Source organism: Spiribacter curvatus (assembly GCF_000485905.1).
Classification (GTDB): domain Bacteria; phylum Pseudomonadota; class Gammaproteobacteria; order Nitrococcales; family Nitrococcaceae; genus Spiribacter; species Spiribacter curvatus.
Genome location: NC_022664.1, coordinates 226489 through 284159, shown reverse-complemented (window position 1 = coordinate 284159; position 57671 = coordinate 226489). Strand labels below are relative to the sequence as shown.

Below are 57671 nucleotides of genomic sequence, written 5' to 3'. Positions count from 1 at the left end.
ACAGCGAGGCCCACGAGCGGATGACGGTCGATCAGCGCCAGACCGTCGACAATGCGCTGCGCGATTTCGAGCGCTCCGGCGTCGCCCTGGAGGATGCGGCGAAGACCCGCTACGCGGAGATATCCGCCCGGCTCACGGCGCTATCGGCGCGATTCCAGGAAAACCTGCTGGATGCCAGTGACGCCTGGACCTGGGACACGGACGCGGCCGATGACCTCGACGGCATTCCCGCGTCAGCACTGGGCGTCATGAAACAGAAAGCCGAACAGGCTGGTATCAGCGGATGGCGGATCAGCCTCGATATGCCCATCGTCCAGGCAGTGCTGGCCCACGCCAGCAACCGTGACCTGCGCTATCGCGTCTATGAAGCCTTCACCACACGGGCGTCGGATACCGGCCCGCAGGCGGGCCAGTGGGACAATCACCCGGTCATGGCCGAGATCCTCGATCTGCGTCAGGAACAGGCAGAGCTGCTGGGCTTCAGCGATTACGCCGAGCTATCGCTTGCCCCCAAAATGGCTGATTCCGCCGCACAGGTCGTCGGGTTCCTCGAGGATCTGGCGCGGCGGGCGCATCCAGTGGCGGAACAGGAGTATGCGACGCTCCAGGCCTTTGCCCACGATCGCGATGGTCTGGAGTCACTTCAGGCCTGGGATGTGGGCTATTACAGCGAGCGTCTGCGAGAGGCCCGATTCGAGCTCTCGCCCGAGGATCTGCGGCCCTGGTTTCAGGCTGATCGAGTCATGGCCGGTCTGTTTGCGGTAGTGGAACGACTGTTCGGCATCCATATCGCCGAGCGCGAGGATGTCGACACCTGGCACGCCGATGTCCGCTTCTACGAGATCCACGACGCCAACGGTGCCCTGCGCGGTCAGTTCTACACCGATCTCTACGCGCGATCGCACAAGCGCGGCGGGGCCTGGATGGCAACCGCCCGTGGCCGCATGCGGCATCACGACGTGGCGCAGACACCGGTGGCGTTTCTCACCTGCAACTTTACGCCGCCAGTCGGCGATCAGCCGGCCCTGATCACGCATGGCGAGGTGGAAACCCTTTTCCATGAGTTCGGTCACGGCCTCCATCACATGCTCACCCAGGTGGATGCGGCGAGCGTCGCCGGCATTAACGGAGTCGCCTGGGATGCCGTCGAACTCCCCAGCCAGTTCCTTGAGAACTGGTGCTGGGAACGGGAGGCGCTGGATCTGTTCGCGCGCCATCACGAGACCAATGAGCCGATCCCCGAGGCGCTGTTCCAGCGCATGACCGCGGCCCGAAACTTCCAGGCCGCCATGCAGATGGTCCGCCAGCTGGAGTTCTCGCTGTTCGATCTGCGCTTGCACGTCGAGCATGACCGTCATCAGGGCGAACGGATCCTCGAACTGCTCGGAGCGGTCCGCGATCAGGTCGCGGTTCTGCAGCCGCCGGCGTTCAACCGTTTCCCCAACAGCTTCGCGCATATCTTCGCCGGCGGCTACGCAGCGGGCTACTACAGCTATAAGTGGGCAGAAGTCCTCTCCGCCGATGCCTTCGCGCGGTTTACCGAAGAGGGGATATTCAACCCGGTCACCGGCCGTTCGTTTCTCGAGAACATCCTCGAGCGCGGCGGATCAGAGGATGCGGCGACACTGTTCAGCCACTTCCGCGGTCGCGAGCCGAGCATCGAGCCCCTTCTAAAGGCGAGCGGCCTGGCCGCCTGAGCGAGGACGACATGCAGGATTCCACGCAACCCGTCCTCCGGGACATCATCCTCGTCGGCGGCGGTCACAGCCATGTCGGGGTACTGCGGCGCTTTGGCATGAAGCCGGTACCCGGCGTGCGCCTGACGCTGATCTGCCGCGACACCCACACGCCCTACTCGGGTATGCTCCCGGGCTATGTGGCGGGGCATTACAGCTACGACGATGTCCACATCGATCTGCGCCGTCTGGCCGAATTTGCGGGTGCCCGATTCTTCCGCACTGAGGCGACTGGCGTGGATCGCGAGGGACATCGCGTCCTGTGTAGCGACCGTCCCGCCGTCCCCTACGATCGGCTGTCAATCAATATCGGCTCGACCCCCCGGGTCGCCGATGCCGGTGGTGCGGCGGATCACGCCGTTGCCGTCAAGCCGATCCACCGCTTCAACGATCGCTGGCTGGCGCTGCTTGAGCGGGTGCGCACGAACCCGGGCCCCATGCGTATCGCCGTGGTGGGTGGCGGTGCGGGTGGGGTCGAACTGCTGCTCGCCATGCACCACCGGCTGCGCAACGAGCTGCAGGCGCTGGGCTATGACCCGGATCTCCTCGCTTTCACGCTGTTCACGCGCGGCGGATCGGTACTGCCCACGCATGCCCCGAACGTCCGCGAGCGGTTCGCTCGGGTCCTCGCCGAGCGCGGTATCGCCGTCCACTGCAATGCTGAGGTTACGGGGGTGGACGCCACCGGATTGAGCACCCTTGATGGCCAGCACCATGCGGCCGACGAAGTGGTCTGGGTGACCCGGGCGGGGGGGGCTGACTGGCTGCGGGATACGGGACTGGCGCTGGACGACAGCGGCTTTATCCAGGTCACCGATACCCTGCAGACCGTTACCGATCCCGATATATTCGCCGCCGGCGATGTCGCCAGCATGGTCAATCACCCGCGCGAGAAAGCAGGTGTCTTTGCCGTGCGCCAGGGACCCCCGCTTGCCCGCAACCTGCGACTATCGCTGGTGGACCGCGAGCCCATTCCCTATCGACCCCAACGCCACTGGCTCGCCCTGATCAGCACTGGCGATCAGTACGCGGTGGCGTCGCGCGGACCGTTCGGTGCCGAGGGCCGGGCGCTCTGGCGCTACAAGGACTGGATCGATCGCCGCTTCATGGCCCGCTTCAATGACCTGCCCGCCATGGAGGAGAGCGGCTCGACGGGACCGCGCTCGCGCGTGCCGCTGGAGGGCGAGGAAGCCCGCCAGGCGATTTCGGCGGTCGCGATGCGCTGCGGCGGTTGCGGCGCCAAGGTCGGGGCCTCAACGCTGTCGAACGCGCTGGGCGCCCTGCAACCCGTCGAGCGCGAGGATGTGCTGATCGGCCTGCATGCCCCGGATGATGCGGCCGTCGTGCGCGTCCCTCCGGGTAAGGCGATGGTGCATACCGTTGATTTCTTCCGGGCGTTCGTCGACGACCCCTATGTCTTTGGTCAGGTGGCTGCCAATCATGCGCTCGGCGATATCTTCGCCATGGGCGCCGAGGCGCAGACCGCCACCGCGATCGCCACGGTCCCACAGGGCCTCGAGGCGAAGGTCGAAGACACCGTCTATCAGCTGATGGCGGGGGCCCTCGACATCCTCAACGACGCCGGCTGCGCCCTTGTCGGCGGCCATACCGGGGAAGGGCGCGAGCTCGCTCTGGGGTTCGCGATCAACGGACTCATCGATGATGAGCCGGGCCGGATCATGCGCAAAGGCGGTATGCAGGCTGGCGACGTGCTCGTGCTCACCAAACCGATCGGCACCGGCACGCTGTTCGCTGCCCATGCCCGCCTCGCCACCCGGGGTCAGTGGATCGACGAGGCGCTGCAGTCGATGCGCCACTCCAATCGCCTGGCCGCCGAGTGCCTCCACCGGCGTGGCGCCAACGCCTGCACCGACCTCACTGGTTTCGGGCTGCTCGGCCATCTGGTGGAAATGACAAGGCCATCGGCGGTGGATGCCACCCTCGAGCTCTCCGCGCTGCCAGTCCTCGAGGGCGCCGAGGAGACCGTCGCCGCCGGCATCCTCAGTTCATTGCAGCCCGCCAACGTCCGGCTGCGGCGGGCCATCCGTCATGCCGAAGCGATGACCGATCACCCCCGCTATCCGCTGGTCTTCGATCCGCAGACCGCTGGCGGCCTGCTGGCGAGTATCCCCGCCGATCAGGCGGAGGCCTGCGTGAGTGAACTCAAGGCGCTCGGCTATCACCACACGGCGATCATCGGCCATGTCGATGCACAGGGCGACGCGCTTGAACCGATTCAGCTCAACCCGTGACGCTGGTGATCGCCCGCAACAGGGCGGTGCGTTCGGCCTCGGGCGTAAAGCGTGGAGCAAGTGCCCGGCAATGCGCCGCGAGCATGGCGAGGTAGTCGGGCTCGTGCTCGATACGGCGCATCAGCTGGCTCAGTGCAGCGGTGTCCCTGGCCGGATAGAGTCCGGGATAGTGGTCGCCGAGCAGTCCGGTATTACCCGGAATGCGACTGGCGAGGATCGGCAGGCCCGCGACACAGGCCTCGGAGACGACATTCGCACCGCCCTCCATCACCGAGCTCATGACCATGGCTCGACTGCGGGCGTAGAGGCGTCGGATCGCGCCCTGGCCGATCTCGCCATACCAGGTGTAGCGCGGGTTGGCCGCCATTTCCGCCTCTGCAGCCGCGGCCCAGTCCGGCGTATGGGCACGACCGGCCTGCAGGACGTGGACCCGGGATCCGACGGGCAGGCTGCGTGCGGCCAGCGCCGCTCGCAGGCTATCCTTTTCGTCGCGCAGATGGCCGACCACACAGAGCTCGAAACGGCGACGGACCGGACCGCGGTCACTCGTCGGGAGGGGCGTCGCCGACTGGTGCACCGTGTGCAGAATGGCATGAAAACGGGCGGGAATATCCCGGCCAACATGATCATGCAGACCGATGAGCCCATCCGCCCGGTCGAGACTGGCGACGGTGACCGCCGGATCACTGTGCTGGAACTGGTAGATGTCGGTGCCGGTCAGTACGACCATCAGCGCCCGCTCGGGATATTGCTCGGCGAAGGCGGTAATGCTCGGGGCGCTGCGCCAGGCGTGGAGCGCGAGCATGACGTCGAACCCGGTATCGCCGGGCCGCCATTGCTCGAGCACGCTTACCTGATGCCCGGCCGTACGCAGCAGTCGCGCCCAGCGCGTGGCAGTGGCCCGATTGCCCGCCCGCGACCGTGGAGCCGCCGGGGTGACCAACCCGATCCTCATAGCATTCCGCCGACAAGGAGATCTCGATGATCCAGACGCCGCCCACTCATCCTGTCGCCTCCGAAACCCTGATTGCCATGCTTGATGACGCCCGGCAGCGGACCCTGGAACTCACCGGTGACCTGCCCGCCGAACGCCGGCTCGGGCCGAAGCTTAGCATCGTCAACCCGCCGCAGTGGGAGATCGGCCACGTCGGGTTTTTCTACGATCACTTCTTCCTCCATCACCGCCACGGCCTGCCCCACTATCAGATCGCCGATGCCGAACGGATCTATGACTCGATGGGCGTCGCCCACGACGATCGCTGGGATCTGGCACTGCCGACGATGGACGACACCCTCGCCTACCTGCGTCAGGTCCGTGCGGAGATGGTTGACCGACTGCCACAGGGAATGGCGGATGCCGTCACGAGCTATGTCTGGCAGCTCGCCGTCTTCCACGAGGACATGCATGGCGAGGCCTTTGCCTACACACGCCAGACGCTGGCGGATCCAGCCCCCGTCATCATGCCGCCCGTGCCTCTATCCGCCATCGATGAGGGCCCGCTGGACGGTGATGTTGAGATCCCCGGCGGCACCCACGTGCTGGGCGCCGATGAGCAGGTGCCGTTTCGCTTCGACAATGAAAAACAGTCCCATACGGTCACGGTTGCGCCCTTCAAGATTGCCCGCGCGCCGGTCACCGGCGCGGCCTTCGCCCGCTTTGTGGAGGCCGGCGGTTACCGGGAACCCGCCTTCTGGTCCGATGAGGGTTGGCGCTGGCGCGAGTCGAACGAGCTCGAGGCGCCGGTCTACTGGCGAGCGGGCGCTGAGGGCTGGGAAGTGCGGCATTTCGACGAATGGCGTCCGCTACAGCCCCACGCGCCGGTCGCTCATGTCAGCTGGCATGAGGCCGAGGCGTACTGCCGTTGGGCCGGTCGACGGCTGCCGACCGAGGTGGAGTGGGAGGTCGCTGCGAGTCGGGTCCCCGGCGACGAGGGGCTCGCCCCCGGCAAACGCCTTCACCCGTGGGGCGATTCCAGCGGGGACAGCCGGCATGCCAATACCGATGGCTATCGTCTGGGCGGTGTCGATGTGGCGGCGCTTGCCAACGGCGACAGCGCCCTCGGCTGCCGGCACATGCTGGGCAATGTCTGGGAATGGACGGCCTCGCCTTTCGGCCCCTACCCGGGCTTCAGCGCCGACCTATACGCCGATTACTCCGAGCCGTGGTTCAAGGATGGCCGCTATGTCCTGCGCGGCGGCAGCTGGGCGACCCGGCGACGGCACCTTAACAACAACACCCGCAATTTCTTCCCCCCGGGACGCAACGACATCATCGCCGGTTTCCGGACCTGCGCACGCTGAACAGCCCTTAAAAAAGGAATTCCCCATGCGATTCTTGACTCCGCTTGCCCTGCTCGCTCTGATCGCGGCCGTGCCGGCCCAGGCTCAGGTCTTCACCTTCACTGCCATCCCTGACCAGGACGAGAGCAAACTTGAAGCACGCTTCAATGCCGTGGGCGAGTACCTCGAACAGGAACTCGACGTCGAGGTCCGCTATGTCCCGGTCAAGTCCTATGCCGCTGCAGTCAGCGCCTTTCGTAACAACCAGGTCCAGCTCGCCTGGTTCGGTGGCCTCTCGGGCGTTCAGGCCCGCGCCCGTGTCCCGGGGTCCCAGGCCCTGGCCCGCGGTGAGGAGGATCAGGGTTTTCAGTCCTATTTCATCGCCCACGAGAGCACTGGACTGATGCCGGGTGACAGCCTGGATGAGGCGCTGCGCGGCCGGACATTCACGTTCGGCTCGAAGAGTTCGACCTCGGGCCGACTGATGCCAGAATTCCATCTGCGTGACCAGTTCGGCGAGGCCCCGGACGAGATCTTCGAGCGGGTCGGCTACAGCGGCAACCACAGCCGCACACTGCGCCTGGTGGAAAGCGGCAGCTATCAGGTCGGGGCGCTGAATTACGCGGTCTGGGAGCGTGAGCTCGCCGCCGGCAACATTGATACCGACGCCGTTGAGGTGATCTGGGAAACGCCGGGGTATCTTAACTATCAGTGGAGCATCCGCGGTGACGTCGACGAGCGCTTTGGCGACGGTTTTGTCGATCGGGTGCAGGACACCCTTTTATCCATGGATGACCCTGATCTACTCGAGCGCTTCCCGCGCAGCGGCTTCGTGCCGGTGTCCAACGACGATTATGCGGGGCTGAAGCAGACCGCACGGGCGATCGGTCTGATCGACTGATGAGCCCACTCGCACTCCGGGGCGCCCGGGCCGACTACGGCGGGGCATCGGTGCTCGGCCCGCTTGACCTCGACATTGCCGCCGGCGAGCGAGTGGCACTGGTGGGGCGCAGCGGCGCGGGCAAATCCACGCTGCTCGCGCTCCTGCATGATCGTGAGCGGTCGGACATCGCGCTGATGCCCCAGGACCTGGGGTTGGTGGACACGCTGAGCGTCTTCCACAACGTCTACATGGGGCGCCTCGGGCATCATTCGACGGCCTACAACCTCGCCAACCTGATCCGCCCGTTCCGGCGCGAGGTCGCGGCGGTGACAGCGGTGCTGGAGCGGCTCGACATGACGCCGACGCTCTGGGCGCGCACCGGTGAGCTATCCGGCGGTCAGCGGCAACGGGTGGCGGTCGCGCGGGCACTGTTCCAGGCCGGCAGCATCCTGCTCGCCGATGAGCCGGTCTCGGCCCTGGACGGACCCCGCACCGAGCGGGTCATGGAGGCGCTGACCGAGCAGTACGAAACGGCCGTGATCGCCATGCATGACCTGCCGCTTGCCCGCCGCTATGCCGATCGCCTGGTCGGTATCCGCGACGGTTTGATCGCTCTCGACGGCCCGGCGGATACGGTCGAGACCGAGGCGCTGGATGCACTTTACTGAACCCAGCCCCGGCGGGGGCTCCGCACTGTCCTCCCCTACCGTGCGCACGAGCCTGTGGCTGGTCGCCATTGCGCTGGTCTGTGCCGCCATGGCGGATTTCGAGATCCGATCAATCTCGCCCTGGGCCGAGCTTGGCCGGTTCGCCGGCGGGCTGGTTCAACCGGATTTCAGTACGCTGGATACCGCAGCGACGGCGCTGCTGCGCACGGTGACATTCGCTTTCACCGGCGTCGGACTGGCCGCGGTTCTGGGCATGGGCCTGGCGCTGATTTTCCACAGTCGCTTCGTGCGTGGTGCCTGTGCGTTCGTCCGGGGCATCCATGAGCTATTCTGGGCGCTGATCTTTCTGCAGTTCTTCGGGCTCCACCCACTGACCGGTGTCCTCGCGATCGCCCTGCCCTATGCGGCGGTGTTCGCACGGGTCTACAGCGAGATACTCGAGGAGGGCGACGAACGACCCGCGCGTTCGCTCCCGGCGGGCAGCGGTCTGGTCTCGACCTTCTGGTATGCGCGCGTCCCGGATGTCTGGCCCCACCTGATGACCTACACGAGCTATCGGCTCGAATGCGGCATGCGCTCCAGCGCCATCCTCGGTTTTGTCGGCATGCCGACGCTCGGCTTCTATCTCGAGAGCGCCTACGGCGAGGGCCTGTATGGCGAGGTAGGGATGCTGCTGCTGATCTTCCTCGGCCTCATCGCCAGTCTGCGACTGTGGGTGCGGCCGCGGCTGGTGCCTTTCTACCTGCTCGCAGCACCGTGGTTTCTCGGTAATGGGCTGCCCATCGTCTGGGGCAACGCCACGCGGTTTTTCACACAGGATATCGTGCCCGCACCGCTGCGCAGCGGTGAAGGACTCAGCGGGCTGGGCCCCTGGCTCTGGGAGCTGCTTGTCCATCAGGCGCTACCGGGGATCGGGGCGACACTGCTGCTGACCCAGATCGCGCTGGTGGCGACCGGCGTGCTGGCGCTCGCCAGCTTTCCGTTGATCTCGCGCCTTTTCGCCGGACGATTCACCCGCTGGGGCGGGAATGCCCTGCTGATCATCGGCCGCTCGACGCCGGAGTATCTGCTGGCCTATATCCTGCTCCAGCTCTGGGGGCCCTCGATGCTGCCAGCAGTGGCGGCGCTGGCGATCCATAACGGCGCGATCATCGGTCATCTGATCGGTCGTCAGAGCAATCAGCTCACACTCCGGCCGGATGCCGTCGGCGGATTCGATCGCTACACCCACGAGGTGGTGCCAAGGCTGTACCGACCGTTTCTTGCGTTCCTGTTCTACCGCTGGGAGATCATCATGCGAGAGACGGCCATCCTCGGCATCCTCGGCATCACCACGCTTGGCTTTTATGTCGACAGCGCCATTCAGGAGCTCCGCTTCGACCGCGCCATGGTGCTGATCCTCATCACCGCGCTGCTCAATATTGCCGTTGATGCCGTTGCCAGGCGAATCCGCCGGCATCTGCAGCTGCGCACGACGCCCACTGCCTCCACACCACCCACCCCATGAACGGACGGGTTCACGCCATGACCGACACACTGCAGCACGACGTGCTCGCCGCCCTGCGCGATCCGGCCCACCGCATCCCCTCGGCGTGGCTATACGACCAGCGCGGCTCCGCGCTGTTCGAGGCCATTACCCAATTGCCCAGCTATTACCCGACACGCACGGAAATCGGCATCCTCGAGGCCCACCTCCCGGCGATCGCGGCGGCGGTCCCCGAGCGCAGTCTGCTGGTCGAACTGGGCAGCGGATCGAGCCGCAAGACCGTTCCCCTGATCGACGCGCTCCACCAGCCGGCCGGCTATGTGCCGCTTGATATCTCCGCGGACTATCTCGCTGAGGCCGCCGATGCCCTCAGCGCCCGTTTTCCCGGGTTACCCGTGCATCCCTGGGTCGCCGACTTCACCGAGGCCTTCGATCTGCCCGCGGATCTGCCCGAGCACACATCGCGGCTCGGTTTTTTCCCCGGTTCAACCATCGGCAACCTGGAGACCGGGGACGCGCGGCATCTGCTGCAGCACTGCCGCGGACTGCTGGGTCAGGATTCGAGGTTTCTGCTGGGGATCGACCTCGACAAGTCCGCCGATATCCTGATCCCTGCCTACGACGATCCCGAGGGCGTGACGGCGGCGTTCAACCGCAACCTGCTGGTGCGTATCAATCGCGAGCTCGGTGCCGATTTCGATCCGGATGACTTCCGGCACGAGGCCCGCTATTTCGAGGCGCCCGCCCGCATCGAGATGCACCTGGTCTGCAGGCGCGCGGTCACGGTCCATGTCGCAGGCGAGCGTTTTGAGCTGACGGCCGGTGAGAGCCTGCACACCGAGACCTCGCGGAAGTACGACATCGGGGCGTTCACCACCCTCGCCGCCGAGGCGGGCTGGTCGGTCAGCGGGCACTGGACCGATGCCGAGGCGCGTTTCGCGGTCCTGCTCATGCACGCGAGTGAACCATGACGGCATTGTGCACTGCGCCGAAGACCGGCAGCCGTTACAATTCGCCGCATCATGCAAACCCCCACCGGAGCCGTCATCCGTGAAAGTTGCCTCCTGGAACGTCAACTCCCTGAATGTCCGCCTGCCGCACGTGCTCGAATGGCTCGAATCGGCACAACCGGACATCCTCGGATTGCAGGAAACCAAGCTGACCGACGAGAAGTTTCCCCGGCAGGCCATCCGTGAGGCCGGCTATGAGGTCGTCTTCACCGGGCAGAAGACCTACAACGGCGTTGCCGTTCTGGCGCGCTCGCCAATCAGCGACGTCATCACCGATCTGCCCGGCATCGAGGATCCACAGCGAAGGGTCCTGGGCGTCACGGTGGATGGGGTGCGCTTCATCAATCTCTATGTGCCGAACGGTAAGGCCGTCGACAGTGACAAATATGGGTACAAGCTCGACTGGCTGAAAAAGCTCCGGGACTGGTTGGCCGCGGAATGCGAGCGTCACGAGCGGGTCGTCGTGGTGGGGGACTTCAACATTGCCCCGACTGATGCCGATGTCCACGATCCCGACGCCTGGCGTGATCAGATTCTCTGTTCGGCGCCCGAGCGCGAAGCACTCCAGCGGCTGCTGGATCTCGGCTTCACGGACAGCTTCCGTGCCTTCGAGCAGCCCGAGATGGCGTTTTCCTGGTGGGACTACCGAATGAACAACTTCAAACGCAACCGAGGCCTGCGGATCGACCTGATCCTGACCAGCCCGGCGATCACGGCCAGCCTGCAGTCCAGCACCATCGAGCGTGATCCACGCACGTGGGAGCGGCCGTCGGATCACACACCCGTCGCCGCCCGCTTTGCGTAGCCAGGCCCGTACAATGACGATCAATGCAATCAGCCAGTGGCCCGATTCGGCCATTAACGGAGGCAACTCATGAGCTATCAGGTGCGCATTGCCGAGACCGACCATGCCTTTGATGTCGATGATGGCGAGAGCGTGATCGACGCCGCGATGCGCGCGGGTCTCATGCTGCCCTACAGCTGCCGCGGCGGCACTTGTGGGACCTGTATGGGGGATGTGGTCGAGGGCCGCATCGCCTACCCCGACGGCCTCCCTCCCGCCATCGACGGCGACCAGGATGAGGCCGGCAAGGCCCTGTTCTGCCAGGCCCGTGCGACGAGCGATCTGGTGATCCGCGTCGGTGAGGTGCGCGATGCCGGTGATATCCGCCCACAGCGTTTACCCGCCCGGGTTGAGCGGGTCGAGGACTGCGCGCCGGACGTGCGACGGGTGTTCCTCAAGCTGCCCCGGGACAAGCGCCTGGCGTTCCTGCCGGGACAGTACATCGACTTCCTCCTGCGCGGCGGTCAGCGGCGGAGTTTCTCCCTTGCCAACACCCCGCATGATGACGAATTACTCGAGCTGCATATCCGCCATCTGCCCGGTGGGCTGTTCTCCGGCTACGTCTTCAACGACATGAAGGAAGGGGCACTGCTGCGCTTCGAGGGCCCGCTGGGCAATTTCTTCCTGCGCGATGACAGCGACCGACCAATGATCCTGATAGGCGGCGGCACCGGCTTCTCACCGGTCAAGGGGATTGTCGAACAGGCACTGCACACCGGCGTGAAGCGTCCCATGCATATCTACTGGGGGGCACGGGCCCGCCCCGATCTCTATCTCGACGCACTCCCGCGGGAGTGGGAAGCGCAGCACTCAAACATCGCCTACACGCCGGTCCTCTCCGACCCGGCGGCGGAGGACGAGTGGAGCGGTTCCACGGGCTTTGTGCATGAACAGGTGGTCCGTGACCATCCGGACCTGAGCGGCTTCGATGTCTATATGAGCGGGCCGCCGCCGATGATCAACGCGGCCAAGACCGCCTTTGCCGAAGCCGGCCTGCCTGCCGACCGGCTTTTCTACGACTCTTTCGAAGCAGCACCGGAAACCCGATGAGCCACCGAATCCCTGAGCGCCCATCGCTGACAACGCTCACACGCGCTGTCGCTCTGCTCATGCTCGCCCTCGCGCTGAGCGGCTGTGCAACCAGTGGTGGGACGTCGGCGAATGACCCCATCGAGGGGGTCAACCGCGGGGTCTATGACTTCAACGAAGGGCTCGACACCTATGCCCTCGAGCCGGCCAGCGAGGGCTGGACGCGCGTGACCACCGACGGCGTGCGCACCAGCGTCGATAATTTCTTCACCAACCTCGAGGCCCCCGGGTATGTGCTCAACGACCTCCTCCAGGGGAAGGCGGTGGACGCCGGCCGCGAGTCGGTCCGCTTTGTGGTGAACAGCACCGTCGGGTTACTGGGGCTGTTCGATCCGGCGTCGGCCTGGCTGGGGCTCGAGGGTCGTGCCGAGGACTTCGGTCAGACGCTGGGGGTCTGGGGTGTCGACAGTGGCCCGTATCTGGTGCTGCCGCTGTTCGGTCCCTCGGATACCCGTGATGTCACTCAGTATCCAGTGGCGCACTACACCAACGTCCTCACCTACGTGACGCTGGACACCCTGACCTTCGGCGCCCTGACTGCGCTCAATGTCGTCAACACCCGGGCACAGGTCGCCGGTGCGGCGCGGTTCCGTGACGATGCCGCAGTGGATCCCTATGTCTTCACCCGATCGGCCTACCGGCAGTATCGGCGCGGACAGATCAACGACGGCGAAGTGTCGGTCGAGGACGATGCCTACTCCGACTTTTTCGATGAAATGGAAGCGCCGCCGGCTGAGTGACGTGCTAGTCGGTGACTGACTCAAGCCGCTGCCTGAGCGGGCTGCGGCGCGGGAAATGGGCGCGCAGGAAGGCCATCTGATCAGCCAGAATCCGGCGTCCCTGCAGATAGACGTACTCGGCATGGGTGGGAGCGAAGGGCACGGCCAGCAGCTGCATGCCAGCCTGTTCCGGCGTCCGGCTGCCCTTGAGGTTATTGCAGCGCTTACAGGCGGTCACCACATTTGACCAGGTATCGACGCCCCCGCGGCTGATGGGCTTGATATGGTCGCGGGAGAGCTCACGCACCGGCCGGCGTTCACCACAGTAGAGGCACAGATGGTCATCCCGCCGGAACAGCGTGGCGTTGTTCAGCGGCGGGCGATAAGCCGGATGGCCCTTGAGGCTGGTCTGCATCGCACCGGCGGTGGCGATGATCGAGTTGACGTCGACCACGCTGCGCAGCCCGGTACGGGCGCTGTAGCCGCCATGGACGCGATACAGCGTGTGGCCGCAGGTATAGGCCACCTGATCGAGGTGATAGAGGCGGACCGCGTCCTGGTAAGTCATCCACTCCAGCGGCATGCCGGATACGTCAGTTCGCAGGATCGGCTGCTGCAGACTCATCATGCCCAAGTCCCCTTGTCACACGTGTCCCCGCACAGGAACGACAATTCCTGATCATCCAGCGGTTTACGCTAGTCTGCAAGTATGACGGCATAATGACCCGGGCGGTTCCGGATGACCCGATACGCGTGGGGGTGTTTACCCGCGCAGATGTTGTAGAATCCACGATCCGACGGTCGAAAGCGACCGCCAAAGGACAGGAGTTAGCTCGATGAGTATCACCATCGCCGTCCCCAAGGAAACGGCCAACGGAGAAAAGCGCGTCGCCCTCGTGCCCAGCGTGCTCAAGCAGTTCACCAAGCTTGGCGTTGATGTGCGCATGCAGCGCGGTGCCGGGGAGGCCGCGGGCTTTCCCGATGATCTCTACGAGGGCGTCAGCTGGGCCGATGACCAGACCGCGCTCTACAACGAAGCGGACGTTGTGCTGCGCGTTCAGCCGCCCAGTGTGGAGGAGGCCGGCAAGCTCCCCGAGAAGAGCCTGCTGCTCGGGTTTCTGACGCCCCACGAGGGTGACAGCCGGATCCGTAACCTCAACAAGCGCAGTGTGAGCAGTTTCGCACTCGAACTGGTGCCGCGAATCACCCGGGCGCAGGGCATCGACGCCCTCTCCTCGCAGGCCAACATCGCCGGCTACAAGTGCGCCCTTCTGGCATCCTATCTGTCGCCGAAGCTGTTCCCGATGCTGACCACGGCGGCCGGCACGGTCCGCCCCGCCAAGGTTGTGATCATCGGCGCCGGTGTAGCGGGCCTGCAGGCCATCGCCACCGCCAAGCGCCTCGGCGCCATCGTCGAGGCTTACGACGTGCGCTCAGCCACGCGCGAGCAGGTCGAGTCGCTGGGTGGCAAGTTCATCGATACCGGCGTCAGCGCCGAGGGCGAAGGGGGCTACGCGCGCGAGCTCACCGAGGATGAGAAGGCCCGCCAGGCGGAAATCCTCGCTCAGCACATCGCGCAGGCGGATGCCGTGATAACGACGGCGTCGATTCCCGGCCGTCCAGCACCGAAGATCATCGATCAGGCAACGGTGGAGCGGATGAAGGCCGGTGCGGTCATCGTCGATATGGCGGCCGAGACCGGTGGCAACTGCGCGCTCACCGAGGCCGGCAAGGATGTGACCCATCATGGCGTGACCATCGCCGGACCGAAGAACATCCCCAGCATGGCTGCCACCCACGCGAGCGAGATGTACGCCCGCAATCTGGTCAACCTGCTGGGTCTGATCATCAAGGATGGCGAAATCCACCTCGACTGGGATGACCAGGTGGTGGCCGACAGCTGTCTGACCCACGACGGCGAGACCCGTCATGCGCCGACCCGCGAGCGCATGGAAGGAGACAAGTAATGGCGATCGAAGGCTTTGTCGCAATCTATATATTCATGCTGGCAGGCTTTGCCGGCTTCGAGGTCATCAGCCGGGTGCCGGTCATCCTGCATACACCACTGATGTCGGGTTCAAACTTCGTCCACGGGATCGTGGTCGTCGGCGCGATGGTGGTACTCGGTCATGCCGAGACGCTGCCGGAGCAGATTATCGGCTTCATCGCCGTGCTGCTCGCCGCGGGCAATGCCGTTGGCGGCTATGTCGTCACCGAGCGGATGCTCGAGATGTTCAAGAGCAAGGATGAGCAGAAGAAGGGGGCCCAGGAATGAACTTCGTTGTCCAGCTGAGTTACCTCCTCGCGGCGGTCCTGTTCATTCTCGGCCTCAAGGCCATGAGTTCGCCCAAGACCGCCCGCAAGGGCATCATGTGGGCGGGCGTCGGCATGATCCTGGCGACGCTCGTGACCTTCCTGCATCCGGCGGTACAGGGCGTCACCAACTATATCCTCATCGTGATTGCCATCGCCGGTGCCGGTGGCCTCGCCTGGTGGTCTGGCCGCCGCGTCGGAATGACCGAAATGCCGCAGATGGTGGCGCTCTACAACGGTATGGGTGGTGGCGCCGCTGCGGCCATCGCCGGCGTCGAGATGCTGCGGGCACTGCGTACGCTGCCCAATGATCTGCAGGTCCGGGCCGAGGGGCTCGCGATGGATGCCGACATCAGCGTCCAGGCCGCCGAGGCGGCCCTGCGTGCCGAGGGCGCTGGCAGTGTCGGTATCGCCGCGGCGCTCGGTGCCGACGTTGCCATCCTGGCGATCCTCGGTGCGTTCATCGGCACGGTGGCTTTCTCAGGCTCGCTTATCGCCTGGGCGAAACTCGACGGTCGAATGAAGCGTAGTCAGCTGGTGCCAGGACAGCAGATCGTGAACATCATCGTGTTCGCGCTGGCCGTCGGCTTTGGCATCCTGACCTTCTTCACCGACAGCGTCGCAGTGGTGGCCATCTTCTTCGCACTCGGCCTGCTGTTCGGGCTGTTCGTCGCCGTTCCCATCGGCGGCGCCGATATGCCGGTCATCATATCCCTGTTCAACGCACTGACCGGTCTGGCCGTGGGCTTCGAGGGCTATGCCATCGGCAACCCCGCCATGATCATCGCCGGTACGGTGGTAGGCGCTGCGGGTACGCTGCTGACACAGCTGATGGCCAAGGCCATGAACCGGCCCATCACCAATGTGCTGTTCGCCGGCTGGGGCAGCACCGAGGGGGCAGCCAGTGAGGGCCCCGAGGGCGAGATGAAGGATATCTCGGCCGAAGACGCGGGTATCATGATGGCCTATTCCGAGCGCGTCATCATCGTGCCAGGCTACGGCATGGCTGTCGCCCAGGCCCAGCACAAGATCTGGGAGTTCGTGGAGCTGCTGCAGGATCGTGGCGTCGAGGTGAAGTTCGCCATCCACCCGGTGGCGGGGCGCATGCCGGGTCATATGAACGTCCTGCTGGCCGAGGCCGGTGTGCCGTACGACATGATCTTCGACATGGAAGACATCAACGAGGAGTTCGCCACCACTGACGTGGCGGTGGTCATCGGTGCCAACGATGTGGTCAACCCTGCGGCGCGGGACGATCCGTCCAGCCCGATCTATGGCATGCCGATCCTCAATGTCGACGAGGCCGAGAACGTCATGGTCATCAAGCGGGGCCGCGGCGCAGGCTTCTCGGGCGTCGAGAATCATCTGTTCTTCGGCGACAATACACGCATGGTGTTCGGCGACGGTCAGAAGGTCGCCGGCGGCATGGTCCAGGCCGTCAAGGGCCTGTAGAAACAGACGGGAGTCAACATGACGGATCCGGAAACCCAGGAAACCCTGGATCAGCTCACGGTCAATGCCGATGGGCTCTACCAGGAAGAGAACTTCACCGACCGTCAGGTCGGTAGCATTCAGCGGCTCAGTCCGGTTACCCGCGATGGGCAGCCGGATGACAGCCGGCCGGTGCTGTACGTGGGCAGTACGCAGGTCATGACGCCGGCCGGTGCCCTGCCGCTCAACTTCGAGCTCGAGGCCAACAGCCTCGAAGAGGCCATGAATGCTTTCCCGCCGGCCGCTCAGGCCGCGCTTGAGCAGACCATGGAGCAGCTCAAGGAAATGCAGCGTGAGCAGGCGTCAAAGATCATGACGCCGGATCAGATGGGCGGCGGTGGCGCCCCCGGCGGGGGTGGTGGCATGCCCGGCGGCGGCATTCAGATGCGCTAGCGGCCCACCGCCACGCATGACCGAAGTCATTCGTGTCGCCGTGGCGGGGCCTTTCACCGACGCCCTTGATTACCGTCTCCCCGTCACCGGTCCGGCACCGGTGATCGGGGCGCGGGTCCGCGTTCCCCTGGGCCGACGCAACATCGTGGGGATGGTCACCTCCCGGCCTGAGGCGAGCGATCTTGCCGATGATCGTCTCCGTGCAGTGACCGAGGTCCTTGATTCCGCCCCGCTCCTCGACCCGGCGACCATCGAGCTGATCGAATGGGCGGCCCGCTATTACCACCACCCGGTTGGCGAGGCCTATCTGACCGCTCTGCCGGCGCGACTGCGTCGGGGACAGAGTGCGACACCGAGCGTTGAGACCGGCTGGCGGATCACTGAATCCGGCGAGGCCGCACAGATCGATTCGCGCAGCCGGCGTGCGCCGCGTCAGGCGATGCTGCTGGAGGCGCTGCAGCAGAGCAAAACCCTGACCGCAGTCCAGCTCGCCGGTTTTAGTGGCGATGCTCGGGCGGCGCTCAAGCGATTGGTCGAACAGGGCCTTGCCGAAACGGTGACCGCGCCCGATTACGGTCTGCTCCAGGGCCTGTCGAACGAACCCGGCGCGGTCCTCAATGCAGAACAGCAGAGCAGTGCCGCGGCGATTCAGCCGGGCGCCGGACACCAGGCGATCCTGGTTGACGGCGTCACCGGTAGCGGTAAGACCGAAGTCTACCTGGATGCGATTGAACGCACCCTCGCGCTGGGCCGCCAGACGCTGGTGGTCGTGCCCGAGATCGGTCTTACGCCGCAACTCGTCAGCCGCTTCCAGCAACGCCTTGCCGGGCGGATCGCCATCCTCCATTCCGGACTCGCGGATGGTGAGCGGCTCAACGCCTGGCTCGCCGCCCGGGCGGGCGAGGCGGATGTCGTCATCGGGACTCGATCGGCGGTATTTGCGCCGCTCAAGCATCCCGGGCTGATCGTCATTGATGAAGAGCACGACCCGTCGCTCAAGCAGCAGGAGGGGTTCCGGTACTCCGCGCGGGACCTGGCGGTCCTACGCGGCTACCGGCTGGATATCCCCGTGGTCCTGGGCTCGGCCACGCCGTCGCTGGAGAGCCTTGCCAACGCCACGACGGGCCGCTATCAGTGCTACCCGCTCAGACAACGAGCGGGCGATGCCCGGCCTCCATCGCTGCAGCTTCTGGATATGCGCGGCGAGCCCACCCGGGACGGCCTGTCGCAGCCCCTGCTTGATCGGGTCCGCGGCCATCTCGACGCCGGTGGCCAGGCCCTGCTGTTCCTCAATCGACGCGGGTTCGCCCCGACTCTGATCTGTCATGAATGCGGCTGGCTTGCCGAGTGTGACCGCTGTGACGCCCGCTACACCTATCACCGTGGCCGCCGGCGACTGCACTGTCACCACTGTGACCGCGAACGGCCCATCCCCCATCACTGCCCGAGCTGCGGCAGCGTCGATCTCCGTGCTCTGGGACTGGGGACCGAGCGGATCGAGGCGGCACTGACCGACGCCTTCCCGGACACGCCACCGGTGCGCATCGATCGCGACAGCACGCGCCGACGGGGCAGCTTCGAACAGGCCATGCGTCAGGCCCGGGATGGCGAGACCCGATTGATTTTGGGTACGCAGATGCTCGCCAAGGGCCATCATCTCCCCGCCGTGACACTGGTGGCGATTATCGACGCCGACCAGGGCCTGTTCGGAGCCGATTTCCGGGCACCGGAACGCCTCGCCCAGCAGATCGTGCAGGTGGCCGGGCGAGCCGGCCGTGCCGACCGACCCGGAGAGGTCGTCATCCAGACGCACCACCCGGAGCACCCCTTGCTCCAGCAATTGCTACACGGCGGCTACAGTGCCTTCGCGCGCACGGCCCTCGCGGAGCGCGAAGCGGCCGGGCTGCCACCCGCGCGGGCCATGGCGCTGATCCGTGCCGAGGCGACCGCACGCGATGCACCCAACGCCTTTCTGCAGGCGGCGATGCAGCAGACGCCCGGCGATGCGGCCATCGAACGGCTCGGACCCTATCCGGCGCCAATGGAGCGCCGGGCCGGCCGTCATCGCGCCCAGCTCATGCTGCTGGCCGATTCACGGAACAGCCTGCAGACATTCCTGAGCCGCTGGCTGCCGGGGCTCTCACGTATCCCCGAGGCACGACAGGTCCGCTGGTCGGTGGATGTCGATCCAGTCGAGGCACTATAGCGCTTGAAGACTGCGACCGAGGCCGGATAATGGTTGCTCATTTACTAGCCGGAAACTGACTCACCGATGAAACAAGACCTTGTCGATCTGTTGCGCCAGGCGCTTCGCTCGTTGGCTGATGCCGAATCCCTATCCCTGCCAGAACAGATCGACATCCAGCTCGAGCGCGGCCGTGGCAGCGGCCACGGTGACTACGCGAGCAATGTCGCCATGCGCCTTGCCAAGCCGGCGCGGCAGAGCCCCCGGGATCTGGCGGCAAAGCTGGTCAGCCATCTACCGATCCACCCGCATGTCGAGCGTGTCGAGGTAGCCGGCCCGGGGTTTATCAATTTCTTTCTCACGCAGGATGCCGCGAATGCGGTGATCGCCCGCATCCATCGCGAGGGGGCTCAGTACGGGTGTAGTCATCACGGTCAGGGCGAGCGTGTCATCGTCGAGTTCGTCTCCGCCAACCCGACCGGCCCACTGCATGTCGGCCACGGTCGGGGAGCGGCGTTCGGAGCGGCACTGGCGGATATCCTCGCGGCCACGGGCTACGACGTCCACCGCGAGTACTACATCAACGATGCCGGCCGTCAGATGCATATCCTTGCGGTGAGCGTGCTGGTTCGTTATCTGGAACACCGCGGCGAGACGCTCGATTTCCCAACCAATGGCTATCGCGGCGACTACATTCACGGCATTGCCCGCGATCTCGAGGCCAGTGGCGGCGAGCGCTACCGCATCACTGCCGCCGAGCTCACCACCGGGCTACCGGCGGATGCCAATGCCGGCGGCGATAAGGAAGCGCATATCGACGCACTGGTCGAACGGGCCCGCGCCTGTCTGGGTGAGACCCGTTACCAAGAGGTGCTTGAAGCCGCCGTTAGCACCATCACCGGAGACATCGACGAGGACCTCGCCGCCTTCGGTGTTCGCTACGATCGATGGTTCAGCGAGCGGGCATTGGTGAAAACCGGTGCCGTCGAGCAGGCACTCGAGCGCCTTCAGGAGGCGGGCAAACTCTATGATTCGGACGGTGCGCTGTGGTTCCGATCCACCGATTATGGCGATGACAAGGACCGCGTCGTCCGGCGTGCGGATGGCCAGACGACCTACTTTGCCTCCGACATCGCCTATCATCTGAATAAGTTCGATCGCGGTTTCAGCCATGCCATCGACGTATTCGGCGCCGACCACCACGGCTATATGGCTCGGGTACGGGCGAGTCTCGCCGCCTTCGACCATCCGCCCGAGGCGCTCACGTTCCGGCTGGTGCAGTTCGCGATTCTCTACCGCGGATCCGAGCGACTGCCGATGTCGACCCGCTCCGGCGAGTTTGTGACACTGCGCGCACTGCGCGAGGAAGTGGGCAATGACGCGGCACGATTCTTCTACGTCATGCGCCGCCCGGAACAGCATCTGGACTTCGATCTGGAGCTCGCGAAATCACAGTCCAACGACAATCCGGTGTACTACATCCAGTACGCTCACGCCCGGGTCTGCAGCGTACTGCGACAGCTCGAGGAGCGCGGTCTGCACCATGACCGGGACATGGGCCTTACCGCACTGGAACGGCTGACCGCCGATCACGAGCAGTCACTGATCGATTCGCTCGGTCGCTACAGCGAGGTACTGGAATCCGCCGCCGCCAGCCATGAACCCCATCAGCTCGCGGCCTACCTGCGCGAACTGGCCGGCGCGTTCCACACTTACTACAACGCCCATACCTTTCTGGTGGACGATGAGGCGCTACGGGACGCCCGGCTCACGCTCATCCAGGCGGTCCGGCAGGTGATCCACAATGGTCTGGCGCTGCTCGGCGTATCGGCACCGGAACGCATGTAGGCATGGCCGCGAAGCGCAACACGACAAGACCGCCGGCCCGCAAGAGCAGTGGTCAGGCGAGCCGGAAGACCCGATCCGGCAATAGCGCTAAAAGCAGCCGGATGCCGTTTGCATGGGGGGTGACCGGGCTCGCCATCGGGCTGATGGTGGCGCTTGTCGTGCATCTCGAGCATCGCCGGCCGGATACGGCCGCACCGGACGAAACGGCCACCACCGCCGATAGTGACAACGCGACGGCCGGTGGATCTGACCAGCCGCGATTCGAGTTCTATCGTCTGCTCAACGAGCAGGAGGTGGAAGTCGCTGAGGAAGAGACGCCGGCGAGTGACTCAGGGACACAGGCGCTACCCGAGGCCGAGTCCCCCACGGAACCGGCCCCCGACAGCGATCCAGCACCCGCATCCGAGGAGGGCAAACGCTACCTGCTCCAGGCCGGCAGTTTCCGTCAGGCGGCGGATGCCGATTCGCTGAAGGCGAAACTCGCCCTACTGGGGATCCAGGCCCGCATACAGGCCGTTGAGCTACCCGGCGGTGAGACCTGGCACCGGGTCCGCGTCGGCCCGTTCAGCGAGCTCCAGCAAGTCAACGGCGTCCGGGCGCAGATGGCCGATCAGGAAATCGAATCGATCCTGCTTCAAGCAGGGGGATAGCCCGCCGCCGCGACCGGTTCCTGCGTTTAGAGGCTTTTGCGGTTGCCGGACGCGAACAGGTCGCGCTTGAGCCGGAACAGCGCCGAGGTGTCCTCCTCGCCATACCCCTGCTCGAGGAGACGTTCGTAATGCTTGATCGTCATCTCCACCAGGGGGAGGCTGACGTCCAGCTTCTGCAGCAGGTCGCGGCACAGGTTCAGGTCCTTGTGATGCAGAGAGACGCGGAACCCGGGCTCGAAGTCCCCCGCCAGTATCCGGCTGCCGCGGCGCTCGAGCAGGCGGCTGCCCGCCGCGCCGCCGGTAAGGACCGGGAGCAGACGCTCAGTATCCAGACCACTCGCCTCGGCGAATGACAACGACTCGCTGATCGCCTGCACCAGGCCCGCTACCATGACCTGATTGACGGCCTTGGCGCGCTGACCATAGCCCACTGGCCCGAAATGCGTCGCACCACTGCCGATCGCCTGCAGCGCCGGACGGATACGCTCAAGCACGTCGGGATCGCCACCGACCATGATCTGCAGTGTGCCGGTGTCGGCGCCCTCGGGGCCGCCGGTGACCGGCGCATCGAGGAACTCCGCGCCGCGCGCCCGCAGCGTCTCGGCAGCGGCCTCCGCCGTATCCACGCCAATGGTTGAGGTATCGATCACCACATCGCCCTTGCTGACGCCATCGGCCAGTGCACCGACGACCTCACGGACATCCTGATCGGCACTCACACAGGTGATCACGACATCACACAGTCGCGCGAGCGCCGCTGCATCCTCGGTCAGCGGCACCTGCAGCTCTTCGGCCAGCGCCTCACCATTGGCCCGCGTCCGATTCCAGACGCCGGCCAGCAGACCCGCGGCTGACAGGTTCCGGGCCATTCCACGGCCCATAACACCGAGTCCGGCAACACCCACTTTCATGATTCTCTCCTTTGATGGATCAGACAGCGTCAGGCCCTGCAGTCTAGCAGGGCATTCTGCGACCCCACACAAAAAACGGGCGCCCGAAGGCGCCCGTTGAGCGTGGATTCAACCGATCCGCATCAGCGCGAGTAGTTGAATTCCGGGTAAGCCTCGACACCGCATTCGACGATATCCAGGCCGGTCTCTTCCTCTTCCTCGGTCACGCGGATTCCGACGACCGCCTTGAGGATGCTCCAGAGGATATAGCTGACGCCAAAGGTCCAGACGAAGATCGTGGCGATACCGATGAGCTGTGCACCGAAGCTGGCGCCTTCGGACCAGAGCGGGACCACAAGGAGGCCCCAGATACCGGCCGTCCCGTGAGCCGAGATGGCACCGACCGGATCATCAAGCTTGAGCTTGTCGAGCCCGACGATCGAGAAGACCACCAGCACACCGCCCACGACTCCGATCAGCGCGGCCGCGAGCAGGCTCGGGACATTCGGCCCGGCCGTGATGGCCACCAGCCCCGCAAGGCCTCCGTTCAATGCCATGGTGAGATCGGCCTTGCCGAACATCAGCCGGGCAGTGACCAGCGCGGCCACGGCACCGCCAGCGGCGGACAGGTTTGTATTGGCGAACACCAGTGCCACTGCGTTGGCGGAGCCCACATCGGACACCTTGAGTTCCGAGCCACCGTTAAAGCCGAACCAGCCGAACCAAAGGATGAAGACACCCAGCGTGGCGAGCGGCATGTTGGCGCCAGGGATTGGCTTGACCTCGCCGTTCGGGCCGAACTTGCCCTTGCGCGGACCCAGCACCATCACCGCCGCGAGGGCTGCAGCCGCGCCGAACATGTGGACGATGCCGGAGCCCGCGTAGTCCGAGTAACCGATATCGGCAAGGAATCCACCGCCCCAGCTCCAGAAACCCTGGATGGGATAGATCACGCCGGTCAGGATCACGGTGAACAGCAGAAAGGCCCAGAGCTTCATCCGCTCGGCCACCGCGCCGGAGATGATCGACATCGCCGTTGCCACGAACACGACCTGGAAGAAGAAGTCCGACACGTTCGAGTAGTAGGCATCGCTGCCGGCGGCCACATCGGCCGCCGCATTGTCAGCGGCCCCCAGAATCCCGCCGAAGGACGGAATCAGCGAGCTCATGCCGCTGCCATACATGATGTTGTAGCCCATCAGCATGTACATGATGCAGGCGATGGAGTAGAGCGCGACGTTCTTGGTGAGGATCTCGGTGGTGTTTTTCGAGCGCACCAGGCCCGACTCAAGCATAGTGAAGCCAGCGGCCATCCACATCACCAGTGCGCCCGAGATCAGGAAGTAGAAGGTATCCAGCGCATAGGCCAGTTCGTTGAATTCTGCAGACATATTTCAGACTCCCAGTGATGCCTTAGAGTGCGTCTTTGTCGGTTTCGCCAGTGCGGATGCGTACCGCCTGTTCGATCGCCGCGACAAAGATCTTGCCGTCGCCGATTTTCCCGGTATTGGCCGCCTTGCTGATGGCCTCCGTCGCCCGCTCGACGAGGTCATCGCCAAGCGCGACCTCGACTTTCATCTTGGGCAGGAAATCGACGACATACTCGGCGCCGCGATAGAGCTCGGTATGGCCTTTCTGACGGCCGAATCCCTTGACCTCGGTAACGGTGATGCCCTGTACGCCGATCTCCGAGAGTGACTCCCGGACATCGTCGAGTTTGAAAGGCTTGATAATCGCAGTGATCAGCTTCATGCCTGAACTCCCCTATCGGGACCGGACAAGACCGGCACCCATGAACGATATAAATGCATCTGGGTATATGCAGGGACCATGCCAACGGGCGATCACCAGTGCCTGGCGGGGATCAAATGCTCGCTCACGGTTCATTGCACCGAATAAGTGCAATCACCGTTCGTCAGTTGCACCAAAATCAACGCGCCGGGTGGATTGGGAATTCCCCGTCAACGGCTTAGACTGATCGCAAAGACAACGGAGGCCGAATAATGCTCGATCCGAAACAGTTCGATGAAATGGCGAAGCGTTTCTCCGAGAACCTGCCCAGCGGGCTGAGGGACTTTCAGGCGGAAGTCGAAAAAAATGCCCGCGTAGCGCTGCAGAGCACCTTCAATCGCATGGAGCTGGTCACCCGCGAGGAGTTCGATGCCCAGGCCAAAGTACTGGCCCGCACCCGCGAGCGGCTTGAGGCCATGGAAGCGCGGGTCGCAGCGCTCGAAGGCAATGCACCGATGGCCGATCAGTCAGCGCCGGACGACGCCAGCGAGTAACCCTGCCGCCTCCGACCATTCGCTTCGCACAGGGAGGTGCGTTGCCATGTCACTGGCACTCATTCAGGCCCGCGCCGCCGTCGGGATTGACGCACCGCGCGTGGATGTCGAAGTCCATCTCGGTGGTGGCCTACCCTCGCTATCCATTGTCGGGCTACCCAACACGGCCGTGCGCGAGGCGCGGGACCGCGTCCGTGGGGCGCTGACCACCAGCGGTTTCGAGTTTCCCCGCCGGCGCATCACCGTCAGCCTCGCCCCCGCCGATCTGCCCAAGGACGGTGCCCGCTTCGATCTGGCGATCGCACTGGGCATACTCGTGGCATCCGGCCAACTGCCCCGTGAGCGGCTCGACAATACCGTGGTCTGCGCCGAACTCGCCCTGTCCGGCAGTCTCCGACCGGTCAACGGCACGCTGCCGGTGGCGTTGCGCTGCGCGGCGGCGGGGGAATCGCTGGTCGTCGCGAACGCCAATGGCGCCGAGGCGGCACTGGCCGGCGGTGAGGTATATGGTGCCGATCATCTGCTCGACGTGTGCCGCCATCTCACCGCTACCTCCTTCCTGCCGGCGGCCCAACCGGATACGCCTGTCAATCCGCCTCAGCCACTCGATCTGAGTGATGTCATCGGTCAGTCCCACGCCCGGCGCGCCCTGGAAATCGCGGCAGCCGGTGGGCACAGTCTGCTGTTATCGGGACCACCGGGCAGCGGCAAGAGCCTGATGGCCGCCCGATTGCCGGGGCTGCTGCCGGCGATGAACGATACCGAGGCCATGGAATCAGCATCACTGCACTCCATTGCCAAGGGGCAGTTCGATCCCCGCGACTGGCGTCAGCGGCCGTTCCGAAGCCCACATCACAGCGCCTCGCCTCGGGCACTGACAGGCGGCGGCGCCCGTCCGCGGCCCGGCGAGATATCACTGGCCCACCACGGCGTCCTGTTCCTCGATGAGCTCCCCGAGTTCCCGCGCGAGGCGCTGGAGGCCCTGCGAGAACCGCTGGAGACCGCGGAGATCAGTATCTCCCGCGCCAGGGCCCAGATCCGCTTTCCTGCGCGTTTCCAGCTCGTTGCGGCCATGAACCCCTGCCCCTGCGGCCATCACGGCGAGTCCGACCACGATTGCCGCTGCACACCCGGCCAGATCCGCCAGTACGGCAACCGCATCAGCGGACCACTCCTCGATCGCATCGACCTGCAGATCAACGTCCCACGGCTGACCGCCACCGAACTCGACCAGGCCCGAGAGGGCGAGCCAACGGTCACGGTAGCGGCCCGGGTCGAGGCCGCACGCGCCCGACAGATCGATCGTGACGGTCTCGCCGCTACCCATCTCCCGGTCAACGTCATGCGTCGCGATGCCGGTCTGGACCCGGCTGGCCAGGCCCTGATGAAACAGGCGACAGAGCGTTTCGCGATGTCCGCGCGCGGATGGCATCGATGCTGGCGGATTGCCCGGACCATCGCCGATCTGGAGGGCACCACGGCGATCCGGGAACACCATGTCGCCGAGGCGTTGTCTTATCGGGAGCGGGTCCGATCTGACCCCCCGCGGAGACCGTTCCGCCCTGCAGCAGGTTAGACTGGTGGCGATGCGTTGAAGGAGGTTCTGTGCATATCACCGTGATTGGCGGCGGCCTGGTGGGCATAACGACCGCCTGGTATCTGCTCGACAGCGGTCATTCCGTCACGCTGGTGGACCGTGCGCCTGAACTTGCCTCGGAAGCCAGCCACGCCAATGGCGCTATGCTCCACGCCAGCCATACCGAACCCTGGAATACCCCCCAGGCACTCGGCCAATTGCTGCGCTGGATCGGCCGCGAGAACTCTCCGCTGCTGTTACGGCCCACGGCAATCCCCAGCCTCGTTGGCTGGGGCGTGGGCTTTCTGCGTTACAGCCGGGCGCACCACCATGCCCGCAACACAGCGGTGAATGCGCGCCTCGCGGTGTATAGCCTCAGACTCATGCGCGAGCTTGAAGACCGCGTGGCGATCGACTACACCCAGCAACATGCCGGTATCCTGAAGATTTTCCGCAGCGAGGCGGAAATGCAGACCGCGCACACCAGCAGCGCCTTGATGGCGGATGCCGGAGTACGTCACGAGGCACTGTCACCGGCCGCCGTCAGCGACTATGAGCCTGCGCTCGCCGACATTGAGGGCGATCTCGCAGGCGGTTTTTTCTATCCGGACGATGCCAGTGGCGATGCCCGGATTTTCTGCCAGCGCCTCGGCGAGGCGGCTGTCGAAAGGGGGCTGACGCTCCGGCTGGGAGAGTCCGTTCGAGATCTTCGGGTCGAGGCAGGTCGGTTGCAGACCATCGAGACCGATCACGGCACCATCGACGCCGATGCCTTCGTACTGGCGACGGGCGCGGAGGCACCGCGTCTGGCCCGTCAGGTCGGCGTCCGTCTGCCGATCCGACCGGTCAAAGGCTACTCCGCGACGCTGCCGGTGGGAGGCATCGAGGCAGCACCGGCGATGCCAATCATCGATGATGGCCGCAAGATCGTTATCACGCGCCTGGGTGACCAACTGCGCATCGCGGGTACGGCGGAGTTCACCGGTTATGACAGGACCATCCGACCACAGCGTGTACGCACCGTCCTTGAACAGGGACTGGCGAACTTCCCGGCCCTGACGGCTCAGATCGATGCCAGCGCCGCTGAGCAATGGGCCTGTCTGCGGCCGATGACCATCGACGGTCCCCCGATCCTCGGCGAGAGCGGTGTCAGCGGGCTTTATCTGAATACCGGCGCCGGCCACCTGGGCTGGACATTCGCAGCCGGCGCCGGCCGGGTCGTTGCTGATATGATCGATGGACGGACGCCGGCGATCGATCTCGCCGGTCTGACCCTCAATCGCTATCGCTAGCCCGGGAATCAATCAGAACGCATGGACGGCCTGCAAAGCATCATCCTGCTATTGGCGACCTCGGTGGCGGCCGTCGCACTTTTCCGACGCCTGTCGCTGCCACCGATCATCGCCTATCTGGCGGTGGGCATAGCGCTCGGTCCATCGGCGCTGGGCCTCGTCCCGGAGACCGAGAGCACACATCTGATCGCCGAGTTCGGCGTGGTCTTTCTGCTGTTCACGATTGGTCTGGAGTTCTCGTTCCCCCAGCTGCATGCCATGCGCTGGGCCGTGGGCGTACTGGGTGCCAGCCAGGTACTGGTTTGCCTGGTGCTGTTCGGCGGGATCGCCTGGTGGATGACCGGTTCACCGGAAATCGCGCTGGTGCTGGGCGGTGCCCTGGCCCTGTCCTCCACCGCGATCGTGACCAAGCAGTTGACCGAGCAGGTCGAGATCCACACCCGGCATGGCCGGCGAGCCATTGGCGTGCTGCTGTTCCAGGATCTGGCCGTTGTCCCGCTGCTGATCGCGATCCCGATTCTCGCCGGCAACAGTGATCATTCCCTGCCCGTCGAGATGGGGCTCTCACTGGTCAAGGGCGTTGCGGTATTCGGAGCGATGGTCTGGATCGGGCGCAAGGCGCTGCGGCCGATCTTCCACGAAGTCGCCCGGGCGCGCTCCAACGAGCTTTTCACCCTGACGGTCCTGCTGATCGCCGTCGCGGCAGCTTGGGTGACCCACCTGGCCGGCCTGTCCCTCGCCCTTGGCGCCTTCCTCGCCGGCATCATGCTGGGCGAGACCGAATACCGCTATCAGATTGACGCCGATATCCGGCCATTCCGTGATGTGCTGCTGGGGTTTTTCTTCATCACCGTTGGCATGGTGATCAACGTCCCGGTCCTCATGAGTGGCATACACTGGGTGCTGTTGATCGGGCTCGGCATGATGGCCGTGAAGCTCCTACTGGTCTATGCCATTGCCCGCAGCGTCGATGGGCCTCTGGATTCAGGCCGAACAGCCCTGATCCTCGCCAACGGTGGTGAGTTCGGTTTCGCGCTGATTGCCCTGGCGATCAGTGCCGGTCTGATGACATCGGCCATGAGCCAGCTGGTGCTGGCCGCCATCGTTATCAGCATGGTCGCGGCACCGTTGCTGATCCGTTACAACGACCGGCTGGTACAGGCGGTGCTGCGGCCTGCCGCCAACGATGCAGATCCATCCGAAATGGACTCGGAGGTCTCACGGGTCGCGGAACCTCTGTCCAATCACGTCATCCTGTGTGGCTATGGGCGGACCGGTCAGAACATCGGCCGCTTCCTCGATCAGGAGGGACTCCCGTTCGTCGCCCTGGACCTCGATCCAAAACGGGTAGAGGAGGCGCGTAACGCCGGCGATCCGGTCAGCTACGGCGACTCGGAGCGGCGCGAGATCCTCCATGCGGCCGGACTCGGCCGGGCACGGATGATCGTGCTGAGCTTCGACAACCCGGCTAGCAGCCTCAAGGTGCTTGAGCACACCCGCTCGGAGCGGCCGGATATCCCGATCATCGTGCGGACGCGCGATGATCGATGGATCGACCGTTTCGAAAAGGCTGGGGCCACCGTCGTGGTGCCGGAAATCCTGGAGGCGAGCCTGATGCTTTCTTCACATGTCCTGGCGCTACTGGAGGTCCCCCTGGCAAGGGTCTTCCGGCGTGTCCGGGATGTGCGGGGCGACCGCTATCGGCTGCTGAAGGGGTATTTCCACGGCGCCGAGCGCGTGGATCTGGAAAAGGTCGGACGTTTCCGCGAGCAGCTCCACGCCATTACGCTCAGCGGCAATGCAAGTGCGGTTGGCCGTCAACTGAGCGATCTCCACCCTGAATCGATCGGGGTAACGGTCAATGCGGTGCGCCGCGGCGGGATCCGTGGCCCACAACCATCACCCAACACCATTCTGCGTGAGGGTGACGTACTGGTGGTCTACGGAACGCCCGAGGCGCTGGAGCACGCCGAGCACATCCTCCTTGGCGGCGAGGCGGTGGCTGTCTCCAACTCGTAATGGCGGCTGGCCAGATCGATGGCCGGAATCAGGACTCGGGGACTTCCAGCCCGGTCTCGGATTCCACCATCCATTCAATCGCGGCGCGGATTTCCTCCTCGGAGGCTGCCCCGCCCTGAGCTGGCATGTTGCCGTAGCCATTGGCCACATTGCCGATCAGGGTTTCCCACCCCTTGCTGACCCGATCACCCCAGGCGCCGGCATCGCCGACGGCCGGTGCATTGAGGAAATCGCCCTGATGACAGGCGATGCACACCGCCTGCGTCACCTGTTCGCCACTGCGCACTTCTGTAACGCCGCCCGACTCTTCGGACTCCTCGGCCGAGGCAATGGCTGGTGCGGGCTCGCCGCTGAGCCTGACCGCGAACGAAGGCGACATGTTCTCTGTGGCGCGCTCCTGCGCCAATGCCTCACGGGCAGGGTCGTCATCACCGAACAACGAGTTCGCGATCACAATGAGCAGAACCGTAACGCCCAGCAGCGTGGCAATGACCAGGGCGAAATTACGGATGAAGGCACTATCCTGCTCGGCGCTCACTTGGTAATCCTCAATCTTCAGGGCTACGACAAAGTATAGCGGCATTGCCCGACACGGCAAACCGGGGCTATGCCGAAGCGGCCGCGGACGCTACAATGTCACTATTGCGCCTGTAGCTCAGCTGGATAGAGCGTCGGCCTCCGAAGCCGAAGGTCGCAGGTTCGAGTCCTGCCGGGCGCACCATCCCTCGAGCGCTCCACCGAGCATTACCGGCTCCCGTACCACACTGCTATCCTCGCTGTATGACTGATACAGCAACCGAAAGGTAGGAGCAGCCGCCGTGAAAGCCTATTTCGATCACCGTCAGGATCGCCATCACCCGAAAACCTACTTCACCCGCGGCCAGATGCGTGCGCCGCAGGAGATCCCGGAGCGGACCGGGCATATCCTCGCTGGCCTCGAGGGTGCCGGGGCGTCGATCGAGACGGTGAATGATCATGGCATCCAGCCGATCAACCGCGTCCACGATCTCGGTTATCTTCGCTTCCTTGAGTCCTGTCATCGGCGCTGGACCGGCATGCCCGAGGATTGGGGTGACGAGGTTCTGTCAAACGTGTTCGTGCGCTCACCCAATCCACTCCGGGGTATTCTGGCCGAGGCGGCGCGTTATCTCGCGGACGGCAGTTGCCCGGTGGGCGAACATACCTGGGAGGCGGCATATTGGTCGGCTCAGGGCGCACTCTGCGCTGCCAGCGACGTGATCGCCGGCGAGGCCATGGCGTTCGCACTCTGCCGTCCACCGGGTCATCATGCGCGCGTCGACGCGGCCGGCGGGTTCTGCTATCTCAACAATGCGGCCATCGCGGCCGAGGCTTTACGCGGCCACTTCCCGCGAGTCGCCGTTCTGGATACCGACGTCCATCACGGACAGGGCATTCAGGAGATCTTCTACGACCGCGCGGACGTCCTCTATATCTCTATCCATGGCGATCCCACCAACTTCTATCCGGTGGTCACAGGCTTCGAGGATGAACGCGGCGATGGTGACGGCTATGGCTACAACATCAATCTACCCCTGCCCCACGGCTCGGATGCCACGGCCTTCTTCGGGCGGCTCGACGAGGCATTGACCGCGATCCGGCTGTTTGCGCCGGACGCTCTGGTGTTCTCCAACGGCTTCGACATCTACCACGAGGATCCACAGGCGAAAATCGGGGTGCAGTCGAGTGACATCCAGACGCTGGGCGAACGCGTCGCCGGGCTTGGGTTACCCACCGTTGCCATCCAGGAGGGCGGTTATCACTATGAAAGCCTGACCGCCAATACGGCATCGCTGATGGCGGGCTTTGAATCAGGTTGCTGACAGTCCAGTCGTTAAGCAGTTCCCGAGCATTTGTGCGCCGGCGTCACAAGTGGTCATCCGATGGGGCTCTTCCGGCGGAGCCATCCAGCGACTAGGATAAGAATCGTTGTCAGGGCGAGTTCCCTGAACCGACTCTCCTCCTCTTGGCCGGCGACATCGTCGGCTTTTTTTTGTCCAAAATAAGGGCACCCGAAATACCCAGTGGGGCTTCTAGCCTCAGCGAGACCGTGCCTCGCCGTCGCCCATCACTCGGTCGCGCCCACATCGCTTGGCAGCATATAGCGCCTCGTCCACCCGCTGGGTAACGTCCTCGAGCGTCTCATGACTACGGCACTGGGCCACGCCCAGACTGATAGTCAAGCCTCCCACTGCGGAGAAGGCATGTTCCGCGACCTGGCGCCGGAGACTATCTGCCACCTGGCGCGCACCTGCTGCGTCCGTTTCGGGGAGGAGGATCATGAATTCCTCGCCACCCCAGCGGGCCAGCAGGTCTCCGGCGCGTAGCTGATCGCTTATCCCCTTGGCCAGTTCCGCCAGGGTTCGATCGCCGGCGTCATGACCGTAGGTGTCGTTGACCGCCTTAAAGTGGTCGATATCGAACATGATCAGGGCCACGGGTGCACCATAGCGCTGTAACCGATGGATCTCCTGTGACAGTGCTTCCTCGAAGGGCCGGCGGTTGAGCAGACCGGTGAGCGGATCGTGATGGGCTTGATAGCGAAGCTCGTGTTCGAGGCGTTGGCGCGCCAGAGCGCCTGCCAGTGTGTCGGCGGCAATGCGTAGCAGATGCTGCTCCGAGTCCGTCCATGAACGGTCTCCATTCACCACATCCAGCCCCAGAAAACCGATGGGTCCCTCATCGCGAACCATGGGTATCAGCAGCAAAGAGCGAATTTCACGCTGTTTAAAAAGCGCCCATAGCCCGGGATTCGCCACCTCGGCGACCGACTGGATCATTGGAACCGACCGCTCGCGGAGGTGCCGCCGCAGCCAGTCGAAATCTGATGCCGGAAGATCCCCCAGATCCCTGATCTGCGGGGCCACTCCCTCCGCATTCCAGTCATGGGTATTACTCATCCTCCGGTCGTCATCGACCCATTGAAAAATATAGCTACGATCGGCCATCGCTGCCTGTCCGATCCGGGCCAGGGCGTCCTTAATGGTCTCATCAATCTGATCGTAGGGTGCGGCGAGGAGAGCGGTGGAGATGGCCTGGACCATCGCTTCCCCTTCAGCTCGCCGGTAAAGCTCGGCCTCTGCCGCCTTCTTCTCCTGTAAATCCACCGCAACCGTGATGTAGCTGGTCGGTAGGTCGTCATCGCCACGCACCGCCGAGGTGGTGACGTCAGCCCAGATTGCTTGGCCATCAGGCCGGCGATAGCGTTTTTCTGTCCGATAATAGTCAGCTTCGTCCGATAGAATGCGACGGATGGTCTCCATATCCCCGGATGCATCCCCCGGGTCGTCCAGATCATCGAAGGGCAGCCCCGCCAGCGACGCCCGCGAAAGCCCGACCAACTCCGCAAAGGCATTATTGACCGCCATCAACCGCCCCGAGGCATCGGCCAGCGCGATGCCGCTGGCGGAGTGCTCGAAGATGCCCCGAAACCGACGCTCCGCATCCAGCCGGTCGCGAACAGCTTCTTGACTTCGGATGTACCAGTTGGCGGCGACCATCCACAGCATAGTCATCGCCACAACGATGCAGCCGAGTATGCTCACGACCACCGCCAGTGCTCTGAGCGGGTCCGGGTCAGTCAGAGCTGTCCCGCTCACGCCCACAATGACGGCAGAAGCGGCATGACCGAGATACACCACCGCCAGCAGTAGAAACACAGCCGCGGTCAATCGCCCCACCGTGCGCATGCGCCTCGGGAACCGCCACCAAAGATGCGCCGCGCCCGCCAGATGGAAAAGACTGAAAACGATGAAAAAATTCACGATGCGGGCTGTCATGGAGGGATCGATCAGCCCCCAGTAGGCATGTGCCAGGGTAAAGACAGCCAGTACGGAAAAGGCCAAGCGATCGGGAAAGCGGTGCCCCGTGTAGCGGCACAGGCCACGCACGACGAGTAGAATATACAGCTGGATGAGCAGGGCGGCCGCGACAATGGAGAGCGCATCGGGCGCCACCCCGCGCAGCGCTGTACCCAGGGTACCCACTGCGGCGAGGCCGAAACCGGCTGCCCAGTGACCAGCTGGACCTCCCACTTCGGGCCGACGCCAAGTCACAGTGAAGACCACGGCAATCAACGCCGCAATCAATCCGATGATCACAATCAGCGTTCGGATATCCAGCAAGAGTCCGTCCCCCCCCTCGTGATCATCCGCTAAGCGGTGCCCGCAATGGCGGGCACCTTTTTAGTCGAACCAGGCGACCATTCGCGGCAGGAACCGCGCCAGTTCCTCCGCCATGATCACGAAATCGGCATCGAAGCGCTCCTGCGACGACTCCGCCTCCCGATCGTCGACATCATTCTGCACGCCATCGGTGAATTTCAGGCGCTTGATCGATAGATCCGAATCGAGCACAGCATTGACACGGTCATCCCAGGTCAATGCCAACCGACGGACCCGTTTGCCAGCCTTGATATGCCCACGGATCTCGGCACTGCGCAGATCCTGACGTTTGCAGCGGATCTCGGCCCCCTCACTGCGCGGATCCTCGAAAACGGCCTCCTCGCCCGGCTCAAGGTCCGAGGGAAACTGATCGTGGGCCAACCAGTCGGTCATCACCTGGTGCGGCGCACTCTCGGTCTGCAGCGGCCGGATGGGCAGACTCCCCAGCATTGCCCGGAGGTCATCGGTCAGCAACTCAGCCTCGCGCCAGGTCGCGGCATCTACGATCAGCCAGCGGCCGGTCAGATCCAGATAGGCATAGGATCGCTTGCTACGGGTAAACGCCCGTGGCAGCAGATCAATGGTGACCTCCTCTTTGATCCGTGCCTTTTCCCGCCGGCCCAGCGGCCTGGCCATCGCATCCTCGCGCTCGGCCACCCGGGATTCGACGTTCTCGCGGATGACCGCCGGTGGCAGCACCCGTGTCTCGGTCTGCAGACAGACCATCAGCCGCTGCCCTGCGGCGTGCACCAGCGTCTCTCCGCCATTCTCCAGCGGCGGCACCCAGCCCCGGGTCTCGGGGTCGTGAGGGCCGACGGGCTGGAACTGGCCGGCGCTGAGCCGGCTTTCAAGGTGTTCGGCGTCGATCGTGAAGGCGTCGGCTATCTGATAGACGCAGAGATTTCGAAACCACATTGTTGGGTGTCTTTTCCGTGCTGGAGGGTGATCAGGTGTTTCGGGTGCGAAGCAGTGCCGAGCGGGCTTGCGTCACGCGTCGGACGGCCTCGTCGCGGGACGGGGCGGAAGCGGTCAGGTGACCCATTTTCCGACCCGGTCGGGGTTCAGCCTTGCCATAGAGGTGCAGGTTGACCGCCGGATCCGCCAGCGCCGCCGCCCAGTCAGGCTCACCGCTCTCCCAGTGATCACCGAGCAGGTTGGCCATCGCCGTGGGGACACGGCGAGCCGTCTCACCCAGCGGCAACCCACAGACGGCCCGCAACTGCTGATCGAACTGGCTGCTGGCACAGGCCTCGATGGTCAGATGCCCGGAATTATGGGGACGGGGAGCGAGCTCGTTGACAAGCAGATCACCATCGCGGGTCAGGAACATCTCGATACAGAGCACTCCGACCACATCGAACTCGCGCATGACCGTCCCTGCGATCTCGTGGGCCCTGGCGGTCTGTGCCGGATCGAGCGGCATATCCGCCACGGATATATCCAGGATGTGGTCGACATGACGATTTTCGGTCACGCCGAAATCGACCTGCGCGCCGTCGACACCGCGAGCAGCGACCACTGAGAGCTCGGCCTCGAAATCAACCATCGCTTCGACGATCGCCGCCCCGGCGCCGATCATCCGCCACGCCGCCGCCGGGTCGGTCTCGGCGGTGATCCGGACCTGTCCCTTACCGTCGTACCCAAAGCCGGCGGTCTTGAGGATGCAGGGCGTGCCAAGCCGGCCGATCGCATCATGCAGCTGTTCCAGCGACGCCACCGCTTCATAGCGCGCGGTGGGCAGCCCGGCTGCGGTCAGCGCATGCTTTTCGCGGTGCCGGTTCTGGGTAATGTGCAGGACATCCCCGCGCGGGCGTACCGGCACGTATCGCGCCGCCACCGCCGCTGACTCAGCGGCGATATTCTCAAACTCGAAGGTCACCACATCGACATCGCGGGCGAATCGCGCGATGGCCGCTTGATCATCATAGGCGGCGATCACCTCACGATCGGCGATCTGGCCGGTTGGCGAATCAGCACCCGGTGACAGCGTGTGGACGCGATATCCCATGCGGCGGGCCGATTGGGCCAGCATGCGCCCCAGCTGGCCGCTTCCGAGAATACCAACGGTCGCGCCAGGCAGGATCGGGTGACTCAAGGCAGTTCATCCTCAATGGCCCGGCGGGCCTGCGCCTCACGATAGGCATCGAGCCGATCGGCCAGATCGGCATCATCCGCAGCCAGCATAGCGACCGCGAACAGCGCCGCGTTGCGGGCCCCGGATTCACCGATGGCGAAGGTCGCCACCGGTACGCCACCCGGCATCTGAGCGATGGACAGCAGCGAGTCGATGCCCTTCAGTGCCCGGCTCTGCACCGGCACACCCAGCACCGGCACCGTTGTCTGCGCGGCGACCATACCCGGTAGATGGGCCGCCCCGCCCGCGCCGGCGATGATGGCGCGCAGACCACGCTGACGCGCTGTGTCGGCGTACTCGTTCATCCGTGCCGGTGTGCGATGGGCGGAGACGATCCGGCTTTCATGCGCCACACCGAATTCCTTGAGCAGGTTATCGGCATGGGCCATGGTTTCCCAGTCGGATCGACTGCCCATGATGATGCCGATCCGTGGGGCATCATCCACCATCGCCCGACTCCTTGACGTACCGGCCCGGTGCATCCTCGATCGGCTTGAGCTTGCCGTCGCCCGGAGTCCGTGCCGGCACCTCACCGCCGCGCTTCGGCCCCAGCCACTTGACCCAGTCCAGCCACCAGGAGCCTTCGTGGTGCTTGGCGTTATTGAACCAGGCTTCCGGATCCTTGGGATTACGGCCATTCAGCCAGTATCCATACTTCTGCTTTTCCGGCGGATTGATGACGCCGGCGATATGTCCCGAGCCACCCAGCACGAACCGTGTCTGGCCACCCAGCAGCCGTGAACCGCTGTAACAGGCATGCCAGGGCGCGATGTGGTCTTCCTTTGCGGAAACGAAGTAGGACGGCACCTCGACCTTGCCGAGATCGATGGGAATGCCATCAAGCGTGATCCCGCCGGGCTCGCGGAGCTTGTTTTCCAGGTACATCTTGCGCAGGTAGAAGGCATGCATGCGCGCCGGCATGTTGGTGGAGTCCTGGTTCCAGTAAAGGAGATCAAACGGGAACGGATCCTCGCCCTTGAGGTAGTTGTTGACGAAAAACGACCAGACCAGGTCATTCGAGCGCAGGCTCGACATGGTCGAAGCCATCTGGCTGCCGGCGAGGTAACCGCGCTCGTTCATCTGCTTTTCGAGCGAGTCGAGCTGCTCCTCGTCGATGAACACCCCGAGCTCGCCGGGGCTCTCGAAGTCAATCAGCGTGGTCAGGAAAGTCGCACTGTGGACGCCGCCCTCTCCGCGGCTCGCCATCCATGCCAGCGTCGAGGCGAGCAGCGTCCCGCCCAGGCAATAACCAATGATGTTGACATCACGCTCGCCAACGGCCTGCTCAACCGCATCCAGTGCGGCCAGCGGCCCCTGCTTCATGTAGTCCTCGAACTCCTTACCGGCGAGCGCTTCATCAGGGTTCCGCCAGGAGATGACGAACACCGTATAGCCCTGATCCACCAGCCACTTCACCAACGAGTTCTTCTCGCGCAGGTCGAGGATGTAGTACTTGTTGATCCACGGCGGCACGAAGAGCAGCGGCCGCCGCGCCACTTCCTCGGTGGCCGGCGCATACTGGATGAGCTGCATGAGCTCGTTTTCATAGATCACCTTGCCGGGTGTGATCGCCAGATCACGGCCGACCTCAAACGCGTCGGGGTCGGTCTGACGGATTTTCAGCTTGCCCTTGCCGCGCTCGAGGTCCTCGAGCAGGTTATTGAGCCCGTCGACGAGGTTCTGCCCCCGTGTCTCGACGGTGCGCTCAAGCACCTCCGGGTTGGTGGCGAGGAAGTTGGACGGCGAAGCAGCGCTGATGAACTGGCGGGTATGGAAGTCGATCTTGCGCTGGGTCTTTTCATCCAGGCCTTCGACCGTATCCACGGAATGGTTCAGATAGTCCGCAGTCAGCAGATACGTCTGCTTGATGAAGTCGAAGAACGGGTAGTCGTCCCAGGCGTCATGGTCGAAGCGCTTGTCCCCCTTCGCCGGCTCGCGGACCGGTTCACTGTCGACGCCCATCATGCGCATGGACTGGTTCTGCACCAGCGCCATGTAGTCCTGCCAGAATGCCATCTGCGACTGCATGAGCTGGACTGGATCGGCCATCAGGCGGGTGTAGAGATCCTGGAACAACTTGCTCATGTGCAGTGCATCGTCCATGGATATCTGCTGGCCGAACTCCTGACGGGTCAGAAAGTCCTTGACGAGATGCTGGCTTCGGCCGGCGACCTCCGCCAGCGAGCGGGAAAGCTCGTTGGGGTCGACCTGGCCGGTTTCGGTATCCTTGTGATCACTCATGGCGAGTCTCCGCTCCGGGAACAAATAAGGTGAGTCTGATCATACGGCACTGCGACAAACCGCCACAAACGCCTTATCACCCACCGGTGGTGGCGGCCGCGGACGCGGACCCGGCCGCTGCGCAGGCGCTCGCTCGCCGGCTCGGCGTTGAGCTCTGTCAGACTACGCCCGCCACAGGCCTCTATCTGTGGCTGGACGCCAGTGGCCTGGCGCTGTGTCAGGCCGGCCGCCCGCCAATGTCGATGCGCGCCGACTTCATCAGTGGCGCTCAAGGCTATCGCGCCGCCCACCATGGTCATCACCGCGAAGCGATTGCCCGAGCCTGCGGCATCCGCCGAGGCCATCGGCCATGGATCGTGGATGCCACCGCCGGCCTGGGACGGGATGCCTTCGTGCTGGCCACCGCCGGCGCACCGGTCACACTGCTGGAGCGCTCGGCGGTCGTGCACGCGCTACTGGTCGATGGGCTGCAACGGGCGACGACAGGGGGCGCGGCGGATCGCACCGCGCGCATGGACTGTCGTCATGCCGATGCCACCGAATGGCTGGCGCAGGATGTCGGGGACGAATCGCCTGCGGTGATCTACCTCGACCCAATGTACAGCGGTCGTCGCCGCGCCGCTGCGGGCAAGGAGCTGGCGCTGCTGCAGGCCCTGTTGATGCCGGCAACCGATGAGTCGGTGCTGCTGGAGCGAGCACGCGTCGCGGCCATGGACCGAGTGGTCGTCAAGCGCCACCGCCATGCCCGACCGCTCGACGACCAGACGCCGGACTATCATCTGCCCGGTCGCAGCACACGTTTCGATGTCTATCGCACCAGAAAGGATTGATCCGGCTGCGCTCGCGGAACGCTGACCGAGGCCTCGAGCGCGAGCATGCACGCCCAGGGGTCCGCCGCCACCGCGGGAGAGGCCAGATCGGCCTGCCCCACCAGTCTGAGTCGCAGATCACTGAAGCCGTTGCGGGCCAGTCGTGTCACCGCTGCGGCCTGGGCCGATGGATCAGCATGACCGGCCATCATCGCGATCAGCGTACCGCCCCGACCGGAAGGGGGCTCGAACGCTGCCACCCGCAGGCTACGCAACCGCTCACCCAGCGCTTCGTCGAGCACCGGCCATGCCCCCTGCAGCCGCTGGCGATTCGATGCATCCAGCCAGGGCACCGGCGGCATGGCCAGGCGCAGTGCCTGCTCGATGAGGACCTCCGAGGGTGGCCCGGCTTCCATATAGGCCGCGGGGCTGCGCCCACCAAGCGCCGGTTGCGGAGTGTCCCACCAGATACGGGCCCCCGACTCGCCCTCGGGATGACAGCGCAGGAGCCGTTGGATGAAATGGCGGTGACAGTTCACTGCATAGCGACCGGCAACCTCGCGACGGGCGCCGGGATGGCCACAGACATCGCAGGTCACTGCTGCCCGCTCCCGGGCCTCCACTACCCGCGGTGAGACCGGATCGCGCAGACCGTCGAAGGCAACCTCCAGCATCGCATGCCGCGCGCAGAGCCGGCGCCAGCGAAAGCCGTCACGCTCGGCGACGGGCATGACTGCCTCGACCTCCTGGAACAGCGACTCAAGCACGCCATACCAGCCCGGCGGCACATCAACCTGCACACCATCGTGTTCATCAGACTGGCCTGGACAGCGGAACTGCCAGGGGTGGCGGAGCTGGGCAGCGGCGAGGAAGGCGCGGTAACGACGCTCAGCGGTTGTTGAGTCCATGCTTCATTGTGACCTGACCGGATAGCGGCGGTCATCCCGCCAACCGTATCATCACCATAAAAAAGGGCCCGATGCCGCGAACGGCATCGAGCCCTGGCAGTTAAGGCCTGCGGTGATCAGTTGCGGCGCGGGCCGCCTCCACCGCCGGGCTTACGGTCCTGCGCCTCGTTGATGCGCAGCGTGCGTCCGCCCATGTCCGTGCCATTGAGTGCCTCGATGGCGGAGTCCGCCTCGGCAGGGTCCATGCGCACGAAGCCAAAGCCGCGAGGACGACCGGTTTCCCGATCGGAGATCATCCGAACCTCTTTGACCTCACCGTAATTGGCGAAAAGGTCACGGACTTCATCCTCGGAGGCGGAGAAGGGCAGGTTGCCCACGTAAATCGATTTCATCTATCTGTCTCATCAAGGTATGTCGGCTTATCAGTCCGACATGTCAAACATCACAGAAGGCTGACACCTTCCTTTGGACGGCCCGACCATCGGGCTGCCAAGCGCTGGTCAAATCAATGACCGTGCACCTGAGATGGACGATACGGCAGGGGTGCGTGCCGCGCAATCGGAAATTCAGTGCTGACCGGCTTCGTAGCGACGGTTGAGTGCCTCCTGCACACTGGGATGGACGAAGCGGCTGACATCACCACCCAGGGCGGCGACCTCACGCACCAGGCTGGACGAGATATAGGCGTACTGCTCGGCGGGTGTCAGGAAAACGGTTTCCACTTTGGGCACCAGCTGTCGATTCATGCTGGCGAGCTGGAACTCATGCTCGAAGTCCGACACGGCCCGCAGTCCACGCAGGATCACGCGCGCGCCCTGCGCCTCGACGAAATCAACCAGCAATGTCTCGAAGGCCATGACCTCGACCCGACGATAGGGCTGGAGCACATGACGGGCAAGCTCGACGCGCTCGTCGAGCGTGAAAGCGGGATGCTTACTGGGACTGGGACTGCCGGCAACGGCAACGATCAGGTGATCGAAGAACCGCGAGGCGCGCTCGACCAAATCGCTATGGCCGTTCGTGAGTGGATCAAATGTACCGGGATAGACCGCGACGACGGACATAACGCCTCCTCTACTGGAGCGCGGCATCGTATTGCCTGTCGACAGAACATACCAGCCCCCGGAGCGATGATCCGACCTCAGTGCGAGGCCCGAAGCAGCGCGAACCACACGTCGCCCGCCGTTTTTTCACGCTCGCACTGCCAGTCCGCGGCGCTCAGCGGTGGGCGGTCACGGTCCCGCGACTCGATATAGACCTGCGCACCCGCCGCCAACCACCCGCCCTGCCGCAGTCGGCTCAGGCTGTCGGCGAGGAGATCGCTGCTGAACGGCGGATCGAGGAATACCAGGTCGAAAGACACCGGTTCGGTACGCAGATACCACCGGGCGTCACCGGCCACGACATGTGCCCGATGGCCCGCCTCAAGGCGATCGAGCAGGTCGCTCAGGGCGCGGGCCACTGGCCGTGAGCGCTCGACAAACGTCGCTCCGGCGGCGCCGCGGGAGAGGGCCTCAAGCCCCAGCGCCCCGGTCCCGGCGAATAGATCCAGCACCCGGGCGCCAGCGACCTCGGTCTGCAGCCAGTTGAACAGCGTCTCACGGTTACGATCTGCGGTGGGCCGCAGGCCCGGCGCCGAGCCGACGCGCAGTCGCCGTCCCCGCCAGTCGCCGCCGATGATCCGCAACCCCCCACTCACGCAGCGCCCGTCACTCGACTGCGTTAATCGTCGCCTCTGGACCAACCAGCACGGTGATATTGCGGGCCGGGTCAATCCCTGTCTGCATCGCCGACTGCACGTCGTCGCTCTCCAGCGCATCGATTCGGTCGACGAACTGCTGGAGGTAATCCCGCGACAGATCATGGAAGCCGATTGTGGCGATGTAGCCAAGCAGATCGCGATTACTGTCGAGCTGGAGCGGGAAACTGCCGGTGATATTGCGTTTGGAATCACTCAGCCGCTGGGCTGACGGACCCTCATTGCGCATCTCATCGAGGCTGTCGCGCATGACCGAGAGCGCCTCGCCCAGGGCGTCGTTGCGTACCTGCGTGGACATCTGGAACCGGCCGCGCCGGGCACCGGACGTCAGCTGCGAGGAACTGCTGTATGACAGGCCGCGTTCTTCGCGCATGCGCTCGGCGAGGATTGAGGTGAGCCCGCCGCCACCGAGGATGTGATTACCGAGGTGGAGTGGATAATAGGCGTCACTACCCTTGCGCACCGACGGCTGGCCGACAATGACATGGGTCTGTTCGGCCTCGAGCGGCACCCGGATCGTCCGCGCGGACTCGGGTGGCGTAACCTCCGGCAGGCTTGACAGCGCCTCGCCAGCAGGCAGTGCCGCACTGAGCGAGCGGGCGATCGCCTCAGCGCGATCAGATGTGAGATCGCCGACAATGGTGATCGTGGCGTTGGTGGCCGTGTAGTGACGACGATGGAAATCAATGACGGCGGCTCGGCTCAGCTCCTCGACTGACTCCAGCGTACCCCCGGGTGGCGTGGCATAGGGGTGGTCCCCGTAGATGCCCCGCATGAACGCCTTTTCCGCCAGTGCCGACGCCGAGGACTGCGCCTGCTGGAGACCCAGCGTCATCTGACGACGGACCCGATCGACGGCATCCGCGGGGAAATCGGCATCGGCAACCGCCGCCGCCAGACGCTCGACCACCGGATCGAGACGCTCGGCTTCGCTCAGTGCCCGGACGCTGACCTCTGCCGTGTCACGGCCACTGCCAGTACCGACACGGGCGCCATAGCGCTCGAACCCGCGCGCGATCTCGCCCGCTGCGCGCTCCGCTGTACCCTCCAACAGCAGGTTGCTGGTCATGCGAGCCAGACCGGCTTGATCGCCATCCCGCGCGCTGCCGGCATCGAAGGTCATGCGGATATCGACGATCGGCAGTTCATGCCGCTCGACAAACAGTACATCCGCCCCGGCGTCGGTCTTCCACTCCTGAATCTCGGCTTGCATTGCGCCCCCTGCGCTACTGAAAAGGATCAGGCCAAAAGCAGCAATCCAGCGCTTCATCCCTCATCCTCCTGATCGGCTGGCTTCATGACACCCACCGCCAGCATCTCGGGGCGCAGGTACCGCTGGGCCGCTGACTGGATGTCCTCGGCGGTCAGATCGCGGACGTTCTCCTCGAAACTGTTGAGCCTCGCCCATCCGGACCCCGTGGTCTCGAGCATGCCCAGCTGCATTGCCTGATAGAACACCGAGTCCATCTCAAACAGGTGATCGGCAAGCATCTGACTGCGCGCCCGCTCCATCTCCTCGGCCGAGACAGGTTCCTGCTGAAGGCGATGGATCTGATCGCGCAGCGCGGTCTCCACCGCGTCGACGTCGCCTTCCGCCGGCACGCCGAACAGCGAGAACTCGGCGTCCAGCCGCACCATCGGGTTATAGCTGGCGCCGGCCGCCGCGGCCACGCCGGAGCCCCGCACCAGCTCCTCGGCGAGCCGTGCGCCATCACCCCCGTCAAGGATGGTGGCGAGCATCAGCAGCGCGTAAGGGTCGCGGGTCGACTCAGCGGTCGGGAACGATGGCACCTCGTAGCCCATGCGCAGCTGAGTGACCCGCGCCTGCGGATCGCGATGAATCAGGCGCCGTTCACCCGGGGGCTGGAGATTATCAGGGGTGTGGACCGCCGGAACCTCACGGGCCTCGATGTCACCGAAGTATTCCCTGGCCAGCGAGTGAACCTCGTCGGGCTGGACATCGCCGGCCACCACCAGCGTGGCGTTGGTGGGTGTATACCACTGCTGGTACCAGTCCCGCAGGTCCTCAACCTCGAAGCCGGCGACATCATCCGCCCAGCCGATGATCGGATGGGCGTAGCCCGTCCCCGGATGCGCGATCGCCGAATAGCGCTCGCCGAATCGTCCCTCGGGCCGATCCTCGGTCCGCAGCCGGCGCTCCTCGAGCACGACATCCCTTTCCGTTGACAGCGCCTCGGCGTTGATCTGCAGATTCGCCATCCGGTCAGCCTCCAGCTCCAGCGCTATCGGGAGGCGATCGGCAGCCATGATCTCGAAGTAGGCACTGAAATCACGCCCGGTGAAGGCATTGAGGCGGCCGCCCTCGCGAGAGATGATCTCCGAGAACTCACCCTCCTCGAAGCGCTCCGTACCCTTGAACATCATGTGCTCAAACAGATGCGAGAGCCCGGTCTCACCGGTCGTCTCGTAGGATGACCCGACGCGGTACCAGACCTGAGAGACGACCACCGGCGCGCGGTGATCCTCACGGACGAGGATCTGCATCCCGTTATCGAGCGTGAATTCGGTAATCCCCGTATTCGACTGCGCCGCTGCGGGCGCTGCCATTAACGCGGGAATCAGGGCGAAAATCGCGTTTCGCATTGTGATTGAAGCCTCTGGTTATGACACATCGACGTTTCGGTGCGGTGTTAGCATACTCATCAATTCGTTCACGCCCGAACCCCGAGAGTTCCATGCTGCCTTTCCGTCGCAAGAAAAATACGACACCGACCGACTCGAAGGCGACATCGCCTGCCGCTCAGCAGACGTCGCGGCCAGGACTGATCAAGCGCCTGCGCGACGGATTGAAGCGTACCGGCGGTGGCATCGGGACCTTGTTCCTGGGCCGTAAACGCATTGATGCCGACCTGCTCGAGGAGCTCGAGACCCTGCTGCTCATGGCGGATGTGGGCATGGAGGCGACGACCCGCATCATCGGCGATCTGACCGATCGGCTCAAACGCAACGAGCTCGACGACACCGCCGCGCTACACCGTGCCCTGCGCGAAAATATGCTGGCGATCCTGGCGCCCGTGGCCGAGCCACTGGCGATCAACCCTGACGCCAGGCCGATGGTGATCCTCACGGTAGGGATCAACGGCGCGGGCAAGACGACCACGATTGGCAAGCTTGCCGAGCAGTACCGCCACCAGGGTCAGCGCGTGGTGCTCGCGGCCGGTGACACCTTCCGCGCCGCCGCCGTGGAACAACTCCAGACCTGGGGCGAGCGCACCCAGACACCCGTCATCAGCCAGCCCACCGGTTCGGATGCCGCATCCGTGGTCTACGACGCCCACCAAGCGGCCATCGCCCGCAATGCCGATGTACTCATCGCCGATACCGCCGGTCGTCTCCACACCCAGGGCAACCTGATGGACGAGCTGCGCAAGATCCGTCGGGTGCTGGGCAAACAGGATGAAGCGGCGCCGCATGAGGTGCTGCTGGTGCTGGATGCCGGCACGGGACAGAATGCGCTGGCTCAGGCCGAGCAGTTCCGTGATGCCGTCGACGTCACCGGCATCGCCCTCACCAAGCTCGATGGCACAGCCAAGGGGGGCGTAATCTTCGCGATGGCCCAGCGCTTTGGCATTCCGGTCCGCTTTATCGGCATTGGCGAGGGCGTCGAGGATCTCCGCCCGTTCGATGCCGAGGCCTTCGTGGACGCACTGCTCGACGAGGCGCTTGCGGGACCCGATGAGGCATGATCCGATTCGAGGGGGTTGGTAAGCGCTACCCGGGCGGCAACGAGCCGCTGCGTGGACTGAATATCCATATCGAGCGTGGCGAACTGGTCTTTATCACCGGCGCCAGCGGGGCCGGGAAAAGCACCCTCCTGCGGCTCATTCCGCGACTTGAGCGCCCCAGCCGCGGTCGCGTCATCATCGACGATGTTGATCTGTCAGGCCTTCCAAAGCGGCGCATCCCCTATCTGCGCCGCCGCGTCGGTATGACCTTCCAGGACCATCGGCTGCTCTATGATCGGACGCTGTTCGATAACGTCGCTCTGCCGTTGGTTATCGAAGGCCGTCCCCACGCCGACATCCGCCGCCGCGTTCATGCCGCCCTCGATAAGGTCGGCCTGCTCGACCGCCATCAAGCCTATCCCGTCACACTGTCGGGCGGTGAGCAACAAAGGATCGGGATCGCCCGTGCCATTGTCTCGCGCCCCCCGATCCTGCTGGCCGATGAGCCCACCGGCAACCTTGATCCCGCTCTGTCGCGGGAGATCATGCATCTGTTCGAGCAGTTCAACCACGTCGGTGTCACAACGGTCATCGCCAGTCATGACCTGCCGCTGATCAACGCCCTGGGACACCGTCGGATCCACCTCAGCGAGGGACGCACGGCATGAGGCCTGTCGCCGCGATCAAGCGCTGGTCACAGCAGCATGCCCGGGCGGCAATCAGCTCGCTGGGCCGGCTGCGCCTGAAACCGGCCGGGAGTCTCATGACCGGCGCGGCAATCGGTATCGCACTGGCACTGCCCGCCGCATTTCTTGTGGCGATGGACAATCTCGAATCGGTCATGGAAGGCTGGGGTGGCTCACCCCGCGCCTCGATCTTTCTTGATGCACCCACCGATGCCCAACAACAGACCGAAACCGCCGAGCAGATCCACCAGCTCGAGGGGATCGCCTCCGTGCGACTGATTACACCGGAGGAGGCGCTGGCGGAATACCGCGACAGCAGCGGGTTGAGTGACGCGCTCACACTGCTTGAGGACAATCCGCTGCCCGCCGTCGTCGTCGCCGAACTCGAAGCGGGCGGTCGGCGTGCGGATATCGACCAGCTCGTCAGGCAGATCCGCGACATCGCATCGGTCGACACCCTCCGACTGGATCGGGAGTGGCTGCAGCGCCTCAGCGCAATCATCGAACTGGGCAATCGCACCACTGCGCTGGTCGCACTGCTGCTGGGGCTCACGGTCGTGCTGGTGCTGTTCAACACCATCCGGCTCGATATCGAGAACAATCGCCGGGAAATCGAGATAACCAAGCTCATTGGTGGGACCGATGGGTTCATCCGCCGTCCGTTCCTCTATACCGGCCTCTGGTATGGGCTGGCCGGTGGTTTAATGGCCAGTTTGATTCTGGCCGGCGTGGTGATGTTTCTCGCCTCGCCGGTTGACCGCCTGGCGACGCTCTACGGCAGTGGATTCCGCCCCACGGGCGCAGGGCTGACCGGGACGCTGACCCTGATCAGTGGCGGCGGGCTGCTGGGTCTGACCGGCGCCTGGCTGGCGGTGGGCCGTCACCTCACCGCGATCGAGCCGCCGTAATGGAACTCGGCTCGCGGGCTTGTCTTCCAAGCGGGAGTGTTATAATACCCGTATCAACGACTCGGGAGGGTTGTCATGGACGCAGGCGCCGCACTGGTCAGCACTGACTACAATAAACTGCCGCTTCGCGCAGGCAGCGAGAATCACTACATCCAGGCAGTCAACGCGATCCCCGCGCTGGACGCCGATGAGGAGCATTCGCTGGCCTGTCGCTATCGGGACAACGATGACCTTGAGGCGGCACGCTGGCTGGTGCTCTCACACCTGCGTTTCGTCGTGCATATCGCCCGCGGTTACAGTGGTTACGGTCTGCCGCTCGCGGACATCATCCAGGAAGGCAATATCGGGCTTATGAAGGCGGTCAAGCGCTTTGACCCCGAAGTGGGCGTTCGGCTGGTGTCTTTCGCGGTGCACTGGATCCGCGCCGAGATACATGAGTACATTCTGCGCAACTGGCGGATGGTTAAGGTCGCCACGACCAAGGCGCAGCGCAAGCTTTTCTTCAACCTCCGGGGCTCCAAGAAACGTCTGGGCTGGTTCAACCGCGCCGAGGTCAACGCAGTCGCAGCCGATCTGGGCGTCAAACCCGAAACCGTCCTGGAGATGGAATCCCGCCTCTCCGGACAGGATGTCGGCTTTGACCCCGCACCCGAGGCCGATGACGAGGACACGGTCGCTCGCGCGCCCGCCGCCTATCTCACCGATCAGTCCATGGACCCCGCCCAGACGATCGAGAGCCAGGACTGGGCCGACTGGCAGGATCACGCACTGTCTGGTGCGCTGGATGCCCTGGATCCGCGCAGCGAAGACATCCTTCGTCGGCGCTGGCTGAACGAGCATAAGGACACCCTCCACACGCTCGCCGCCGAATACGGTGTTTCGGCGGAGCGGATCCGTCAGCTCGAGAAAAACGCGCTGAAGAAACTGCGCGAGGGTCTCGGCGGACACACCCTCGAGGCCTGATCGACCCGCGCATTGGGTCAGATCAGCCCGCGTTCAGCGAAGCTGACGGGGCGCCCCTCACCGACCACGAAGTGATCCAGCACGCGGATATCGACGGTCGCGAGGGCGTCGCGGAGCCGCTCGGTCATCCGCTCATCAGCCAGACTCGGCTCAGTCACACCCGAGGGGTGGTTGTGGGCCAGGATCACCGCGGCCGCGTTAAGCCGCAGGGCGCGGCTGACCACCTCGCGCGGATAGACACTGGCCGCATCAATCGTGCCGCGGAACAGCTCCTCAAACCCGATCACCTGATGGCGGTTATCCAGAAACAGGCAGGCAAAGATCTCGTGCGGCAGATGCCGCAGTCGCGCGACGAGGTATTGGCGCGTCTCCTCCGGTCCGGTCATCGGCTCACCACGGGCCAACTGTGCCTGCAGGTGGCGACGTCCCATCTCCAGCACGGCCTGCAACTGCACGTATTTCGCCGGCCCCAGCCCATGGTGACCCGCGAATGTCTCAGCATCGGCCTCGAGCAGAGGGCGTAATCCACCGAATGCAGTCAGCAGGTGGCGGGCCAGATCAACCGCTGTCCGCCCACGCACCCCGGTCCGCAGGAAAATCGCCAGCAGTTCCGCATCGGACAGCGCTGCAGCCCCCCGCTCGATCAGTTTCTCTCTGGGCCGCTCCGCCGCCGGCCAGTCGGAAATCGCCATGCTCACCTCGTTGTGGCGTTTTCATACAACCGGCAACAGTGTAGTTTTCCCAGACCGACTCAAGCTGCGAACGCGTTCCGCAATGAACCTCTCCGGTCAACACATCCTGTTGGGCGTGACCGGCGGCATCGCCGCCTATAAGGCCCCCGATCTGGTCCGGCGACTGCGTCAGGCCGGCGCCGAGGTGCGGGTCGTGCTGACCGCCGGTGCGCAGGCCTTTGTCACGCCGCTGACCTTCCAGGCCGTCTCCCACCAGCCCGTGCACACCGACCTGCTCGATCCCGAGGCGGAAGCCGGCATGGGGCATCTCGAGCTCGCACGCTGGGCGGATCGGGTCATTGTCGCCCCAGCCAGTGCCGACGCCATGGCGCGCCTCGCCCATGGCCTGGCCGGTGATCTACTGACAACCCTATGCCTGGCGACCCGGGCGCCGATCACCGTCTGCCCGGCGATGAACCACATCATGTGGCAGTCCGCGGCCACCGTCGCCAATACCGAGACATTGCGTCACCGCGGCATGCAGATACTGGGACCGGTGGATGGGCCGCTCGCGGAGGGCGAGTCCGGACCCGGGCGGCTGATGGAACCGGCGGATATCGTCGCCGCGCTGACGGTGCCCGGTGCGCTGACCGGTCAGACAGTGCTGATCACGGCCGGTCCGACGCGTGAGCCGATCGATGCCGTGCGCTTCATCGCCAACCGCAGCAGTGGCCGAATGGGCTTTGCCGTCGCCGCAGCGGCGGCGGATGCCGGTGCGCAGGTCATACTGATCGCCGGACCCACAGCCCAGCCGACACCACCCGGTGTGACCCGCATCGATGTGGAAACAGCCACCGACATGCATGCCGCCACCCTGAGCCGCGCCGCCGACAGCGACCTGGTCATCGCCGCCGCTGCGGTGGCCGACTATCGCGTCGCAAGGCCGGCCGACCGCAAGGTCCGCAAGGCCGACACACCCCCATCGCTCGAGCTCATCCCCAATCCGGATATCATCCGCGATGTGGCAGAGATAGTGGATGGGCCATTCACGGTGGGCTTCGCCGCCGAGACCCACGAGGTCACCGATCACGCGCGGGACAAGCTCACCGATAAGGGGCTGGACATGATCGCGGCCAATCAGGTCGGTGAGGGACGCGGCTTTGAGGTGAGCGAGAACACCCTCGAGGTCCTGTGGCGGACCGGCCAACAGACCATCGGGCCGATGCCCAAGGAGCGTCTTGGTCGGGCGCTGATTACACTGATCGGGGAGCGTTTCCATGCAACGCGTTGAACTTCGCATTCTGGATGATCGGCTGGGTCGAGACTTTCCGCTGCCCGACTACGCCACTGACGGGGCGGCGGGCATCGACCTGCGCGCCTGCCTGCAGGCCACTACCGTCCTGCAACCCGACAACACGCTGCTTATTCCCTCGGGCATGGCGATCCACATCGCCGATGCCGAGCACGCTGCGGTCATCCTGCCGCGCTCGGGGCTCGGTCATAAGCATGGCATTGTGCTCGGTAATGGGGTCGGGCTGATCGACTCGGACTATCAGGGGGAGGTCTTCATTTCCTGCTGGAACCGCAGCCAGACCGCCTTTACGATCGAACCCGGCGACCGGATCGCCCAGCTGGTCTTCGTCCCGGTAAGCCGTCCGCGCTTTACCACCGTTGAGGCGTTCGCCGACAGCGAGCGCGGCGACGGCGGATTCGGTCACACCGGCCAGCAATAGACAAGGATGCCCAATCATGACGATCAACCCCGCCATACTACGCGCCTACGATATCCGTGGGCGCGTCGACCGGGAGCTGACTGAAGCCACCGTCCAGGCGCTGGGTCAGGCGATTGGCTCGGCTGCAGATGATGCCGGCCAGACCGCGGTGGTGGTTGGCTATGACGGTCGCGAATCAAGCCCCCGACTGGCCGTCGCGCTACGCGCCGGACTGATCGCCGCAGGCCGGGAGGTGATCGACATCGGTCAGGTGCCCACACCGGTGATGTATTTCGCAACCCACTGGCTCGGCACCCAGGCGGGCATCGTTGTCACCGGCAGCCATAACCCGCCGGAATACAATGGCCTGAAGACGATCATCAATGGCCGTCCTGTCTGGGGCGAGGGTATTCAGGCCCTGGGGGAGCGGATCGCGCAGGGCGATGTGAAACGGGGCAGCGGTCATGAGCGTCAGGTATCGGTCATCGACGCCTATCGGCGCCGCATCAGCGACGAGATCCAGCTGCAGCGCCCGCTCAGGGCCGTGGTCGACTGTGGCAATGGCATCCCCGGCGCCGTCGCCCCGACGGTGCTCGAGGCGATCGGTGTCGAGGTCATCCCCCTTTTCTGCGACGTCGACGGCCGCTTTCCAAACCATCACCCCGATCCGACGGTCCCGGAGAATCTCACCGACCTGATCCAGGCAGTGGCCGACCATCGGGCCGATGTGGGACTCGCCTTCGATGGCGATGGTGATCGGCTCGGCGTGGTCGACGAGACCGGTCATATCATTTGGGCGGATCGGCAGATGATGCTCTATGCCAACGCCATCCTCGCCGACCGTCCGGGCGAGGGAATCGTCTTCGACGTCAAATGCAGCGGCCGCCTTGCCGAGGTCATCGATCAGGCCGGTGGTCAGGCGATCATGTGGAAGACCGGTCACTCGCTGATCAAGGAAAAGCTCCGCGAGACCGGCGCCCCCCTGGCCGGCGAAATGAGCGGGCATCTGTTCTTCAACGACCGCTGGTATGGCTTCGACGATGGCATCTACGCCGCGGCGCGCCTGCTCGAGATCCTCGCCGCCGATGCACGGCCGGTCAGCGCGATCTTTGCGGATCTGCCGGAGCCGGTCACCACCCCGGAAATCCGCATGGATCTGCAGGAGGGCGAGCCGCACCGGCTCATGGCGGCGCTTATGGAGCGCGCCCAGCGGTTCGAGGACGCGGCGATCACTACCATCGACGGACTGCGGGTCGACTTCGACGACGGCTGGGGGCTGGTCCGGGCCTCGAACACGCAGCCCTGCCTGGTGATGCGCTTCGAGGGTACTGACGAGACCGCCCTCACGCGCATCCGGGAACGCCTTGAGGCGCTGATCCGGGTGTCCGCGGAGGCCAGCGGCATCGTCCTTTGATCTCAGTCAAGGACTCAGCCGGATCGACTATCCAGGACGCAGGAACGCCGCCTACCCTTTACTCACATCGTTTGAGTCAAGGAGCGAAGTCATGAAGGCCGTCCATTCCATCCCCGTTGCGATCGCATTCGGGCTCGGCAGCAGCGTTGCGATCGGCAACGATGATCTCCAGGAGCGCGCCCAGATGCTGTTCGATCCAATCCCGGACAGCGCCGCCAGTCATATTGACGAGCGCAACGAGATGACGCCCGAGAAGATCGAGCTGGGTAAGCTGCTGTTCTTCGATCCGCGCCTTTCCGCGAGCCAGACGATCAGCTGCAACACCTGCCATAACGTTGGCATGGGCGGTGATGACAATATCCCCAGCTCGGTCGGTCATAACTGGCAGCGTGGCCCGCGCAACTCGCCCACGATCTTCAACGCGGTCTTCAACGTCGCTCAGTTCTGGGACGGCCGTGCCGAGGACATGACCGAGCAGGCCAAGGGACCGATCCAGGCCGGCGTCGAGATGAACAACACGCCGGCCAACCTCGAGGCGACGCTGCAGAGCATCGATGCCTATGTCGACGCATTCGAGGACGCTTTCCCCGACTCGGAACAGGCGGTCAGCTTTGACAACACGGCGAAGGCGCTCGAGGTCTATCAGGCCACGCTGATCACGCCCGATGCCCCGTTCGATCAGTACCTCAAGGGGGATACGGACGCCCTAACGGATCAGCAGATCGCCGGGCTCGACGCGTTCGTGAACAAGGGCTGCGTCGCCTGCCATAATGGCGTCAACGTCGGTGGGCAGGGCTACTATCCCTTCGGAGTCGTCAACCGCCCGGGCGCCGAAATCATGCCCGAGGGTGACACGGGCCGGGCCCAGGTCACGGAAACGGCTTCCGACGCCTATGTCTTCCGCTCCCCCTCGCTGCGGAACGTCGAGCTGACGGCGCCCTACTTCCACTCCGGCAACGTCTGGAGCCTGCAGGAGGCGGTATCGATCATGAACGATGCCCAGCTCAACAGCCTGCTCACGGAAGAGGACGTGGTGAATGTCACGGCCTTCCTGCGCTCGCTCACGGGCCGCCAGCCGGAGGTGGTCTACCCGGATCTGCCGCTGCGCTCGGAGTCGACGCCGATGCCCGACATCCCCGACTACCCGAGGGCGTCGGGCGCCGAGGGCTAAGCCCCCGGCAGTGCTTGCGTCCCGCCCCCCGGGGGGCGACCATTGGACCGCACCTCCGGGTGCGGTCCTTTTGTGTGAATCCGGAAAAAAGCACCCAATGAGCATCGATACCACAGCCCCCAGCCAGGTTGCCCACGTCCTCACCGAGGCCCTGCCCTACATCCGCCGCTTCCATGGCCGGACTGTCGTCGTCAAATACGGCGGCAATGCGATGACCGACGACGACCTCAAGCGAAGCTTTGCGCGGGACGTAGTGCTCATGAAGCTGGTTGGCATCAACCCTGTCATCGTCCACGGCGGCGGTCCGCAGATCGGCAGCGTACTCTCGCAGATCGGTAAACAGACCGAGTTCATTCAAGGCATGCGGGTCACCGACGCCGAGACCATGGATGTGGTCGAGATGGTGCTTGGCGGGCTGGTCAATAAGGACATCGTTAACCTGATCAACACTCACGGCGGCCGCGCGGTGGGCCTGAGTGGCAAGGATGGTGGACTTATCAGGGCCCGGCGACTGACTCTGACCGGCACCGGACCGGCTGAACAGGCCCCGGAGATCATCGACATTGGCCATGTCGGCGAGGTCACGGGTATCGATCCAGCGCTTATGACACTGCTCGACGGGGCCGACTTCATTCCGGTGATCGCGCCGATCGGCGTGGACCAGGCGGGCACCTCCTACAATATCAACGCTGACCTGGTCGCGGGGCATCTGGCCCGGACCCTGCGGGCGGAAAAACTGATCCTCATGACCAATACCGCAGGGATCCTCGATGATGACGGACAACTCCTGACCGGACTGGATGCCGAACGCGTCCAGCAGCTGATCAGCGATGGCACGATTCAGGGCGGCATGCTGCCCAAGGTCGACTGCGCACTGGAGGCCGTCAACGATGGTGTAGAGGCGGCGACGATCATCGATGGGCGTGTTGAGCATGCCGTTCTGCTGGAGCTACTGACCGACAGCGGCGTTGGCACACTGATCCACGGTGGCGGCCGAACGGCATGAGCCCGCGCATCGGCAGCATCGACACGGCGCGCTTTCTGGCGATTGTCCTGGTGTTCTACGGCCACCTGGTCGACCAGGTCATGTACCTCGACAACGCCGCCGCCGCGCTCCAGTACAAGTGGGTATACAGCTTTCACATGCCACTGTTCTATCTGCTCTCCGGGGTCGTGCACAACGAACAGCGCCTGACCCTTGGCTGGGGCGCCATACTGGCGCGGATTCTGCGCGGGCGACTGGTGCCCTATGCCGTCTTCGCCCTGCTCCCGGCGGCACTGGCACTGGCGGGCGTACCGGGCTGGTTCCCGACCATCGACCTGAGCGGCCTCGATGGCTATGTCGCGGGACTCATCAGCACCGCCCGGGGCCTGCCCGCCTTCAATATTCCGCTGTGGTTTCTTGCGAGCCTGGTCGCACTTGAATTACTGCACCGTTTGATCGGTGGGTTATGGCGCAGCAACCGAGCGCTGGTGGCGGGGATCATCGGCTTCTACGCCCTCGGTTATGGCTTCAACCGCATCGTGGATGTGCTGGCCGCTGATCTGATCATGTGGATGGCGCACGTGGTCCCGCTGGGCTATGCGTTCTACCTTACCGGCATCCTGATCCGTCGCAGCGGTCTGCTCGAGCGCACCTACTCGACCCGCGCCGTGGCAATGGCCGCACTCGCCTGTCTGGTGACTGTCACGCTGACCTTTGACCTCAACACTGGCCCATTCCGTCTGCTCGACGTCGTGGTCATGATGTTCGGCACCGTCGGGCATCCCCTGCTGTTCCCGTTGACGGCCCTCGCCGGGAGTGCGCTGGTCATCCTCGTCGCCCGGCTGATGCCGGCCTGGCAGGGGCTCCAGTACCTCGGCGCGATCACTCTGGTGATCTACTGCCTGCACGGGTTTTTCTATCACTTCGTCAATGCACCGCTTGCCGCCTGGATGAACACGGCGCTGCCGGTGGAGACGGGGTGGGTGCTCGGTCTGAGCAGCGCGGTCGCGGTGGCCCTGAGTGTCGCGGTAGCAGCCGCCGGGGCGATGGCGATCCAGCGATTCGCGCCGGTGCTTGGCGGTGGCCGCCGCCGTCAGGCCCCGTAGCGGGCACGATAGTCGCGCATCGCGGCGAGATCGTCGGCCCGATCGCCGCGGCGCTCAAGGTATTCCATCAGGGTATCGAGGTTGAGGATGGCGGTCACCGGCACAGCGTGACGCTCAGCCACCTCCTGAGTCGCCGAGCAGGCACTCTGGTCAGTCTGGCCGCGCTCCTGACGATCCAGCGCCACCAGCACGCCCGCGATCGTGGCACCGGCCGACTCGATCAGCTCGACACTCTCGGCCACGGAAGTACCGGCGGAGATCACGTCGTCGACGATCAGCACTCGGCCCGCGAGCGGCGCGCCGACCACTGAGCCGCCTTCACCATGGGCCTTTTCTTCCTTGCGGTTGAACGCCCATGGGCAATCGATGCCGTAATCGGCAGCCAGCGCGACGGACAGGGCCGAGACCAGCGGAATGCCCTTGTAGGCCGGGCCGAACACCATATCGAAGGGCAATCCGGCATCGACGATCCGCCGGGCATACGCCGAGCCCAGGCGCCGTAGCGCTTCACCGGAGCTGAATAGCCCGGTATTGAAGAAATAGGGGCTCTGCCGGCCGGACTTGAGGGTGAATGCCCCGAACCGGAGCACCTGCCGGTCAAGGGCGAAATCGATAAGCGCCTGCTGATAGGATTGCATGGCCGCTATCCTGTATTGCGCATGCCGGCGGCGATGCCGTTGATGCAGATCATCAGCGCATCGCGCAGGTCTTCCTCGTGGCCGTGCCGGACCCGGTCGAGGAGCTCAACCTGCAGCAGGTTGAGCGGATCGACATAGGGATTGCGCAGACCCACCGAGCGCTGCACGACCGGGGCGTCATCCAGCGGCTCGTCATGCTGGCTGACCTCGAGCACGGTATGGCGCGTCTCGGCATGCCGCTCGCGCAGGCCCTCACCAAGCCCGTGCAGAGCCTGCGGGACCAGACGCGCGTCGTACCAGGCACTGACTGCTGGATCGCTCTTCGCGAGCACCATCTCCATCATGTCGATGAACGCCCGGAAAAACGGCCACGCCTCGTACATATGATGCAGGGTGTCACGACGACCGGCGTCCAGGCTCTCCGCCAGCGCACTGCCCGCGCCCAGCCACGCGGGCAGCAACAGCCGCGTCTGCGTCCAGGCGAAGATCCAGGGAATGGCGCGCAGGCTCTCGACCCCCTGGGTCGGCTTGCGTCGTGCCGGACGGCTGCCGATGGCCAGATGGCTGATCTCGTGCTCGGGCGTGGCGTGGCGGAAGTATTCGATGAACTCCGGCGTCTCGCGGACCATGTCGCGGTAGACCTCGCAGGAACGCTCCGCCAGCCGGTCCATGATCTCGCGCCAGCCACTCTCGGGCGGATTCGGTGGCACCAGCGTGGCCTCCGCGACCGCGGTGATGTAGAGCTCGAGGTTACGCTCGGCGATGCCGGGCAGCCCGAATTTGGCCTGAATGACCTCTCCCTGTTCCGTGACCCGCAGCCGGCCGTCCACTGAACCCGGGGGCTGGGAGAGGATCGCGGCATGGGTGGGACCGCCCCCACGGCCGATAGAGCCACCGCGACCATGGAAGAGCTTGAGGTTGATGCCCTGACGACGGGCGGTTTCCACCAACTGCTCCTGAGTCTGGTAGAGCGCCCAGGCGGCGGTGAGATGACTCGCGTCCTTGCCCGAGTCGGAGTAGCCGATCATCACCTCCTGCACGCCGTCGATATGCTCGCGATACCAGTCGATATCGATCAGCTGCTCGAGACAGGTCTGTGCGCCCTGTAGGTCGGTCAGCGTTTCGAACAACGGCACCACGCGCAGTGGCGAGCGCACGCCCACCTCTTTCTGGAGCAGTTTGACACCGAGGATGTCGGAGGGCTTCGAGGCCATGGAGATGACATAGGCACCCAGCGAATCCGAGCCCATCTCGGCGATCACGCGGCAGGTGTCGAGCACCTCTGCGACCTCCTCGTCGGGTTCGAAGTCGCGTGGAATCAGCGGCCGGCGGCTGCCGAGCTCGCGGATCAGAAAGCGCTGGCGTTCCTGTTCGTCCCAGACGGCATAGCTGCCGATCCCCAACGCCTCGGTCAGGGCATTCAGGGCATCGGTATGGCGGGTGGATTCCTGACGGATATCGACCCGCATCAAGGTCAGTCCAAAGACTGAGAGCCGGCGCAGCAGATCCTTCAACCGCCCCTCGGCGATCATGCCGGCACCGCTCTCGTGCAGCGACCGATAACAGATCATCAGCGGCTCGCGCAGCTCGTCGGTCCGCCAGTAGATCAGTCCGTCCGTCGGCCGCCGACCGGCGAGCCGGGCGTCGAGCCAGTGGCGGGTGGCCCCCGGCCCCACCCCCCCCCCGGGGGGGGGGGGGGGGGAGCCGTGGCGGGTGGCCACCAGCCGGTCCCGTACCGCCTTGAGCGCGGTACGATAGGGCTCCCAGGCGTCTCCCACCCAGCCACGCAG

General features: G+C 64.7%; 53 protein-coding genes and 1 tRNA gene (2 of these 54 only partly in view). 34 read left to right on the top strand and 20 right to left on the bottom strand.

The genetic code is table 11. From position 1 onward, the window contains the following. A protein-coding gene (locus SPICUR_RS01380) for a M3 family metallopeptidase (protein WP_023365287.1) crosses the window boundary here: on the top strand, window positions 1-1697 show its 3' portion. It extends 343 nt beyond the left edge of the window; the window shows 1697 of its 2040 coding nt (coding positions 344-2040); the start codon falls outside the window, past its left edge; the stop codon is at window positions 1695-1697. A gap of 11 nt (window positions 1698-1708) precedes the next feature. After that, window positions 1709-3988, top strand: coding sequence for a selenide, water dikinase SelD (gene selD / locus SPICUR_RS01375; protein WP_023365285.1), 2280 nt, complete (start codon window positions 1709-1711; stop codon window positions 3986-3988). Here the strand turns inward: selD and senB are convergent. Continuing rightward, complete coding sequence (senB, locus tag SPICUR_RS01370) at window positions 3978-4943, bottom strand: selenoneine biosynthesis selenosugar synthase SenB (protein WP_023365283.1); 966 nt, start codon at window positions 4941-4943, stop codon at window positions 3978-3980. The genes selD and senB overlap by 11 nt on opposite strands. A gap of 26 nt (window positions 4944-4969) precedes the next feature. Here senB and senA point away from each other — a divergent pair, with 26 nt between their 5' ends. From senA to SPICUR_RS01330, 8 genes are all read left to right on the top strand, one after another. Continuing rightward, complete coding sequence (gene senA / locus SPICUR_RS01365) at window positions 4970-6289, top strand: selenoneine synthase SenA (RefSeq protein ID WP_023365281.1); 1320 nt, start codon at window positions 4970-4972, stop codon at window positions 6287-6289. Window positions 6290-6314: 25 nt separating this feature from the next. Further along, the gene (locus SPICUR_RS01360) at window positions 6315-7169 is read left to right on the top strand and encodes a putative selenate ABC transporter substrate-binding protein (protein WP_023365279.1); all 855 of its coding nucleotides are present in this window, start codon (window positions 6315-6317) and stop codon (window positions 7167-7169) included. Continuing rightward, window positions 7169-7819: a phosphonate ABC transporter ATP-binding protein gene (locus SPICUR_RS01355; RefSeq protein ID WP_023365277.1), complete on the top strand. Its 651-nt coding sequence runs from the start codon at window positions 7169-7171 to the stop codon at window positions 7817-7819. The genes SPICUR_RS01360 and SPICUR_RS01355 overlap by 1 nt, the downstream gene beginning before the upstream one ends. Before the next feature lie 40 nt (window positions 7820-7859). Beyond that, complete coding sequence (locus SPICUR_RS01350) at window positions 7860-9326, top strand: PhnE/PtxC family ABC transporter permease (protein WP_023365275.1); 1467 nt, start codon at window positions 7860-7862, stop codon at window positions 9324-9326. A 17-nt stretch (window positions 9327-9343) separates the two neighbouring features. Beyond that, window positions 9344-10276, top strand: coding sequence for an L-histidine N(alpha)-methyltransferase (egtD, locus tag SPICUR_RS01345; protein WP_023365273.1), 933 nt, complete (start codon window positions 9344-9346; stop codon window positions 10274-10276). Between the two features lie 79 nt (window positions 10277-10355). Further along, on the top strand, window positions 10356-11120 hold the full coding sequence (gene xth / locus SPICUR_RS01340) for an exodeoxyribonuclease III (protein ID WP_023365271.1): 765 nt from the start codon (window positions 10356-10358) through the stop codon (window positions 11118-11120). 69 nt (window positions 11121-11189) lie between these two features. After that, window positions 11190-12209 (top strand): CDP-6-deoxy-delta-3,4-glucoseen reductase, encoded by a 1020-nt coding sequence (locus SPICUR_RS01335; protein WP_023365269.1) that lies wholly within the window; start codon window positions 11190-11192, stop codon window positions 12207-12209. Continuing rightward, window positions 12206-12988, top strand: coding sequence for an MlaA family lipoprotein (locus SPICUR_RS01330; RefSeq protein WP_023365267.1), 783 nt, complete (start codon window positions 12206-12208; stop codon window positions 12986-12988). Before SPICUR_RS01335 ends, SPICUR_RS01330 begins: the two co-directional genes overlap by 4 nt. Before the next feature lie 4 nt (window positions 12989-12992). Here the strand turns inward: SPICUR_RS01330 and SPICUR_RS01325 are convergent, their stop codons facing one another. Then, complete coding sequence (locus tag SPICUR_RS01325; RefSeq protein ID WP_023365265.1) at window positions 12993-13595, bottom strand: HNH endonuclease; 603 nt, start codon at window positions 13593-13595, stop codon at window positions 12993-12995. A 208-nt stretch (window positions 13596-13803) separates the two neighbouring features. Between SPICUR_RS01325 and SPICUR_RS01320 the strand changes: the two genes are divergently transcribed. The 7 genes from SPICUR_RS01320 to SPICUR_RS01290 all read left to right on the top strand — a co-directional run bounded on the left by SPICUR_RS01320 (window position 13804) and on the right by SPICUR_RS01290 (window position 21847). After that, window positions 13804-14934 (top strand): NAD(P) transhydrogenase subunit alpha, encoded by a 1131-nt coding sequence (locus SPICUR_RS01320; protein WP_023365263.1) that lies wholly within the window; start codon window positions 13804-13806, stop codon window positions 14932-14934. Then, window positions 14934-15242: an NAD(P) transhydrogenase subunit alpha part 2 gene (locus SPICUR_RS01315; protein ID WP_023365261.1), complete on the top strand. Its 309-nt coding sequence runs from the start codon at window positions 14934-14936 to the stop codon at window positions 15240-15242. Before SPICUR_RS01320 ends, SPICUR_RS01315 begins: the two co-directional genes overlap by 1 nt. After that, window positions 15239-16732 carry an NAD(P)(+) transhydrogenase (Re/Si-specific) subunit beta gene (locus tag SPICUR_RS01310; RefSeq protein WP_023365259.1) on the top strand — a complete coding sequence of 498 codons (1494 nt, stop codon included), beginning with the start codon at window positions 15239-15241 and terminating at the stop codon, window positions 16730-16732. Before SPICUR_RS01315 ends, SPICUR_RS01310 begins: the two co-directional genes overlap by 4 nt. A gap of 18 nt (window positions 16733-16750) precedes the next feature. Next, the gene (locus SPICUR_RS01305) at window positions 16751-17164 is read left to right on the top strand and encodes a hypothetical protein (RefSeq protein ID WP_023365257.1); all 414 of its coding nucleotides are present in this window, start codon (window positions 16751-16753) and stop codon (window positions 17162-17164) included. Window positions 17165-17180: 16 nt separating this feature from the next. Next, entirely contained in the window at window positions 17181-19370 is a 2190-nt protein-coding gene (locus SPICUR_RS01300; protein WP_023365255.1) for a primosomal protein N', read from the top strand. A gap of 66 nt (window positions 19371-19436) precedes the next feature. After that, window positions 19437-21197, top strand: a complete 1761-nt coding sequence (gene argS / locus SPICUR_RS01295; RefSeq protein WP_023365253.1) for an arginine--tRNA ligase — start codon at window positions 19437-19439, stop codon at window positions 21195-21197. Between the two features lie 2 nt (window positions 21198-21199). Then, window positions 21200-21847, top strand: coding sequence for an SPOR domain-containing protein (locus SPICUR_RS01290; protein WP_077176292.1), 648 nt, complete (start codon window positions 21200-21202; stop codon window positions 21845-21847). A 26-nt stretch (window positions 21848-21873) separates the two neighbouring features. Here the strand turns inward: SPICUR_RS01290 and SPICUR_RS01285 are convergent, their stop codons facing one another. From SPICUR_RS01285 to glnK, 3 genes are all read right to left on the bottom strand, one after another. Next, window positions 21874-22758 carry an NAD(P)-dependent oxidoreductase gene (locus SPICUR_RS01285; protein ID WP_041381557.1) on the bottom strand — a complete coding sequence of 295 codons (885 nt, stop codon included), beginning with the start codon at window positions 22756-22758 and terminating at the stop codon, window positions 21874-21876. 122 nt (window positions 22759-22880) lie between these two features. Next, complete coding sequence (locus SPICUR_RS01280) at window positions 22881-24128, bottom strand: ammonium transporter (protein WP_023365245.1); 1248 nt, start codon at window positions 24126-24128, stop codon at window positions 22881-22883. Window positions 24129-24150: 22 nt separating this feature from the next. Beyond that, window positions 24151-24489, bottom strand: coding sequence for a P-II family nitrogen regulator (gene glnK, locus SPICUR_RS01275; protein ID WP_023365243.1), 339 nt, complete (start codon window positions 24487-24489; stop codon window positions 24151-24153). Between the two features lie 251 nt (window positions 24490-24740). Between glnK and ubiK the strand changes: the two genes are divergently transcribed. Genes ubiK through SPICUR_RS01255 form a run of 4 tightly spaced genes read left to right on the top strand, consistent with a single transcriptional unit; the run spans window position 24741 to window position 29909 of the window. After that, entirely contained in the window at window positions 24741-25022 is a 282-nt protein-coding gene (ubiK, locus tag SPICUR_RS01270) for a ubiquinone biosynthesis accessory factor UbiK (protein WP_023365241.1), read from the top strand. Window positions 25023-25068: 46 nt separating this feature from the next. Continuing rightward, window positions 25069-26598 (top strand): YifB family Mg chelatase-like AAA ATPase, encoded by a 1530-nt coding sequence (locus SPICUR_RS01265; RefSeq protein WP_023365239.1) that lies wholly within the window; start codon window positions 25069-25071, stop codon window positions 26596-26598. Between the two features lie 29 nt (window positions 26599-26627). Further along, on the top strand, window positions 26628-27890 hold the full coding sequence (locus tag SPICUR_RS01260; RefSeq protein ID WP_023365237.1) for a D-amino acid dehydrogenase: 1263 nt from the start codon (window positions 26628-26630) through the stop codon (window positions 27888-27890). Window positions 27891-27911: 21 nt separating this feature from the next. Next, window positions 27912-29909 carry a monovalent cation:proton antiporter family protein gene (locus SPICUR_RS01255; RefSeq protein WP_023365235.1) on the top strand — a complete coding sequence of 666 codons (1998 nt, stop codon included), beginning with the start codon at window positions 27912-27914 and terminating at the stop codon, window positions 29907-29909. Window positions 29910-29937: 28 nt separating this feature from the next. On the opposite strand, the gene SPICUR_RS01250 is transcribed toward SPICUR_RS01255, so the two are convergent. Then, entirely contained in the window at window positions 29938-30447 is a 510-nt protein-coding gene (locus SPICUR_RS01250; protein WP_158499820.1) for a c-type cytochrome, read from the bottom strand. A 106-nt stretch (window positions 30448-30553) separates the two neighbouring features. Between SPICUR_RS01250 and SPICUR_RS01245 the strand changes: the two genes are divergently transcribed. Both SPICUR_RS01245 and SPICUR_RS01240 read left to right on the top strand, forming a co-directional pair. Further along, window positions 30554-30630: transfer RNA gene (locus SPICUR_RS01245), tRNA-Arg, on the top strand. Window positions 30631-30727: 97 nt separating this feature from the next. Next, window positions 30728-31750, top strand: a complete 1023-nt coding sequence (locus SPICUR_RS01240) for a histone deacetylase family protein (RefSeq protein WP_023365231.1) — start codon at window positions 30728-30730, stop codon at window positions 31748-31750. A 216-nt stretch (window positions 31751-31966) separates the two neighbouring features. On the opposite strand, the gene SPICUR_RS01235 is transcribed toward SPICUR_RS01240, so the two are convergent. Genes SPICUR_RS01235 through phaC form a run of 5 tightly spaced genes read right to left on the bottom strand, consistent with a single transcriptional unit; the run spans window position 31967 to window position 38465 of the window. Beyond that, complete coding sequence (locus tag SPICUR_RS01235) at window positions 31967-34051, bottom strand: diguanylate cyclase (protein ID WP_023365229.1); 2085 nt, start codon at window positions 34049-34051, stop codon at window positions 31967-31969. Between the two features lie 60 nt (window positions 34052-34111). After that, window positions 34112-35005 carry a recombination-associated protein RdgC gene (locus tag SPICUR_RS01230; RefSeq protein WP_023365227.1) on the bottom strand — a complete coding sequence of 298 codons (894 nt, stop codon included), beginning with the start codon at window positions 35003-35005 and terminating at the stop codon, window positions 34112-34114. Between the two features lie 31 nt (window positions 35006-35036). Continuing rightward, complete coding sequence (locus SPICUR_RS01225) at window positions 35037-36185, bottom strand: 5-(carboxyamino)imidazole ribonucleotide synthase (RefSeq protein ID WP_023365225.1); 1149 nt, start codon at window positions 36183-36185, stop codon at window positions 35037-35039. Further along, window positions 36182-36673, bottom strand: a complete 492-nt coding sequence (gene purE, locus SPICUR_RS01220) for a 5-(carboxyamino)imidazole ribonucleotide mutase (RefSeq protein WP_023365223.1) — start codon at window positions 36671-36673, stop codon at window positions 36182-36184. The genes SPICUR_RS01225 and purE overlap by 4 nt, the downstream gene beginning before the upstream one ends. Beyond that, entirely contained in the window at window positions 36663-38465 is a 1803-nt protein-coding gene (phaC, locus tag SPICUR_RS01215; RefSeq protein WP_023365221.1) for a class I poly(R)-hydroxyalkanoic acid synthase, read from the bottom strand. The genes purE and phaC overlap by 11 nt, the downstream gene beginning before the upstream one ends. Before the next feature lie 29 nt (window positions 38466-38494). On the opposite strand from phaC, the gene SPICUR_RS01210 reads away from it, so the two are divergent. After that, window positions 38495-39295: a class I SAM-dependent methyltransferase gene (locus SPICUR_RS01210; protein WP_077176291.1), complete on the top strand. Its 801-nt coding sequence runs from the start codon at window positions 38495-38497 to the stop codon at window positions 39293-39295. Here SPICUR_RS01210 and SPICUR_RS01205 read toward each other — a convergent pair. The 6 genes from SPICUR_RS01205 to SPICUR_RS01180 form a co-directional block, all read right to left on the bottom strand. Beyond that, the gene (locus SPICUR_RS01205) at window positions 39274-40182 is read right to left on the bottom strand and encodes a hypothetical protein (RefSeq protein ID WP_023365217.1); all 909 of its coding nucleotides are present in this window, start codon (window positions 40180-40182) and stop codon (window positions 39274-39276) included. The genes SPICUR_RS01210 and SPICUR_RS01205 overlap by 22 nt on opposite strands. A 116-nt stretch (window positions 40183-40298) precedes the next feature. Next, window positions 40299-40574, bottom strand: a complete 276-nt coding sequence (locus SPICUR_RS01200; protein WP_023365215.1) for an RNA recognition motif domain-containing protein — start codon at window positions 40572-40574, stop codon at window positions 40299-40301. Between the two features lie 174 nt (window positions 40575-40748). Beyond that, window positions 40749-41246, bottom strand: coding sequence for a pantetheine-phosphate adenylyltransferase (gene coaD / locus SPICUR_RS01195; RefSeq protein WP_023365213.1), 498 nt, complete (start codon window positions 41244-41246; stop codon window positions 40749-40751). Window positions 41247-41323: 77 nt separating this feature from the next. Beyond that, complete coding sequence (gene rsmD / locus SPICUR_RS01190) at window positions 41324-41881, bottom strand: 16S rRNA (guanine(966)-N(2))-methyltransferase RsmD (protein WP_041381555.1); 558 nt, start codon at window positions 41879-41881, stop codon at window positions 41324-41326. A gap of 10 nt (window positions 41882-41891) precedes the next feature. Then, window positions 41892-43154 (bottom strand): M16 family metallopeptidase, encoded by a 1263-nt coding sequence (locus SPICUR_RS01185; protein ID WP_237220341.1) that lies wholly within the window; start codon window positions 43152-43154, stop codon window positions 41892-41894. 53 nt (window positions 43155-43207) lie between these two features. After that, window positions 43208-44545 (bottom strand): M16 family metallopeptidase, encoded by a 1338-nt coding sequence (locus SPICUR_RS01180; protein WP_023365207.1) that lies wholly within the window; start codon window positions 44543-44545, stop codon window positions 43208-43210. A gap of 92 nt (window positions 44546-44637) precedes the next feature. Between SPICUR_RS01180 and ftsY the strand changes: the two genes are divergently transcribed. From ftsY to rpoH, 4 genes are all read left to right on the top strand, one after another. Further along, complete coding sequence (gene ftsY, locus SPICUR_RS01175) at window positions 44638-45648, top strand: signal recognition particle-docking protein FtsY (RefSeq protein WP_023365205.1); 1011 nt, start codon at window positions 44638-44640, stop codon at window positions 45646-45648. Then, window positions 45645-46295, top strand: coding sequence for a cell division ATP-binding protein FtsE (gene ftsE / locus SPICUR_RS01170; RefSeq protein ID WP_023365203.1), 651 nt, complete (start codon window positions 45645-45647; stop codon window positions 46293-46295). The genes ftsY and ftsE overlap by 4 nt, the downstream gene beginning before the upstream one ends. After that, window positions 46292-47221 (top strand): permease-like cell division protein FtsX, encoded by a 930-nt coding sequence (ftsX, locus tag SPICUR_RS01165; protein WP_023365201.1) that lies wholly within the window; start codon window positions 46292-46294, stop codon window positions 47219-47221. Before ftsE ends, ftsX begins: the two co-directional genes overlap by 4 nt. A gap of 75 nt (window positions 47222-47296) precedes the next feature. Further along, window positions 47297-48184, top strand: a complete 888-nt coding sequence (rpoH, locus tag SPICUR_RS01160) for an RNA polymerase sigma factor RpoH (RefSeq protein WP_023365199.1) — start codon at window positions 47297-47299, stop codon at window positions 48182-48184. Window positions 48185-48201: 17 nt separating this feature from the next. Here the strand turns inward: rpoH and radC are convergent, their stop codons facing one another. Then, window positions 48202-48876: a RadC family protein gene (radC, locus tag SPICUR_RS01155; RefSeq protein WP_023365197.1), complete on the bottom strand. Its 675-nt coding sequence runs from the start codon at window positions 48874-48876 to the stop codon at window positions 48202-48204. An 82-nt stretch (window positions 48877-48958) separates the two neighbouring features. Here radC and coaBC point away from each other — a divergent pair, with 82 nt between their 5' ends. The 6 genes from coaBC to SPICUR_RS01125 all read left to right on the top strand — a co-directional run bounded on the left by coaBC (window position 48959) and on the right by SPICUR_RS01125 (window position 55243). Then, window positions 48959-50146 (top strand): bifunctional phosphopantothenoylcysteine decarboxylase/phosphopantothenate--cysteine ligase CoaBC, encoded by a 1188-nt coding sequence (gene coaBC, locus SPICUR_RS01150; protein ID WP_023365195.1) that lies wholly within the window; start codon window positions 48959-48961, stop codon window positions 50144-50146. Then, window positions 50133-50588 carry a dUTP diphosphatase gene (gene dut, locus SPICUR_RS01145; protein WP_023365193.1) on the top strand — a complete coding sequence of 152 codons (456 nt, stop codon included), beginning with the start codon at window positions 50133-50135 and terminating at the stop codon, window positions 50586-50588. Before coaBC ends, dut begins: the two co-directional genes overlap by 14 nt. Before the next feature lie 16 nt (window positions 50589-50604). Beyond that, window positions 50605-51981, top strand: coding sequence for a phosphomannomutase/phosphoglucomutase (locus tag SPICUR_RS01140; RefSeq protein ID WP_023365191.1), 1377 nt, complete (start codon window positions 50605-50607; stop codon window positions 51979-51981). 91 nt (window positions 51982-52072) lie between these two features. After that, window positions 52073-53152, top strand: a complete 1080-nt coding sequence (locus SPICUR_RS01135) for a cytochrome-c peroxidase (RefSeq protein WP_023365189.1) — start codon at window positions 52073-52075, stop codon at window positions 53150-53152. 97 nt (window positions 53153-53249) lie between these two features. Continuing rightward, a complete protein-coding gene (gene argB / locus SPICUR_RS01130) occupies window positions 53250-54158 on the top strand; it encodes an acetylglutamate kinase (protein ID WP_023365187.1) in 909 nt (302 codons plus the stop codon). Then, window positions 54155-55243, top strand: a complete 1089-nt coding sequence (locus SPICUR_RS01125; protein ID WP_023365185.1) for an acyltransferase family protein — start codon at window positions 54155-54157, stop codon at window positions 55241-55243. Before argB ends, SPICUR_RS01125 begins: the two co-directional genes overlap by 4 nt. Here SPICUR_RS01125 and pyrE read toward each other — a convergent pair. Further along, window positions 55231-55881, bottom strand: coding sequence for an orotate phosphoribosyltransferase (pyrE, locus tag SPICUR_RS01120; RefSeq protein WP_023365183.1), 651 nt, complete (start codon window positions 55879-55881; stop codon window positions 55231-55233). The genes SPICUR_RS01125 and pyrE overlap by 13 nt on opposite strands. Before the next feature lie 5 nt (window positions 55882-55886). Continuing rightward, window positions 55887-57671 carry the 3' portion of a phosphoenolpyruvate carboxylase gene (gene ppc / locus SPICUR_RS01115; RefSeq protein ID WP_023365181.1) on the bottom strand. 912 nt of this gene lie beyond the right edge of the window, so 1785 of the gene's 2697 nt are visible here — the last part of the coding sequence; its start codon lies off the right edge, out of view — the gene reads right to left on this strand; it ends in the stop codon at window positions 55887-55889.

What these genes read in the sequence shown, in the direction of transcription:
- selD (WP_023365285.1), top strand. Translation starts at nt 1,709, where the DNA reads ATGCAGGATTCCACGCAACCCGTCCTCCGGGACATCATCCTCGTCGGC.
- senB (WP_023365283.1), bottom strand. Translation starts at nt 4,943, where the DNA reads ATGAGGATCGGGTTGGTCACCCCGGCGGCTCCACGGTCGCGGGCGGGC.
- senA (WP_023365281.1), top strand. Translation starts at nt 4,970, where the DNA reads ATGATCCAGACGCCGCCCACTCATCCTGTCGCCTCCGAAACCCTGATT.
- SPICUR_RS01360 (WP_023365279.1), top strand. Translation starts at nt 6,315, where the DNA reads ATGCGATTCTTGACTCCGCTTGCCCTGCTCGCTCTGATCGCGGCCGTG.
- SPICUR_RS01355 (WP_023365277.1), top strand. Translation starts at nt 7,169, where the DNA reads ATGAGCCCACTCGCACTCCGGGGCGCCCGGGCCGACTACGGCGGGGCA.
- egtD (WP_023365273.1), top strand. Translation starts at nt 9,344, where the DNA reads ATGACCGACACACTGCAGCACGACGTGCTCGCCGCCCTGCGCGATCCG.
- SPICUR_RS01335 (WP_023365269.1), top strand. Translation starts at nt 11,190, where the DNA reads ATGAGCTATCAGGTGCGCATTGCCGAGACCGACCATGCCTTTGATGTC.
- SPICUR_RS01330 (WP_023365267.1), top strand. Translation starts at nt 12,206, where the DNA reads ATGAGCCACCGAATCCCTGAGCGCCCATCGCTGACAACGCTCACACGC.
- SPICUR_RS01325 (WP_023365265.1), bottom strand. Translation starts at nt 13,595, where the DNA reads ATGATGAGTCTGCAGCAGCCGATCCTGCGAACTGACGTATCCGGCATG.
- SPICUR_RS01320 (WP_023365263.1), top strand. Translation starts at nt 13,804, where the DNA reads ATGAGTATCACCATCGCCGTCCCCAAGGAAACGGCCAACGGAGAAAAG.
- SPICUR_RS01315 (WP_023365261.1), top strand. Translation starts at nt 14,934, where the DNA reads ATGGCGATCGAAGGCTTTGTCGCAATCTATATATTCATGCTGGCAGGC.
- SPICUR_RS01310 (WP_023365259.1), top strand. Translation starts at nt 15,239, where the DNA reads ATGAACTTCGTTGTCCAGCTGAGTTACCTCCTCGCGGCGGTCCTGTTC.
- SPICUR_RS01305 (WP_023365257.1), top strand. Translation starts at nt 16,751, where the DNA reads ATGACGGATCCGGAAACCCAGGAAACCCTGGATCAGCTCACGGTCAAT.
- SPICUR_RS01300 (WP_023365255.1), top strand. Translation starts at nt 17,181, where the DNA reads ATGACCGAAGTCATTCGTGTCGCCGTGGCGGGGCCTTTCACCGACGCC.
- argS (WP_023365253.1), top strand. Translation starts at nt 19,437, where the DNA reads ATGAAACAAGACCTTGTCGATCTGTTGCGCCAGGCGCTTCGCTCGTTG.
- SPICUR_RS01290 (WP_077176292.1), top strand. Translation starts at nt 21,200, where the DNA reads ATGGCCGCGAAGCGCAACACGACAAGACCGCCGGCCCGCAAGAGCAGT.
- SPICUR_RS01285 (WP_041381557.1), bottom strand. Translation starts at nt 22,758, where the DNA reads ATGAAAGTGGGTGTTGCCGGACTCGGTGTTATGGGCCGTGGAATGGCC.
- SPICUR_RS01280 (WP_023365245.1), bottom strand. Translation starts at nt 24,128, where the DNA reads ATGTCTGCAGAATTCAACGAACTGGCCTATGCGCTGGATACCTTCTAC.
- glnK (WP_023365243.1), bottom strand. Translation starts at nt 24,489, where the DNA reads ATGAAGCTGATCACTGCGATTATCAAGCCTTTCAAACTCGACGATGTC.
- ubiK (WP_023365241.1), top strand. Translation starts at nt 24,741, where the DNA reads ATGCTCGATCCGAAACAGTTCGATGAAATGGCGAAGCGTTTCTCCGAG.
- SPICUR_RS01265 (WP_023365239.1), top strand. Translation starts at nt 25,069, where the DNA reads ATGTCACTGGCACTCATTCAGGCCCGCGCCGCCGTCGGGATTGACGCA.
- SPICUR_RS01255 (WP_023365235.1), top strand. Translation starts at nt 27,912, where the DNA reads ATGGACGGCCTGCAAAGCATCATCCTGCTATTGGCGACCTCGGTGGCG.
- SPICUR_RS01230 (WP_023365227.1), bottom strand. Translation starts at nt 35,005, where the DNA reads ATGTGGTTTCGAAATCTCTGCGTCTATCAGATAGCCGACGCCTTCACG.
- purE (WP_023365223.1), bottom strand. Translation starts at nt 36,673, where the DNA reads ATGGTGGATGATGCCCCACGGATCGGCATCATCATGGGCAGTCGATCC.
- phaC (WP_023365221.1), bottom strand. Translation starts at nt 38,465, where the DNA reads ATGAGTGATCACAAGGATACCGAAACCGGCCAGGTCGACCCCAACGAG.
- SPICUR_RS01205 (WP_023365217.1), bottom strand. Translation starts at nt 40,182, where the DNA reads ATGGACTCAACAACCGCTGAGCGTCGTTACCGCGCCTTCCTCGCCGCT.
- SPICUR_RS01200 (WP_023365215.1), bottom strand. Translation starts at nt 40,574, where the DNA reads ATGAAATCGATTTACGTGGGCAACCTGCCCTTCTCCGCCTCCGAGGAT.
- coaD (WP_023365213.1), bottom strand. Translation starts at nt 41,246, where the DNA reads ATGTCCGTCGTCGCGGTCTATCCCGGTACATTTGATCCACTCACGAAC.
- SPICUR_RS01185 (WP_237220341.1), bottom strand. Translation starts at nt 43,154, where the DNA reads ATGCAAGCCGAGATTCAGGAGTGGAAGACCGACGCCGGGGCGGATGTA.
- SPICUR_RS01180 (WP_023365207.1), bottom strand. Translation starts at nt 44,545, where the DNA reads ATGCGAAACGCGATTTTCGCCCTGATTCCCGCGTTAATGGCAGCGCCC.
- ftsY (WP_023365205.1), top strand. Translation starts at nt 44,638, where the DNA reads ATGCTGCCTTTCCGTCGCAAGAAAAATACGACACCGACCGACTCGAAG.
- ftsE (WP_023365203.1), top strand. Translation starts at nt 45,645, where the DNA reads ATGATCCGATTCGAGGGGGTTGGTAAGCGCTACCCGGGCGGCAACGAG.
- ftsX (WP_023365201.1), top strand. Translation starts at nt 46,292, where the DNA reads ATGAGGCCTGTCGCCGCGATCAAGCGCTGGTCACAGCAGCATGCCCGG.
- rpoH (WP_023365199.1), top strand. Translation starts at nt 47,297, where the DNA reads ATGGACGCAGGCGCCGCACTGGTCAGCACTGACTACAATAAACTGCCG.
- radC (WP_023365197.1), bottom strand. Translation starts at nt 48,876, where the DNA reads ATGGCGATTTCCGACTGGCCGGCGGCGGAGCGGCCCAGAGAGAAACTG.
- coaBC (WP_023365195.1), top strand. Translation starts at nt 48,959, where the DNA reads ATGAACCTCTCCGGTCAACACATCCTGTTGGGCGTGACCGGCGGCATC.
- dut (WP_023365193.1), top strand. Translation starts at nt 50,133, where the DNA reads ATGCAACGCGTTGAACTTCGCATTCTGGATGATCGGCTGGGTCGAGAC.
- SPICUR_RS01140 (WP_023365191.1), top strand. Translation starts at nt 50,605, where the DNA reads ATGACGATCAACCCCGCCATACTACGCGCCTACGATATCCGTGGGCGC.
- SPICUR_RS01135 (WP_023365189.1), top strand. Translation starts at nt 52,073, where the DNA reads ATGAAGGCCGTCCATTCCATCCCCGTTGCGATCGCATTCGGGCTCGGC.
- argB (WP_023365187.1), top strand. Translation starts at nt 53,250, where the DNA reads ATGAGCATCGATACCACAGCCCCCAGCCAGGTTGCCCACGTCCTCACC.
- SPICUR_RS01125 (WP_023365185.1), top strand. Translation starts at nt 54,155, where the DNA reads ATGAGCCCGCGCATCGGCAGCATCGACACGGCGCGCTTTCTGGCGATT.
- pyrE (WP_023365183.1), bottom strand. Translation starts at nt 55,881, where the DNA reads ATGCAATCCTATCAGCAGGCGCTTATCGATTTCGCCCTTGACCGGCAG.